Source organism: Collinsella aerofaciens (assembly GCF_015670795.1).
In the GTDB taxonomy this organism is placed as follows: domain Bacteria; phylum Actinomycetota; class Coriobacteriia; order Coriobacteriales; family Coriobacteriaceae; genus Collinsella; species Collinsella aerofaciens_Q.
Genome location: NZ_JADPCJ010000018.1, coordinates 1 through 49058, shown reverse-complemented (window position 1 = coordinate 49058; position 49058 = coordinate 1). Strand labels below are relative to the sequence as shown.

Here is a 49058-nt window from a genome sequence, read left to right as displayed (position 1 = left end):
CGTATCGCTTTCTTCTTTGGGTCATCTTGAACACCTTTCGCTCTTAACTAGGTGTCCAATTCATCATACCCACTCCAAACCTCCCATTTCCCGATGTCCAAGAAATGGGAGGCAGTTCACAGGCACCTTCGTGGTGGTTTTGGCCTTGTCTCGCTGTTAGACAGTGATGACGTTGTCCATTGCCCGGTACTTGGCGGGGACCTCGCCCGCAGTGATAATCGTTGCGTCGCGGAAGTCCGCGAACTTGACGGGCGCCACCATGCCGAATTTGCTGGCGTCTGAGATTACGAAGCGTTTGGCGGTATGGCGCATCGAGATACGCTTGACTTGCGCTTCCTCGATATCCGGTGTGGTGAGACCTTGCTCGGCGGCGATGCCATTGGAACCCCAAAAGCCGCAGTTGAAGTTATAGCGGTCCAGGGTTGCCAAGGCGTCGGGACCGACGAGCGCCTCGGTCTCGGGCTTGAGCTCGCCGCCTAGCACCACGGTGCGCATACCACGCAGGGCGAGATGCTGAGCATGGAGCACGGAATCGGTCACATAGGTGACACCCTCAAGGCGCGGAAGATGCTCGATGAGCTTGAGGGTCGTGGAGCCCGAATCGATATACACAAAGCTATCGGGCTCCACCAGAGCCGCGGCACGGGCGCAGATGCGCTCCTTGTCATCGTTATGGAGATCACTGCGCTCGCTGATCGTCAGGTCGCGCGTCACGTGCGCGCGTTCCAGACTCGTCGCGCCTCCGTGCACCTTGGCGATACGGTGTGCGCGGTCGAGCGTCTGCAGGTCACGGCGAATGGTGGACGGCGTCACGCCCAGGGCTTCGGCAAGCTCCGGCACGGTAACCGAGCCGGCCTGCTGCACCATCGACACAATCGCGTTGAGCCTATCTTCCGCAAGCATCGCTTACTCCTCCTCGGGGTACACGACTCCCCAGTCGGCGCGGAGCTTGGTCATCAGCTCCATAACATCAGAAGCATAGCCCAGAAGCTCGCGCTTGGAGTCGTCGCCGGCAACGGCCTTCTCCAGGTCGGCCATCTCGTAGCACAGGGCATAAGCCTCGGTGCCCGCGGCGACCTCCTCGCGATGACCGTCCGCGGTCCACACGATCGTCGCGTGATCGGCGCGTGGATACTCGTTGACCTCGACATAGCAATTGTCAAAGCTGATGACCGAGCGCTTGGGCTGCTTGGAGTGGAGCGTAAGGCTCACGACGCCCAGCTGCTGCTCGGCATTTCGGCAGACGATGCCACCCGCGACGTCAACGCCAGTCTCGCAGGTGTTGCCCAGCGAAACGACCTCAGCGGGCTGGCTTGCCATAAAGAGGCGCATGACGGACAAGGCATAGACGCCAATATCGAGCATGGCACCGCCAGCAAGGTTGCGATTGTAAAAGCGGTTGGTCAGGTCGCCGTACTCCTTGTAGCTGCCAAAGTTGAGCTGGGCGAGGTTCATGCGTCCAAAGTCGCCGGCATCCATGCGGCGGCGCAGCTCCTGATACAAGGGCATGTGGAGCACCGTGGTGGCATCCATAAGGACCACGTTGTGCTCGTCGGCGATGGCACGGGCCTCGTCGAGCTCGGCAGAGTTGAGGGTAATGGCCTTCTCGCAGAGTACGTGCTTACCAGCTGCCAGAGCGGCACGCAGATAGGTGATATGCGTGTTGTGCGGCGTGGTGATATAGACGGCGTCGATATCCGGATCGGCATAGAGGTCCTCAACCGTTTCATAGACCTTCTCGATGCCATACTGCTCAGCAAAAGCCTGGGCCTTGAACAGCGTGCGGTTGGCGACGCCCGCAAGCTTGCGGCCGGCCAGCGCGAGGGACTGGGCCATTTGGTTGGCAATAACGCCGCAACCGATCACAGCCCAGCGAAGCTCGGGAGCCGTAAAAATGTCGTCGGGGAACGGCCGATCCTGGACCGAGGCAAACGCCGCCTTAGCGGCTGCTTCGGCGTCGAGCGGAGCCTGTTTGGAATCTGCCATGAGTGCCTCCTGAGTCATCGGAAGTCCTTCATTTCTAACAGCCCTATATTCGCACAATTGCGCGCGTATCTGCTCGTGTTTGCGTGTTTATTTGCTTATCGGTCATTATTTAGCCATAGTTGGCAGATGTTTGCGCGGTTATGCGCATTATCGCGCAAGGCTATGCGCGTAAATGCGCATGCGACGATCCTTATGAAACATAAAAGGGCGGAACACCATAGCCATAAAAGACAGAGTAGGCTGTATTACTCCACCCCTCTGGGGGGGCGCAGCCATCAAAGGACTGTTCCAAACTGCCGGCAGATAGGGACTTCCCTAACTGCCGGCACATAGGGAACGTCCCCAGCTACCGGCGTTTCAACGGCACTCATTTAAGCCTGTCCCCAATGAATGCCAAGCGACGACCACTCATTTAAGTCTGTCCCCAATGAGTATGTCCCCAATGACTGCCAATCATCGGCCACTCATTTATGTCTGTCCCCAATGAGCCCCCAATGAGTAGGGATAGAAAAAGGCCCGGGTGCCGTGGGGCATCCGGGCCTTTGCTGGCAACTTGTTGTTGCGGGCAGCTTAGAACTTGTGGCCGCACTTCTTGCAGACGCGCAGCTTGTTCTTGCCGTCCTTCTCGTGACCGACGCGGGTAACCTTACCGCACTCGGGGCAAACGAGATTGACGTTGGAGGCGTCGATGGGAGCCTCCTGCGAAACGATGCCGCCCTGCTGGTTGGCAGCGTTGGGCTTGACGGCCTTCTTGACGACCGAAACGCCCTCGACAACGACCTTGTTCTCGGCGGGGAGAGCACGCAGGACAACGCCCTGCTTGCCGCGATCCTTACCAGAGAGAACCTGGACCTTATCGCCCTTCTTGATATACATATATCTCCCCTAACTACAGGGTCTCGGGAGCGAGCGAGACGATCTTCATGTACTTCTTGTCACGAAGCTCGCGAGCGACAGGCCCGAAGATACGGGTGCCGACGGGCGAACCATCGTTGTTGATGACAACGCAGGCGTTCTCATCAAAGCGAATGTAGGAGCCATCCTTGCGGCGGATCTCCTTAACGGTGCGAACGACGACGCAACGGACAACGTCCTTCTTCTTGACGTTGGCGCCAGGGGTAGCCTCCTGGACAGCACCGATGAACACATCGCCGATGCCTGCATAACGACGCTTGGAACCGCCAAGCACCTTGATGCAGCGAATCTTGCGAGCGCCGGAGTTGTCGGCGACGTTCAGCATGGTTTGCATCTGAATCATGGTAGATGTTCCTCCGAACTAAGAACCGAAGAGAGGTGCGCAGCCTTTATACGGCCCGTGGTATGCAAGCCAGGCATACGCACATCTTCGGAAACGTACAAGTCGTAAGAGCGACTGCTTATTTAGCGCGCTCGACGACCTCGATGAGGCGCCAACGCTTCATCTTGGACATAGGACGGGTCTCCATAACGCGGACGGTATCGCCCACGCCAGCCGTGCACTCCTCGTCGTGAGCGTGCAGCTTCTTGGAGCTGGTCATCATCTTGCCGTACTTGGGGTGACGCTTGCGCTCGGTGATGGTGACAACAATGGTCTTGGCACCGGAGACGGAGGTAACGACACCCGTACGGACCTTACGCGAGTTACGCGAATCAGTCATGTTCTCTCCTTAGGTCCTACTCGGCGACAGCGGACTTCTCCGCTGCGATCTCGCGGGCGCGCTGCTCCGTGAGGACGCGAGCGATGTCCTTCTTCACGGTGTTGACGCGAGCGGTGTTGTCCAGCTGGCTGGTGGCCATCTGGAAACGAAGGTTAAAGAGCTCGGCGCGCATTTCCTTCAGCTTCTCAACGAGCTGAGCGTCCGAGAGCTCACGAATCTCTGCGGGCTTCATTAGTTCTCCTCCTTGGCGGCGGCGGCGTCCTCAGCAGCCCACTTGGCCTCGAGAGCGGCCTCCTCAGCCATCTCCTTCTCGATGCGCTGCTCAGCGTTCTTGGCAGCAACAATCTTGGTCTTGATGGGAAGCTTGTGCTGTGCAAGACGCAGAGCCTCGCGAGCGACCTCCTCGGGCACGCCCTTGACCTCGAACATGATGCGGCCGGGCTTGACGACGGCCACCCACTCCTCGGGGTTACCCTTACCAGAACCCATGCGAGTCTCGGCAGGCTTCTTGGTGATGGGCTTATCGGGGAAGATCGTGATGTAGACACGACCGCCACGCTTCATGTAGCGGGTCATGGCAATACGAGCGGCCTCGATCTGACGGTTGGTGATCCAATGGGCCTCGAGAGCCTGGATACCAAACTCGCCGAAATGCAGCTCGGTATTACCCTTGGCCTGGCCCTTCATGGAGCCACGCTGCACCTTGCGGTGAAGAATACGCTTAGGGGCAAGCACTACTGACCCCTCCTCTCGGAGTTACGACGACGAGGACGGGAAGAGCCCTCGAGTGCAGGGTTGGGAACAGGCTGGCCCGGGAGCTTCTCGCCCAGGTAGATCCAGACCTTCACGCCGCAAGCGCCCATGGTGGTGCTGGCGACAGCCGTGCCGTAGTCGATCTTGGCACGGAGGGTGTGCAGAGGCACGCGACCCTCACGGTACCACTCACGACGGCCCATCTCGGCACCGCCGAGACGACCGGAGCACTGGATACGGATGCCCTTAGCGCCGGCCTTGCGGGCGGACTGGACAGCCTTGCGCATGGCGCGACGGAAGGCAACGCGGCCCTCGAGCTGCTCGGCGATAGACTGAGCAACGAGGTTGGCGTCGAGCTCGGGGCGCTTGATCTCGACAACGTCGACGGAGAGCTGGCCCTTGGAGACGCCAGCAACCTTCTCGAGCTCGGTGCGGAGGGTATCGATCTCGGCACCCTTCTTACCGATGACAACGCCAGGGCGAGCGGTGAGGATGATGACCTTCACCTTGTCGCCAGCGCGCTCGATCTCGACGCGGGAGACAGCTGCGCGGGAAAGACGCTTCTCGAGGTACTTGCGGATCTCGAGATCGTTACCGAGGGTCTTAGCGTAATCCTTCTCTGCGAACCAGCGGGAGCGCCAGTTCTCGGTGATGCCAAGACGGAAGCCGGTGGGGTAGACTTTCTGACCCATACAGCTTTACGCCTCCTTTCGAGGAGCAACGACGACGGTGATGTGGGAAGTACGCTTCAGAATGCGAGAAGCGGAACCCTTGGCGCGGGGACGGATGCGCTTAAGCGTCGGACCCTCGTCAACATAGGCAGCGGCGACAACCAGGTTGTCGGCACGCAGACCGTTGTTGTTCTCGGCGTTCGCAACGGCGGAACGGAGAACCTTCTCGACATCCACGGCGACGGCGCGGTCGCAGAAGTGGAGGATGTCGAAGGCCTGAGCGACAGGCTTGCGGCGGATCAGATCGACCACCAGGCGGGCCTTGCTGGGGGAAACACGCACGTACTTAGCGACGGCGCGAACCTCGGTGGCCTCAGTTTCAATAGACTTAGTTGCCATTTACGGTTAACCCCCTATTTGGCCTTGTGGCCACGGAACGTACGAGTCGGCGCGAACTCGCCGAGCTTGTGACCAACCATGGACTCGGTAACATACACGGGCACATGCTTGCGGCCGTCGTGGACGGCGATGGTGTGACCAACCATCTCGGGGAAGATGGTGGACGCGCGGGACCAGGTCTTCACGACGTCCTTCTTGCCAGCCTCGTTCATCGCGGTGATACGCGAGAGAAGGCGAGTCTCCACGAACGGGCCCTTTTTGAGACTTCTGCTCATAAGTGCTTTCTCCTAAAACTCGGTATCCGAAATTACTTCTTACGGCGACGAATGATGTGCTGGTTCGAGACCTTCTTCTTCTTGCGCGTACGAAGGCCCTTCGTCGGCTTACCCCAGGGGGTAACGGAGGGACGACCAGAGGTGTGGTTCTTGCCCTCGCCACCGCCGTGCGGGTGGTCGACAGGGTTCATGACGGTACCGCGGACGGTCGGGCGCACGTTCATGTGACGCTTACGGCCGGCCTTGCCGATGACGATGTTGGAGTGATCGGCGTTGCCGACCTCACCGACGGTGGCGCGGCAGGTAACGAGGATGCGGCGCATCTCGGAGGAAGGCATACGGACGATGGCGTACTTGCCCTCCTTACCCATCAGCTGGCAGGAGTTACCGGCGGAACGGGCGATAGCAGCGCCCTTGCCCGGCTGGAACTCGACGGCGTGGATGAGCGTACCGACGGGGATGTCGGCGAGGGGCAGAGCGTTGCCCGGCTTGATGTCGGCGTCAGAACCGGACATGATGGTCTGACCGACCTCGAGGCCCTTGGGGGCCAGGATGTAGCGCTTCTCACCGTCAGCGTAGTGCAGCAGAGCGATGCGAGCGGAACGGTTTGGATCGTACTCGATCGTGGCGACCTTGGCGGGCACGCCGTCCTTGTTGCGCTTGAAGTCGATCACGCGGTAACGACGCTTCACGCCGCCGCCCTGGTGGCGGGTGGTGATGCGGCCGTTGTTGTTACGACCGGCCTTCTTGGGCAGGGGCTCGAGAAGAGACTTCTCGGGCTTGGTGCAGGTGATCTCGGAGAAGTCGGAGATCGTCTGCCAACGCCTACCAGCGGAGGTCGGCTTAAGGTGCTTTACAGCCATTACAATCCCTTTCAATAGGAATCCGTTAGCCATCGCAGACAGGGATTCGAGGTTCTGCCTCGGGTGCGATGACACCGGACGTATACACGGTTCCGGGCGTGTCCATTTTATACGCCCAAAACCTTGAGCTCTCGCCTCCCCTTTTTGGGAGGCATGAGCTCACTCAACAGCAGCGAGTCTTAGGCCTGGTTGCCAAAGACCTCGATGGTGTCGCCCTCGGCCAGCGTGACGATGGCCTTCTTCCAAGAACGGGTCTTGCCGGCGACATAGCGCACGCGCTTGGTCTTGGGCTTGACCGTCAGGGTGTTCACGCGAACGACCTTGACGCCGAAGATCTCCTCGACAGCGTCCTTGATCTGATACTTGTTAGCATCCTTGGCGACCTCGAACGTGTACTTGTTCAGCTCCATGCCGGCGAAGGAACGCTCGGACACGATCGGACGGATGATGATCTCGTGGGCGGTCATTTATGCAAGCACCTCCCCGAAGTGAGCGGCGATGTCGGCGGGCATCAGCACGGCGTTGTTGTTGACGAGATCGTAGGTGTTGGCCTCGTCAGCGGTGATGATGAACGTCTTGGGAATGTTGCGGAACGACAGGTAGGCGTTGACGTCCTCATCGCGAACGATGATGGTCAGACGCTTGCCCTCAAGGCCGAGAGCCTTGAGCATGGCGACGGCAGCCTTGGTGGAAGGCTTCTCGAAGCCGTAGTCGTCGACGAGCACGAGCTCGCCATCGGCCAGCTTGGCGGACAGCGCGGAGCGCATAGCCAGCTTGACCTCCTTGTTGTTCATACGCTTAGCGTAGGAACGGGGCTTGGGGGCGAAGACAACGCCACCGTGACGCCACTGGGCAGCACGGATGGAACCCTGGCGGGCACGGCCGGTGCCCTTCTGACGCCAAGGCTTCTTGCCGCCACCGGAAACCTCAGAGCGGCCCTTAGCGGACTGGGTGCCCTGACGCCAAGAGGCCATCTGGCACTTGACGATGTGGTGCATAACGTGGATGTTCGGCTCGATGCCGTACACCTCAGCGGCGAGCTCGGCCTCGGCGACCTTCTTGCCCTCGCTGTTCTTTACTTCAAACTTTGCCATTTAAGTGTTCTCCTTGGTATGACGCTGGGCTAAATGGGCTGGGCCCTTAGGCCATACGGATGGCGACGAGACCATTCTTGGCACCCGGGACAGCGCCCTTGACCAAGATGAGGTTCTGCTCGGCATCGATGCGGACAACGGAAAGGTTCTTGACGGTAACGCGCTCGTTACCCATGTGACCGGCCATCTTGACGCCCTTGAGGACGCGCGCAGGATAGGCGCACTGACCGATAGAACCGGGGTGACGCTGGAAGTGAGAACCATGCGTCATAGGACCGCGGCGCTGACCCCAGCGCTTGATGCGACCCTGGAAGCCCTTACCCTTGGAGGTACCGATGACGTCGACCTTCTCGACATCAGCGAAATCAGCGACGGTGACGACCTCGCCGACCTTGTGCTCCTCGCCGTTCTCGACGCGGACCTCACGAAGGAAGCGGACAGGCTCGACGCCAGCCTTGGCGAAGTGACCAGCCATGGGCTTGTTCACGTTCTTGGCCTTGATGTCGCCGAAACCGATCTGGACGGCGTCATAGCCGTCGGTTGCCTGAGTTTTAACCTGCGAGACAGCGCAGGGGCCAGCCTGGATGACCGTGACGGGAACGACGTTGTCGTCCTCGTCCCAAACCTGGGTCATGCCAATCTTGCGGCCGAGAATCATGCTGATCAAGATATGATCCCAACTCTCGCGTGGTCTTGGGACAATGCGTACACCACCGAGCGTACGCCCCTAGAGGACCACTACTTACACGACGTGCTCCCCAGCCTTGTATTTCGCCCGGACTACCTGACAACCCTATTAAGCAGGCATTTTGTCCAGCCAGAATACTCCCCTGGTTACACACAGCTGTTTAGTATACACGGCTGCGGGCGTATCCATCGAGATTCATATTTCACTCACATTGTTTACGCAGGTAAAGTGCGTGGCACGTTCCCAGTGTGCGGCGGAGGGGGCGGGCCTGAGACATATTAAGGTTGCTGCTCTACAGTCCTGCTCACGACGGAGAGCACATTAAGTGCTCTCCTGTTCGTGCGGAACTCGCGACAACCTTAATATGTCTCAGGCCCGCCCCCTCCGCCGCACACTGGGAACGCCACGTTGATGTCTGCTAAACCTTGCTCGCTCAGGCTAATGACTTTGTTGGGGGTCCACTATTTGCTGGAGGGTGAACTTGCATTGGGACGGTTCGCCTTCTGCTTGTGGCTTTGCCTCATCGAAATCGAAGATCATGATGGCGCAGTTGGGGAGTTTTGTTGGGAGCTCGAAGCCCTCTGGGGCTGCGGCCTTGATAAATTGGCGGCTGGCGCTGCCGTGGCTTACTGCTAGAAGGGTTTCGATGCCCTCGGAGCCCATGATATTGGTAAGCGCATCCACCATACGTTCTTGCAGCGCCTGGCTTCCTTCTCCTCCGAAGGGGACCAGGTCCTCGCCCGGATCCCAGACGTCGGTGGGCAGCGCGCCGTGCGGGCCTTCTTCGAAGGAGCCGTAGCAGCGCTCGATAATGCCTTCGCAGGGCTCGGCTGCTGCGTCCGGGCCGAGGAGCTCGCATGCGACGAGACTTGCCGTGTCCATGGCTCGGCCTAAGGGTGATGAGACCACTTTGTCGGGGACGACGCCGTGGGCTTTGAGCCATGCGGCTGCCATCCCGGCTTGCTGACGGCCTAAGTCGGTGAGCGGTGAATCGCAGCGGCCCTGGACCAGCTTTTTGACGTTGAACTCCGTCTGACCGTGGCGGAGTAGATACAGCTTCTTCATGCTCTCCCCTTCTGCATAACCTGCTTTGCCGGCATAGCCTTACTCGTGGGTATGCCCTACGTAGTCTTCGTCGATCGTAATCTTGGCAATCGACTTGGGATATTCCGATTCGACCCGTTGTGTCAGCGCGTGCTTTACGTCTTCGGCACTCATCTGCAGATCCGAGGGACGCACGCAGTCAAAGATCACGTTGGTGTGCGTAGGACCCGGCACGCAGCGCAGGTCATGAATCGAGAGGCGGCTATCGATCTCCTGGGCCATGGCGTGAATGCGCAAGCGCATGCTCGCCAGCTTGGGGTCATCGGTCACGATGGGATCGTAGTGAAGCGTAACGATCATGCCGTCTTCGTCCCTAAACGACTGCTCGATGTTATCGAGCGTGTCGTGACTTTCCAACGGGCTGTCCTCGGCCGCCATCTCGGCATGCGCACTTGCAAACTTCCTGCCCGGGCCGTAGTCGTGAACCATCAAATCGTGAACGCCCAAAACGCCGGGATAGCTCATGATCTTGTCTCGAATGTGCTTGACCAGCTTAGGATCGGGCGACTGGCCCAAAAGCGGGCTCACCGTATCCTGGATGAGCTCAAAACCGCTCCAGCCAATATAGGCGCCAACGGCAAGGCCGACCCATGCGTCAAGATTGATGTGCGTCACCTGCGAAACAATTGCGCACGCCAACACGGCGCCTGTGGCAAGGACATCGTTCTTGGAATCCTGCGCGGTCGCATGCAGCGTCTCGGACTCAATGCGATCGCCGAGCTTTTGGTTGAGGGCCGCCATCCACAGCTTTACAACCATCGAAAGTGCCAGGACCGCCACCAGGGCAAGCGAGAACTCGACAGGCTCCGGGTTGACAATACGCTCCACCGAGGACTTCACCAGTTCGATGCCAATAAGCAGCACGAGCGCCGCCACGACCAAACCCGAGAGATACTCGTAGCGACCGTGGCCGTAAGGATGCTCGGGGTCGGCCGGCTTGCTCGCCAGCTTAAAGCCCAGCACGCTCACGATATTCGAGCTTGCATCGGACAGGTTGTTCATGGCATCCGCCACAATCGAAACCGATCCCGACAGCACGCCAATTACGCCCTTCGCAGCGCATAGTGCCACATTGGCGAGAATACACACCACGCCCGTCAACGTGCCCACGCGCGCACGGTCGCCCTGCGCACGCTTAACAATCCACTCGACCATCTACATCCGCCCCCACGGTACTACCTATATATCTATTGCTCAAACGGATTGTAGTGTAGCCACTTTGTCCCCCAGATACAAAAAAGGCCGCAACCCACACGGGCCACGGCCTTGGAATATGGCAAAGGAATCGTCCTTGTGTCGCACAGGTTTACGCGCTTACTTCGGCCACGCTCTTCGAGGTTTCGGGTGAATCGGCTCCGTCCCCCGTCGTCTGTCCCTTCGCCGGCACCACGCCAAAGCAGTAGCTCAGCGCCGCAGACACCGCAAATGCCACACCGCCGGCAGCGCAGCACCACAGCAGGTTCGAGATGCCGCCCGTGGCAAAGCCAATGACCATAAGGACATTCGTCATGCCGATGGTATAGGCCGTAACGTGGCCCACGGCCGCAACAAGGCCTCCGACGGCGCCGCCAATGGCCATGCACGTCAGGCACCTGCCATATTTAAAGCCGCAACCGTACAGCGCCGGCTCGCTTACGCCGCCAAGAACACCCGAGATTGAATAGCCCAGCATGAGCGCCTTCTCGTCCTTATCCGCAACGCGGAGCGACGCGCCAAAGGGCATGCCCCAAACGGCGAACGTTGCCATCGTCGCGGCGATCAGGATGCACGAATCCGTTCCCACACTCATAAACTGCGCATAGGCGAGCGATAGGACAACGTTGCTGACGCCGGCGATCTTTAGGAACTCCCAGCCCGCAGCAAGCCCCATGAGCGTGAGCAGCGACACGATGCCACCGGAATTGCCAAGCATAAACATAAGCTGGCCCAACAGCATGCCCAGATAGCTGCCCGCCGGCGCCGTAATACACAGCGAAACCGGAACCATGACAAGCATGGTCGCAAACGGAACGAACGAAAACGCCACGGCCTTAGGGATAACGCGCTTAAAGAAACACTCCACTCGCCATAGCACGGGCACCGAGATGAGAACCGGAATAACAGTCGTCGTGTAATCGTTGACCGGCGCAGGAAGCAGACCATACACGGAAGTCATCGATGCCCCCGTCGTCGATGCGGCATCGACAAGCTTGAGTAAATCGGGTGCAATCAATACGCCGCCCAGCATCATGCCCAGCTGCTCCGAGCAACCGAGCTGGCGGGCGGCCGCCCAACCAAGATAAATGGGCAAAAAGTAGTAGCCGGCGTTATAGAGCCAACTGTAGAACAGGCGATAGATATCGGAATCGGCAGACCACAGGCCCAGCATGCCTTCGCCCATAATGACAGCGACGGTGCGGAACAACGCCGCGCAGACAATAAACGGCAGCGCCGACATCATGCTTTTGGACAGATAGTCCACCACGGCCATGGCGTTTGATGAAACCGACGTTGTAAACGAGGTGTTAGAAACTTGTAGCATGGAATGCCTTTCCCAATATGACATGCGGGCTGTCCCTTTGTCACATCGTGCGGTACTGACCGATTGCGCGGTACTTTTCGTAGCGGAGGTTTGTGAGGGTCGCGTCGTCGAGCTGCCCAAGCGCATCGAAGGCATCAAATGCCGAGGACATGACGGCACCGGCGATCTCCTCATGCGACAGGCCTTTATCGTCAACAATGCCGTCGATGATGCCGAGCGCCAGCAGATCGGGGGCCGTGAGCTTAAGCGCCTCGGCGGCCTCATTCGCGCGCTCGGTATCCTTCCACAGGATCGACGCACAGGCCTCGGGGCTCACGACCGAATAGGCCGAGCTCGAGAGCATCAGGATGCGGTCGGCCACGGACAGCGCCAGCGCGCCACCAGAGCCGCCCTCGCCTGTCACCACCGAGACAATCGGCGTCTTAAGGCCGCTCATCTCCATGAGGTTCTGGGCAATCGCCTCACCCTGGCCGCGTTCCTCGGCACCGATGCCGCAAAACGCGCCCGAAGTATCGACCAGGCACAGAACCGGTCGACCAAACTTTTCGGCCTGGCGCATCAGGCGACGCGCTTTGCGGTAGCCCTCGGGATGTGCCATACCAAAGTTGCGACGCATGCGCTCTTTGGTCGTGGTGCCGCGCTCGATGGCGATGACCGTTACGGGGCGTCCGTCTTTCCAGCCAATGCCAGCCACCACAGCAGCGTCGTCGCCAAAGTAGCGGTCGCCGTGCAGCTCCACAAATCCATCCAGGCCCAGCGAGATCATCTCGCCCGCCGTGGCGCGATCTGCCGAGCGGGTCTGCTTGACAATCTCGAGCGCGGTTTTTGGTGCGGCCGAGCGCTTGAACAAGTATCCCAGCTTTTTGCCGCGGCGACCCGTATGCACGATCTCATGCGGTGCCCCCAGGCCGGGCGCGTGCCCTTCGTGCAGCGCCAGCAGCTCGCCTACCGTGAGCGCAATCTCGCCACGCGGAACAACGGCATCGCAAAAGCCGTGCTCCAGCAAAAACTCGGAGCGCTGGAATCCCTTGGGCAGGCGCTTGTGCATGTTCTGCTCGATCACGCGCGGGCCGGCAAATGCCGTCAGGGCATCGGGCTCGGCCAGGATAATGTCGCCCTCCATGGCAAAGCTCGCGGTTACGCCTCCGGTCGTGGGGTCGGTGAGCACCGTGATATACAGGCCGCCCGCCTCGCTGTGGCGCCTAACCGCCGCAGAAATCTTGGCCATCTGCATAAGCGAGGTCACGCCCTCCTGCATGCGCGCACCGCCCGAAACGGTAAAGCCGACAACCGGCAATCCCAGCTCGGTCGCACGCTCAAATGTGCGACAGATCTTCTCGCCCACCACGGAGCCCATCGAGCCCATCATAAAGTTGGCGTCCATAAAGAAGAGCGCGGTATCGCAACCGCAGATTTTGCCCCTGCCGCACACAACGGCATCGCGCTCGCCCGAACGCTCGCTCACGCTCTTGAGCTTGTCGGCATAGCCGGGAAACGAGAGGAAGTCCTCCGACGCCAGATTGGCATCCCATTCCTCAAACGTGTCCTCGTCGACCGTCATGCGCATGCGCGCGCGACCGCTCACGCGAAAGTGTTTGCCGCAACGAGGGCAGACCTCGAGGTTGTTGTGTAGGCGTGCCTCATCGATCACGCGGCGGCACTCCGGGCACTTGATAAACACGTGGCGCGCGGGAAACTCGGCGCACGACTCGGTCATCGGTCCCTCGAGGACGTTGACCGTCTTCGCTTTTCTATTCATCAGCATAGAGATGCCCCATCAGATCGGTGTGATACATGCCCGACAAGAACTCGTCGTTTGCCAGCACGTCGAGCTGAAGCTCGCTGTTTTCGCTCACGCCCTCAATCACGAGCTCGCCCAGGGCCGAGCGCATCTTGCGAATGGCGCCGTCACGCGTGGGCGCACACACGATGAGCTTGCCAAGCATGGAGTCGTAGTACGGCGGAACGTTCGCACCGGTAAACATGGCGGAATCCCAGCGCACGCGCGGACCACCCGGCACACGCAACGCGGTGACCGTTCCGCATGACGGCAGAAAGTCCGGCGTTTCGGCATTGATGCGGCACTCCATGGCGTGGTTGCGGACCGGCATATCCTCCTGCTCAAAGGGCAGAGGCTGGCCGGCTGCCACGCGCAGCTGCCACTTGACCAAGTCGGTATCGGTCACAAACTCCGTAACCGGATGCTCCACCTGCAAGCGCGTGTTCATTTCCATAAAGTAGAAATTGCCGTCGTCCGAATACAGGAACTCGATGGTACCGGCTCCTTCGTAGCCGACGGCACGAGCCAGGTCACGCGCTGCCTTGTGCATGCGAGCACGAATGTCGTCGTGTCCGTCGAGGCACGGCGCGGGGCTCTCCTCGATCAGCTTTTGGTTGCGACGCTGCACCGAGCACTCGCGCTCGCCAAGCGAAAACACATGGCCCTGCTTATCGGCCATAATCTGAACCTCAACGTGGTGCGCCGGCGCGACGAACTTCTCCATGTAGCACTCGCCGTCGCCAAAAACGGCCTCGCCCTCGGCACACGCTTCGATGAACGCCTTTGCCGCATCTTCCACGCGCTCGACCTTGCGAATGCCGCGACCGCCACCACCGGCACGCGCCTTAATAAGCACGGGGCAGCCAATGCGCTCGGCCTCGGCCGTTGCCTCCTCGGGGCTTTTGAGCAAATCGCAGCCCGGAACGATGGGCACGCCCGCCGCGGCAGCCGTTCGACGTGCGGCGTCCTTGTCGCCCATGCTGTCGATTACCTCGGCCGAAGGACCGACAAACGCCAGGCCATACTTGTCGCAGTCGCGTACAAAGCTCGCCTTCTCGGAAAAGAAGCCGTACCCAGGATGGATCGCCTTTGCGCCCGACTTTACGGCACAGGTGAGCACGGCATCGTCGTTGAGGTAGCTCTCGGCAAGACGCGGGCCGCCGATGCAATACGCCTCGTCGGCAAGCTGCACGTGCAGCGCGTCCGCATCGGCCGTGGAGTAGACGGCGACGGTCTTGATGCCCATATCGCGGCACGCGCGGATAACACGGACCGCGACCTCGCCGCGGTTGGCGATGAGCACTTTGTCGAACATGAAGCCTTCCTTAACTTTCGTGCATGAGTGCAAAAGACATATCGGCGCGGCAGCAAACCTCACCGTTGACGCTCGCAGTACCCGTCGCAAAGCGGAACGGCCCGCGCGCACGCGTGATGGAGCACACCAGATCAACCGTGTCGCCCGGGCGCACCGGACGCTTAAAGCGCACCTTGTCCAGACTGGTGTAGAACGGCGTCGCGCCGCGCGCCTCCTCATCGCCCATCAGCAGCACGCAGCAGTTCTGGGCGAGCATCTCGCACTGAATCACGCCGGGGACAACCGGGTTTCCCGGAAAATGCCCCTGTAAAAAGTACTCGTCGCCCGTAATCGTTATCTTGCCGTGGGCCTCGTCGCCCACCAGCTCGGCTTCGTCGAGCAAAAGCATCGGCTCACGATGCGGTAACAGCTTCTTGAGCTCTTCTTTGTTCATGGATATCACCTATCCGATCCTCATGAGGCAGCTGCCAAACTCCACGAGGTCGCCGTCGGCCACGCAGATCTCGAGCACCTCGCCGTCTGCCTCGGCCGTCACCTCGTTGAGAACCTTCATGGCCTCGATGATGCAGAGGGTCTCGCCGGCCTTGACCTTGGAGCCCACGTGCACAAACGGTTCGTCGCCCGGCGCCGGGGCAGCATAGAAAACGCCGACCATGGGAGCGGTCACCTCGGTGCCCTTGGGCTCCGGTGCGGCGGCAGGTGTCTGCGCGGCGGGCTCCGGTGCGGCAGGCGCGACTGTGGGAGCTGCAACTGGAGCGGCCATAGCGCTCGGCATGGGCATGGGCACGGCAACCGGCTGTGCGGCGCTCGCGCGCTCGAGTTCGACCGCGGTGCCATCGGGCTCCTCAACGCGCACGCGCGTGAGGCCGCGGTCCTCCATAACATCGGCTATCTCGGCAAGTCTTTTGGAATCCATGCTCTAGCTCCTCGTATATCTACGCAGCGCGATGGCGGCGTTGTGTCCGCCAAAGCCCAGGTTGGTCGAAAGCGCCCAGGTAAGGTCGGCGCGAACCGCGCGATTGGGCGTGTAGTCAAGATCGCAGGCGGGATCGGGCGTGTGGTAGTTAATGGTCGGCGGCACCACGCCCTGCTCGAGCGCCATGGCGCAGGCCATGACCTCGATGGCGCCCGTGGCACCGATCATGTGACCGGTCATCGACTTAGTCGACGAGACGTGCGCGGCGCGCGCCGCGTCCTCGCCGAGCGCACGCTTAATGCCCGCCGTCTCGGACGAATCGTTGAGCTTGGTAGATGTGCCGTGGGCATTGATGTAGAGACCCTCGGAAGGCTTGACGTCGCCCTCGGTCACCGCCAGCGATATCGCGCGGGCAATGCCGGCAGCCTCGGGATCAGGGCTCGTAATGTGATAGGCATCATCGGTGTTGCCGTAGCCCACGACCTCGGCATAAATGTGCGCACCGCGCGCCTGCGCATGTTCCATGCTCTCGAGCACGAGCACGCAGGCGCCCTCGCCCATCACAAAGCCGTCGCGGTCTGCATCGAACGGACGGCAGGCCGTCGCGGGATCGGGGTTGGTGGTCAATGCGCGGCAGGACGTAAAGCCCGCAACGGCATCGGGGATAATGGCCGCCTCGGCGCCGCCCGCGAGGATCGCGTCGGCATAGCCGTGCTTGATGGCGCGGAACGCCTCGCCCACCGCATGGGCCGAGGTTGCGCACGCGGTCACCACGGGCAGGGTCGGGCCCTTTGCCTTGTGGCGGATTGCGATATTGCCTGATGCCATGTTGGGGATCATCATCGCGATCATATAGGGCGATGCGCGGCGGGGCCCACGTTCGGCAATCGTATGGACGTTGTCGACGAGCGTCGTCATACCGCCCACGCCCGAGCCCACGTAGACGCCCAGGCGCTTGCGATCGATGGCGCCTTCGACATCAAAGCCCGCATCGTGCATGGCTTCGTCCGAAGCCGCCATCGCAAACTGAACGCAGGGGTCGAGATGCTTGGCGTCACGCTTGCCAAAGTACTCGTTGCCGTCAAAGCCCTTGACCTCGGCTGCCACCTTGACGGCAAATGCATCGGTATCGAAGTGCGTGATCGGGCCGATGCCGCACGTGCCGGCGCACATGGCCGCCCAGGTGGCAAGCGCGGTGTTGCCGAGCGGCGACACGGCACCGATACCGGTGATTGCAACTCTCTGTTCCATCATGGTCTCCTCATCCAAGCCGTTCTTCGGCCCTGGTTTCTACATCGCCATTCCGCCGTCGACGCGTACGACTTCGCCCGTAATGTAGGCAGCCGCGTCGCTCGCCAAAAAGCGCACCACGCCGGCCACTTCCTCGGGACGCGCCATGCGCCTCAGGGGAATCTGCTCCTCGGTTGCCGCACGAACCTTTTCCGAAAGCTTTGCCGTCATATCTGTCTCGACAAACCCAGGGGCGACCGCGTTCACTCGTACGCCGCGGGGCGCAAGCTCGCGCGCCACCGCCTTGGTCAAGCCGATCACGCCCGCCTTGGAGGCAGCGTAGTTGGCTTGCCCGGCATTGCCCATCAGGCCCACAACCGAGCTCATGTTGACGACGCAGCCGCCGCGCTGGCGCATAAAGGTCTTGGTGAGCGTGCGCGTCATGTTGAATGTTCCCTTGAGATTGACGTCGAGCACGCGGTCGAAGGCGTCATCGCCCATGCGCATGAGCAGGCCATCGCGGGTGATGCCAGCGTTGTTGACGAGCGCCCAAATGGAGCCAAAGTCGTTGAGGACCGCTTCCACGCACGCGTTGACGGCAGCGGGATCGGCCACGTCGCATTGATATGCGCGAGCTGTGGCACCAGCGGCCTCGCAGGCTTCGCACGTCTCGCGCGCCGCATCGACGCTGCCGGCATAGACGACGGCGATATCGTAGCCATCCTCCGCCAGACCGATAGCGCAGGCGCGGCCGATACCCCGCGAGCCGCCCGTGACCAGTGCCACGCGACGTAAGTCGTTGCGCTCGAGCGTGCCGTTGTTCAAATTGCCCATGTCATTCCTTTCGGGTTACAGCCCTGTGGACTATGCGAGCTCGTCGGCAATAGCTGCGACCTGCTCGGCTGTTTCGCACGAATACACGCAAACGTCGCTCAGCGTACGCTTGACCAGGCCGGACAGCGTTTTGCCAGGGCCAACCTCAATAAACGTGTCGATGCCCTGATCCTGCAGAGTATGCAGCGTGTCGACCCAGCGCACGGCATGACTCACCTGGTTGGCCAAGACATCCGATGCCGCTCGCGGATCCGCCGGATAGGGCGCCGCCGTCATGTTTGCCATGACCGGAATCAGCAGCGGAGACGGCGCGTGGCCGGCTTGGATATACGTCGCCAGCCCCTCAGTCGCCTCGGTCATATAGGGACTATGGAATGCACCCGACACCGCGACTTTCATAGCGCGGCCGCCAGCCCCTTTTACTAGGACGTCGAGCTCCTGCAGCGCCTCGGGCGCTCCGGCAACAACCGTCTGCTGCGGGCTGTTGTAGTTGACCGGCCAGCAGTCCTCGCCGGCCTGTTTTGCCAGGTTCTCGACTTGCTCCGCATCGAGCTTGATGACGGCGCGCATACCGCCCGGATGGCGCTCGGCAGCCGCGGCCATCAGCGCCGCGCGCTCGCACACGAGCTCAAAGCCCGCTCGCGTATCGAATGCCCCCGCAAAGGTGAGCGCGGCGACCTCGCCCAGCGAGAATCCCGCACAGGCGGCAGGCACCACGCCGCGCTCACGCAGAGCGGTAGCCGCTGCCAGGTCGTGAACGAACACGCACGGCTGCGTGTTCTCGGTCTGCGAGAGCTCCTCCTTGGAGGCGCTCCGGCACTGCTCGCTGGTCCCCGGGCGCACCTCGTCGACAATGGCGAACACCTCGGCGGCCGCCGGCGATGCCTCGATCAGGTCGACGCCCATCGCGGGGTGTTGGGCACCCTGGCCAGCAAACAGAAACGCTACGCTACCCATGCGGACGCACCCTTCAGGACGCGCTCGGCGCCATCGATCAGGTCGTCAACGATTTCACGTGCGCTCTGGCGCTCGTTGACCATGCCGGCAATCTGTCCACACAAAAACGAACCCTCTTCGTAATTGCCGTCCTTGGCGGCCTTGCGAAGGGCGCCCGTGCCCATGGCCCCGAGTTCCTCGACACTTACGCCCGCCGCCTCGCTCTTGGCGTAGGCGTTGGTAAAGGGGCTCTTGAGTGCACGCACCGGGTGTCCCGTCGAGCGGCCGGTCGCACGCGTCGAGGTGTCGTTGGCCTTCAAGACCATCTCCTTGTACTGCTCCGATACGGTGCACTCGTCTGCGATCAGAAAGCGCGTACCCACCTGCACGCCGGCGGCGCCCAGCATAAAGGCGGCCGCCACGCCGCGGCCGTCGGCAATACCGCCAGCGGCCACAACGGGAATGTCGACCGCATCGACGACCTGCGGCACCAGTGCCATCGTCGAGGTCTCGCCAATATGGCCGCCCGATTCGGTACCCTCGGCAACAACCGCCGTGGCTCCACGACGTGCCACGAGGCGCGCCAGCGCCACCGAGGCAACGACCGGGACGACCTTGATGCCCGCCTCGTTCCACGCCTTCATGTACTTGGCGGGATTGCCGGCGCCCGTCACGACGACCGGCACTCGCTCGTCAATCACGACCTGCGCGACCTCGTCGGCAAACGGGCTCATGAGCATGACGTTGACGCCAAAGGGCTTATCCGTCTTGGCGCGCAGCTCATGAATCTGGTCGCGAAGCCAGTTGGCGTCGGCGTTCATGGCCGCGATGATGCCTAAGCCACCCGCCTCGGACACTGCGGACGCCAGCGAGGCATCGGCAATCCAGGCCATACCGCCCTGGAACACGGGCTTTTCGATGCCGAGCAGATCGCAGAGAGGAGTCTTGAGCATCTCTACTTCTCCAATGCCGCCTCGACCGTATCGGCGAACTCGCCGACCGTCTTGGGGTTCTCCTCGGTATCGAGCTGGATGCCAAACTCGTCCTCGACGGCGACGAGGATCTCGACGGTGCCCAGGCTGTCGAGACCAATCTCCTCGAGCGTGGACTCGGGCTTCATCTCGACATCGTCAAGACCGGCGGTCTCGCGGATAACGTCGCAAACGCGCTCGAAGGTCTTCTGATCTGCCATGGTAGTTCTCCTTTGGTTGTGCCCTAGGGCGTTTTTATTTCCTATGTGCGACTACTTCCAACGAAGCAGATAGCCACCTATATCCAGACCGGCGCCAAATCCAACCAAGGCGATGGTGTCGCCTGTGTGAAGTGCACCGGCGTTTGCCAGCCGGTCGAGGGCAAGCGGAATGCATGCGCTCGAAATGTTGCCGATCTCGCGCAGCGTTCGAACCACGCGCTCGTCTGGCACGCCGAGGCGCTTGACCGCCTGACTCAGGATTCGTTCGTTAGCCTGATGGAATACAAAATGGTCGATGTCTTCGACCGAAATGCCCGCATCGCCCGCAAGCTTATGGACCGTGTCGCAGATGGCGTTGACGCCGAACTTGAACACGCGGCGGCCATTCATGGACAGCACGCTCTCGCTATCTGCAGAGGCCTTAAACGGCGAGGTGCCGACCAGACCGGGTACGCGCAACGTCTCGACGTCGGGCGCCGTCGAAAGCTCAACGGCAAGGGGGTTGTCTCCCCCAGCTCCAATCACTGCGGCGCCTGCCCCATCGCCAAAGAGCACGCAGGTGGCGCGGTCGGTCCAGTCGAGCGTGCGCGTCATCTGCTCGGCAGCAACGACAAGCACGCGCTCGGCACGGCCGCGGGCGATATAGCCCTCGGCGACATCGAGCGCAAACACGAAGCCGGCACAAGCCGCCGAGACATCGAAGGCAGGGCACGTCGCGCCCAGACGCTCGGCTACGGCACACGCCTCGGCGGGAACAAGGTGGTCACCCGTTGTCGTCGAGCAGACGATTAGATCCAGCTGGCTCGCGTCGATTCCGGACACCTGGAGTGCCCGCTCGCTCGCCGCTACGGCAAGGTCGTCGAGTGACTCGGTGGTGCAGACGTGGCGGCTCTTGATACCGGTGCGGGTAAAAATCCACTCATCCGAGGTATCGAGGAACTCAGATAGCTCGTCATTGGAAACACTGCGCTCAGGAAGCGCCGAGCCTGTTCCAAGAATCGTGAAACCCATCACTAACCTCCTTTGAGTTGTTGACGTGTTTACATCGACCAAGAGAGGATAGCGCATTTTAGTCGTTGTTGACGTGTTAACATTAAATTGTCCAAATGCGACAAAGGCTTCACATTGTGTCTATCTCTCGACACCATTGCGCGATTGCCTTATTAACTTAGGAGGTAGCAGCTGTTATGGATTCTCGTTTAACGATAGTCGACGTAACCGGATCGACCAACGATGACCTGCTCGAAGCAGGAAAACAGGGAGAGCCGCACGGCACGGGACTTGCCGCCCGGACTCAGACGGCAGGACGCGGCCGGCGCGGCCACAAGTGGGATTCAACCGCCGGCAACCTATTGCTTTCGATTGTCCTGCGTCCATGCGTTAATCCTGCAAAGTACTCTGGTCTTGCCGCCATCAGCGGCTTAGCGGTGCTCGAGGCGCTCGAAAAGCAGGGTCTTGCAAACGAGATTGGCCTCAAATGGCCCAACGACCTGGTCGCGCGAGGACGCAAGCTCGGCGGCATTCTGGTCGAGGCCGCACGCGATAACGAAGGCAAACCTTTCGCCGTCTGCGGCATTGGCGTCAACGTAAACTACACGCCCCAAGAGGTGCCCGATGGCGGCCTGGCGGCAATTGGCCTCTCGGATCTCAACGAGAACGTTCCCGCCGTCGACATGCTCCTCGATGAGGTCTATCACGCAGTTATAGACGCTGTAGATGCCTGGGCAGAGCGCCTCACCGCCAAGGAAGAAGACGCCGGTCCGCTCGCGCCCGTCCACGATGAATATATCGCTCACCTCAATTGGATCGGGGAGCACGTTATCGCCCGCTCCCCCGCTGGGGACGAGCTGGCGCGTGGCATCTTTCAAACGGTCGATGGCTTTGGTCGCGCGTGCATCGAAACGGAAGACGGCTTTCGATCCTTCCATTTTGAGGAGGCATCGCTGCGTCCCTTGAGCGAATAGGGCGCCGCAACCACCTACTCGGCAGCATTACCCCACAGTCCAAACCATCATTCAAAACAAAAGGGCCCCGCTGCCGTAGCGGCAGCGGGGCCCTTTGAGCTATGAGCGATATCGCTTAGAGCTTGATGTCGATGTCGACGCCAGCGGGGAGGTCGAGACGCATGAGCGAATCAACGGTGCCCGAGGTGGGGTCGAGGATGTCGATGAGGCGCTTGTGGGTGCGCATCTCGAACTGCTCACGGGAGTCCTTGTTCACGTGCGGCGAGCGGATAACCGTGTACAGGTTGCGCTCGGTGGGCAGGGGGACAGGACCGGAAACGCGAGCGCCGGTCTTCTGAGCGGTCTCGACGATGAGCTTCGCGGACTGATCGACGACCTCGTGATCATAGCCCTTGAGGCGAATGCGGATCTTCTGGGTAGCCAACTTAAACCTCCAAAGAGTGCGAGAGATGTTCTCGCGGATTACGTAACAGGGAGCTCGAACTTAGGCGTTCTTGCTCATGACCTCGTCCACGATGGACTTGGGCGCGGGCTCATAAGAGTCGAACTGCATCGTGTAGGATGCACGGCCCTGGGTCTGGGAGCGAAGGTCGGTAGCGTAACCGAACATCTCGCCCAGCGGCACCTTGGCACGGATGAGCTTGCTGTTCTTGCGATCCTCCATGCCCTCGATCTTGCCGCGGCGACCGGAGAGGTTGCCCATAACGTCGCCCATGTACTGCTCAGGGGTCTCGACCTCGACAGCCATGATCGGCTCGAGCAGCTGCGGATCGGACTTCTTGAGGGCGTCCTTGATAGCCATGGAACCGGCGATCTTGAAGGCGGCCTCGGAGGAGTCGACCTCGTGGTAAGAACCGTCGAACAGGGTGACCTTAACGTCGAGGACCGGGAAGCCGGCGATAACACCGGTGTTCAGGGCCTCCTGGATGCCCTTGTCGATGGACGGGATGTACTCCTTGGGCACGACGCCGCCGACGATAGCGTTGACGAACTCGTAGCCGAAGCCCTCCTCCATCTTCTCGAGCTTGATGACGGCGTGGCCGTACTGACCGCGACCGCCGGACTGACGGACGAACTTGCCCTCAGCCTTCTCGACGTCGTGACCAGCGGTCTCGCGGTAGGCAACCTGGGGCTTACCAACGTTAGCGTCAACCTTGAACTCGCGGAGCAGACGGTCGACGATGATCTCGAGGTGCAGCTCGCCCATGCCGGCGATGATGGTCTGGCCGGTCTCGTGGTTGGTGGACACCTGGAAGGTCGGGTCCTCTTCGGCGAGCTTGGTCAGAGCCAGGGACATCTTGTCCTGCTCGGCCTTGGTCTTGGGCTCGATGGCAACGTCGATAACGGGCTTAGCGAACTCGATCTTCTCGAGGACGATCTCCTTGCCCTCGGCGCACAGGGTGTCACCGGTGGTGGAGTTCTTGAAGCCGACGCAAGCGACGATGTCGCCAGCGGCAGCGTCGTCACGGTCGATACGCTCGGCAGCGTTCATCTCGAGGATGCGGCCGAGGCGCTCGCGCTGACCGTTGGAAGCGTTGACCACGTAGGAGCCGGACTCGGCGCGGCCGGAGTAAACGCGGACATAGGTGAGCTTACCGACGAACGGGTCGGTCATGATCTTGAAGACCAGGCCGGAGAAGGGCTCGTCGAAGGAAGGATGACGCTGAATCTCCTCGCCGGTGTCCGGATCGGTACCGGTGACGGCCTCGACGTCGAGCGGGCTGGGCAGGTAGTCGACGACAGCGTCGAGCAGCTCCTGAACGCCCTTGTTCTTGTAGGCGGAACCCACGAAGACGAGGTTGAGCTCGTTGGCCAGAACGCCCTTGCGCAGAGCAGCCTTGAGCTCCTCGACGGTGAAGTCCTCCTCCATGAGAATCTTCTCCATGAGCTCGTCGTCAAAGCTGGCAGCAGCGTCGAGGAGCTCCTCGCGCTTGGTGGCAGCGATGTCGGCAAACTCAGCCGGGATCTCGTCCATCGGCTCGGGGTAGGTCATGCCCTTCTCGTCGGCCTTGAAGTCCCATGCAGTCATGGTGACCAGGTCGATGACGCCCCAGAAGTTGTCCTCGGCGCCCATCGGGACCTGAGCGGCCACGGCGTTAGCGTCGAGACGATCCTTCATGGTCTCGATAGCGTTGAAGAAGTCAGCGCCCACGCGGTCATACTTGTTGATGAAGGCGATGCGGGGGACGTTGAAGGTAGAAGCCTGACGCCAAACGGTCTCAGACTGGGGCTGAACGCCGGCAACGGCGTCGAAGACGGCGACAGCGCCATCGAGGACGCGCAGGCAGCGCTCGACCTCGGCGGTGAAGTCAACGTGGCCCGGGGTGTCGATGATCTGGATGCGGTAGTCCTTACCGTCCTTGTTCCAGAAGCACGTGGTAGCAGCGGAGGTAATGGTTACGCCGCGCTCCTGCTCCTGAACCATCCAGTCCATGGTGGCAGCGCCCTCATGGACCTCACCGATCTTGTGGGTCTTACCGGTGTAGTAAAGAATACGCTCGGTCGTGGTGGTCTTACCGGCATCGATGTGGGCCATGATGCCGATGTTACGGGTATCGGAAAGCTTGTACTTAGGCTTAGCCATGTTAGTTCCTTACCTTAACTTACCAACGATAGTGAGAGAACGCGCGGTTGGCCTCGGCCATCTTGAAGACGTCCTCACGCTTCTTGACGGAAGCGCCCAGGCCGTTGGAAGCGTCGAGGATCTCGTTGGCGAGACGCTCGGCCATGGTCTTCTCCTTGCGAGCGCGGGAGAAGTTGACGATCCAGCGGATGCCCAGAGCGGTGGAACGACGGGAGTTGACCTCCATCGGGACCTGATAGGTAGCGCCACCGACACGCTTGGGCTTAACCTCGAGCGTGGGCTTGACGTTGTCCATAGCCTTCTTGAAGGTAGCGAGAGCGTCGCCACCCTCGGACTTCTCGGCAACGATCTCGAAAGCGGTGTAAACGATGCGCTCAGCGGTGGCCTTCTTGCCGTCAAGAAGGACCTTGTTGATGAGCTGAGTCACCAGGCGGTTGTTGTAAACGGCGTCAGGCTGAACCTCACGACGATTAGCTGCTGCACGACGCGGCATGTGAAATCTCCTTAAGTGTCTACCGTGCGGCGCTTAGGCGGCACACGGCGAAAGTATCAAAACGTTATCTGGCTTATTTGGCCTTGGGGCGCTTAGCACCGTACTTGGAACGGGCCTGCATACGGTTCTGGACCGGAGCAGCGTCGTAGGCGCCACGGATGACGTGATAACGGACACCAGGGAGGTCACGGACACGACCGCCGCGGACGAGCACGATGGAGTGCTCCTGCAGGTTGTGGCCCTCACCCGGGATGTAAGCAGTAACTTCGATGCCGTTGACGAGACGAACACGGGCAACCTTACGAAGAGCCGAGTTCGGCTTCTTGGGGCTCGTGGTAAAGACGCGGGTGCACACGCCGCGCTTCTGGGAGTTGTGCTGCAGAGCAGCGTTCTTGGACTTCTTGGGCACGGAACGACGGCCCTGGCGAACCAGCTGGTTAATAGTAGGCAAAGCGTACTCCTTCTCGAATGATTCCAGCTTTCTGTAAAGTGCAACGGCTTGAATCGAGGGGTCAGCATCCCCCTACGAAACACGCAGTTCGATAGGATACGTGGCGTTAGCTGTGTCGTCAACAGACCACGCCGCCGGGCGTATCCTAAAATACCCACATTTCCGCAAAGCCTACACAAAAGGAATCCCCTTCTGTGCGCGTGGGCGGATTCCCGGTCCGGGCGGCACAGGGGTTAAGTTTGCTGCTCTACAGTCCTGGCTCGCACGGAGGCCACATTAAGTGGCCTCCGGCTCGTGCGGAACTCGCGACAAACTTAACCCCTGTGCTGCCCGGCCCGGGAATCCGACGTGCTCGTCGGGGCAACGTTCCCTGCCAAAAAGGGACAGGTTTATTTTGGTCGGTTTTATCTGGGAAAACGCCACTCTTCACGGTGATCCGCATCCATTTGCTACGTTCTTCCGAGAACGAGACGAATAACGTCCAATCCACTCGTCCATATAACGCTAAAAAGGCCGCTTCCCCCCTTGGGAAGCGGCCCAGACTTTACGAATAAACGATGGTAAAGGGTACTTCTGTTTCGGTCTCTCCTGTTGATGTGTATCTCGTGCCCTCAAGCGTTACTGAGACCACTTGATCGACATTGATCAGTTTTGTCGGCACCCAAATGTTCTCTCCGCTATTGCGTGCCATCGAAACATAGAAATTGTACGCCCCTGCGTCGTCATCTTCGATAATCTGCTCCGATCCATCCTTGTAGCTGACGGTCAGTTTATGATCAACTGCTTCATAGCCCAGATCATCGATGTGCGTCTGGATGGAAAACGGGCTAATCTCGAGAGGCGAGTCATCAGGGCGGAGTTCCTTTGTATCGACGTGCGCTCCGACGTTAAACTCTGGCGTCGATACCTCGATCACCTTCGCATCCTCACCTTTGCCCTCCGTCCAGCTGATATTCCAGGTGACCGCATGTCCCAAATCTCGCTCGCGATTCCACGAGGCAAAGTACATCGTGCCATTAATGACCGTGTCGCTTGATGTGTCCTTATCAATTGTGCAGCGTGTGTCAGCCCATTCCTCGCCGAAGTTCATGCTGGGCGTGCCGATTCCTTGTTCTTCTTCACCATAGAGAACAAGTTCGCCAGTCTCTGCTGCCGGCTTGTAGTAGTTAACACCATTTGGATTGGACAACGTAAACGTCACGGCACCGCAACCGTTTTTATCGATAGCCATATCATGAATGTCGAGTGTATAGCCGTTGCCCTCGACGGACAGATTGACCTTCTGTACTGAACCCTCCAAGCTTTGGGGCGCGATGCCATCACCGAACTCTCTGGTGTAGGTATATTTAGTTCCCGATGAGCCTCCGTTGGTCCAGGTAATGGAATCCCCGTTGCCGTGGTTTCCCCAAGCTGAGGCAAAATAGCTGGAATTGACAACGGCGTAGGCGACTCCTCCGGTCGCCAGCACTCCGGCAAGACATCCGATTACGGCAACATACAGAGGCTTCGCGTGACCCTTTCGATGAAGCGGCTCACCCGCAGCGGTATTAAGGACGCGATCTGCAAGATCGCTATCAGCTTGGACGGACTCGAAAGCCTGCTTGATTTGGTTGGATTTCACGGTCGCCCTCCTCTAGGATGAACTTGAGCTTCGATCGACCGCGAGCTAAACGCGTTCGAACGGTCGCGGCCGGCACATGCAGTAACTCGGCAATCTCTGAAGTCGAAAAGCCCAGATAGTAATAGAGCACGATGGGAACACGGAATCGCTCCGGAAGTCGCATAACGTCTGACAAGACCGCCTTGGTCTCATCCTGCGCCGCCGAAAGCGAATCGGTCAGACTTTCAATATCCTCCACGCGTCTCCACGGCTTTCGAAAGAGCGATTTGCATTCATTGATCGTGACCCGGATAAGCCATCGACGAAGATGTTCCCAACTTTCAAAATGTCCATCGCTTTTAAACAGCTTAAGAAAGACATCCTGGGCAACATCGTCGGCGTCGGCACGATCGCGCAGGTACGTCAATGCGATTCGAAACACGACATCACGGTGATCCTCGACCGCCTGTCTAAATGCTTGTTCTTCCATAATCACCTCCCGGTGATGCTGATGTTTCTTGCTGAGGCCCTCACCATAGATACGCTTTGACCGAACGAAATGTTTCAAATTCAAGCAGGAAAACCCTATCAAAATAAACCTGTCCCTTTTTGGCAGGTTTTCTTCAGCAAAAAAGACCCGCTTCCCTGTTGGGAAGCGGGTCTTTGGAAGGACGGTTAACGTACTAGGAAATTACTCCTCGTCGTTGTCCTTGGCCTCTTCGGCGTCGTCGGTGTCCACGAGCTGGTTGAGCAGCTCGTCGAGGGACGCCATGTCCTCGTTGATGGCACCGTTGGCGGGAGCCTTCTTGTCGTCGATCGGGGCGCCCAGGAGCTCCTCGTCGGCGTCGGCGTGATGCGTCGGAGCGGAGGTACCCAGCAGGATATCGTCCGGACCGTCGGGGCTAAAGACCATCTGCAGCAGCTGCGAGAGGTCTTCCTCGTCGGCAACGTCGTCGTTGTTCTCGAGGATGTAGAGCAGGTCGTGGGCCTCGAGGCCGTCACGGAGCTCCTCGATCGCCTTGGCACCGATGCCATCGATGCGCAGCAGATCTTCCTCGGACTTGCCGACCAGGTCGCCGACCGTCTCGATGCCGACCTCGCTGAACTTGTTGGTCCAGCGCTGCGACACGCCCAGGTCGTCGAACAGGTACAGGCGAGCCTTCTCGGCGGAGATGGTGTGGCCGTTGCGGGTGAACGAACCGTCAGCACCACCGAACTCGTCGTAGCCGGCCCAGTCGAGCTGCTGCGGGAGCTGCTCGTCCAGGTCCTTGAGCTCCACAGGAGCCCACTCGGGCAGCGACTTGGCGTTGGGCGAAGCCGGGCCGTCGATGTCCACGTAGCCGTCGGCCGTACGATACGTCAGCTTGGCGTTGGCGTACGGCTTGAGGCCGGTACCGGCCGGGATCTTCTTACCGACGATGACGTTGGACTTAAGGTCGAGCAGGTGGTCGACCTTGCCCTCGATGGCAGCCTCGGTAAGGACGCCGGCGGTACGGATGAACGAAGCGCTCGACAGCCAGGAGTCGATGTTGGACGCGACCTTGAGCGTACCCAGGATGACGGGCTCGGCCACAGGAGCCTGACCGCCCAGACGGGCAACGCGCTCGACCTCGTCGGCGAACTCGTAGCGGTCGACGTACTGACCAAGCAGGTACTTGGAGTCACCGGGGTTGGTGATCTGAACGCGACGCAGCATCTGACGTGCGAGCACCTCGATGTGCTTGTCGTTCAGGTCGACGCCCTGGCTGGTGTAGACGTCCTTGACGCTCTCGACGAAGGTGTGCATCGTCGACTCGATGTCGGTCAGCTTGCGCAGGTTGCGGAAGTTGACGAAGCCCTTGGTGATCTGGTCGCCGGCGCGAACCTCGCAGCCGTCCTCGATCTCGGGCATAAAGCGAACCGAAGCGGGGACGCGACGCTCGTCGAGGACACGGGTGTGGTCCTCGGAGTCGGTGAGCGTCAGCACGTACTCGGACTTCTCGGGCTTAATCGAGAGGTGGCCGGAGTACGGAGCCAGCTCGGCCTCGCGACCCAGAATCTTCTCGTTGACGTTGCCGACGATATCGAACATACGGCTGACCGTAGGCAGACCCTGCGTAATATCGTCGACGCCAGCGACGCCGCCGGAGTGAATGGTACGCATCGTAAGCTGCGTACCGGGCTCGCCGATGGACTGGGCGGCAATAATGCCGACCGCGGTACCGATGGCGACCGGACGACGGGTGGAAAGATCCCAGCCGTAGCACTTCTGGCACACGCCGTACTTGGAGCGGCAAGTGAGCAGCGCGCGGAGCTTGACCTTCTTAAGGCCGGCATCGACCATCTTCTGAATGTCGGCAACCTTCTCGATGTAGCCGTCCTGCTCAAAGAGCACGGTGCCATCGGGAGCCACGACGTCCTCGATGAAGCAACGGCCGACGAGGTCGGTGTTGAGGTCGGTGGTGCCGGGGATGATGAGGTTGTAGGTGACGCCCTCGTGCGTGCCGCAGTCCTCCTCGCGGACGATGACGTCCTGGGCCACGTCGACCAGACGACGGGTCAGGTAACCAGAGTCCGAGGTGTGGGATGCGGTATCGACCAGGCCCTTACGGGCGCCGTAGGTCGAAATGAAGTACTCGAGCGGCAGCAGGCCCTCGCGGAAGTTCGCCTTAATGGGAAGGTCGATCGTCTCGCCGGACATGTCTGCCATCAGGCCACGCATGCCGCCGAGCTGACGCAGCTGGGTCTTAGAACCACGGGCGCCGGAGTCGGCCATCATGTACAGCGGGTTCTCCTCGTCGAACATGTCGAGCATGAGCGCTGCGACCTTGTCGGTACAAGCGGTCCACTCGTTAACGACTTCGATGTGGCGCTCCGTCTCGTTGATGAAGCCCTCCTCGAAGTACTCGTTGATCTGGTCGACGTTGGCCTGGGCGCGGTCGAGCAGCTCCTGCTTCTCGGCAGGGATGAGAGCGTCCCACACCGAGATGGTGAGGCCGGCGCGGGTAGCGTAGTGGAAGCCGGAGTACTTGATGGCGTCGAGGATCGGGCCGACCTTGGCCTCGGGGTAACGATCACAGCAGTCCGCAACCAGCTTGGCCACATCGCCCTTGACCATCTTGTAGTTCATGAACTCGTAGTCTTCGGGCAGGCACTGGCGGTTGAAGATGATGCGGCCGATAGAGGTCTCGAAGCGCGCGGTCTTATTGCCGGTGACATCGTAGTCGACAAACTCGTTCTTGCCGTTCTTGACGCGGAAGATACGGGTGCCGTCCTCATTGATGACGTTGGCATCGGCAGCGGACACGCGGACCTGGATCTTGGCCTGCATGTCGACCTCGGAGCGGCAGTCATAGGCGTGCAGCGCGTCGTCGAAGCTCGAGAACACGTGGTTCTCGCCCGGCAGACCCTCGCGGACCTGGGTCAGGTAGTACACACCGATGATCATGTCCTGCGAAGGGATGTTGACCGGCTTGCCGGATGCCGGCGAGCGCAGGTTGTTCGCAGAGAGCATGAGCACGCGGGCCTCGGCCTGAGCCTGGCTGGACAGCGGCACGTGGACAGACATCTGGTCGCCGTCGAAGTCGGCGTTGAAGGGCGAGCAGACCAGCGGGTGCAGGTGGATAGCCTTGCCCTCGACCAGCACCGGCTCAAAGGCCTGGATGGACAGACGGTGCAGGGTCGGTGCACGGTTGAGCAGCACGACGCGGCCGTCGATGACCTCTTCGAGGATATCCCACACAAAGGTGGCACCGCGGTCGATAGCGCGCTTGGCGCCCTTGATGTTCTCGACCTTGCCGAGCTCGACCAGGCGCTTCATAACGAAGGGCTTGAAGAGCTCCAGCGCCATGGTCTTGGGCAGACCGCACTGGTGCAGCAGCAGCTTGGGGTCGGTAACGATAACCGAACGGCCGGAGTAGTCGACACGCTTACCCAGCAGGTTCTGACGGAAACGACCCTGCTTGCCCTTGAGGGCCTCGGCGAGCGACTTGAGCGGGCGACCGCCACGGCCAGAGACCGGGCGACCACGACGGCCGTTGTCGAACAGGGCGTCCACGGACTCCTGGAGCATGCGCTTCTCGTTGTTCACGATAATCGCAGGGGCGTCCAGGTCGAGCAGGCGCTTGAGTCGGTTGTTACGGTTGATCACGCGACGATACAGGTCGTTGAGGTCGGACGCGGCGAAGCGGCCGCCATCGAGCTGGACCATCGGGCGCAGATCGGGCGGAATGACCGGGATGACGTCCAGGATCATGTTTGCGGGGCTGTTGCCGCCCTTCAGGAAGGCGTCAACGACCTCGAGGCGCTTGACGGCCTTCTCGCGCTTCTGCTTCTGGGAATCCTCGTCGGCGATGATGGCCTTGAGCTTCTCGGCCTCGGAGGGGAGGTCGATAGCAGCGAGCAGGTCGCGGACAGCCTCGGCACCCATACCACCCTTGAAGTACATGGAGTAGTAACGGGTCATCTCACGGAACAGCGGCTCATCGGAGATGAGGTCGCGCTCGGTGAGCTTCATGAAGGCGTTGAAGGCGTCCGTGCGGAGCTGCTTCTCGTCCTTGCACTCTTCCTCGATGTCGACGATGCCAGAGGCGATCTCCTCGGGGGTCAGCGGCTCCTCGTCGGAGAACTCGTCAAAGTTCTCGGGGTCGCCCTGCTCCTTGAGGGACTCGATCTGACGGGCGCACTCGGCATCGATCTCTTCCAGATCGGCGGCGAGCTCCTCGCGCAGGTCGTCGGCGTCGGCCTCGCGGGCCTCATAGTCAACCTCGGTGATGATGTAGCTGGCAAAGTACAGAACCTTCTCGAGGTCCTTGGACTTGATGTCGAGCATACGGCTCATCGGGAAGCTCGTGGGGCTCTTGAAGTACCAGATGTGGGACACGGGAGCGGCGAGCTCGATATGGCCCATGCGGTCGCGACGCACCTTGGCCGAGGTAACCTCGACGCCGCAGCGCTCGCAGACGATACCCTTAAAGCGGATGCCCTTGTACTTGCCGCAGGAGCACTCCCAGTCCTTGGCGGGACCGAAGATCTTCTCGCAGAACAGGCCGTCCTTCTCGGGCTTGAGGGTACGGTAATTGATGGTCTCCGGCTTCTTGACCTCACCGTGCGACCAGGAACGGATCTGGTCGGCGGAGGCAAGGGAGATCTTTACCGAGTCAAAATCAGTAGCTTCGAAATCTGCCACAGTCAACTACTCCTTATCAGTGGTCGTGGCGGCGACAGCCTCGGGTGCCTCGACGGTCTCGGCATCCTCGGCCTCGACGTCGGCGTCAACGCCGGCGAGCGCAGCCAGGTCGTCGAGAGCAGAGGTCTCCTCGGCGGTCACAGGGGCGGAGGCGTCCTCGTCAGCATCGTGCATGGGCTCGATGTCCAGCGCGAGGGAACGGATCTCCTTGACGAGAACCTTGAAGGACTCGGGGATACCCGGAACAGGAACGTTCTCGCCCTTGACGATGGACTCGTAGGTCTTGACGCGGCCCACGGTATCGTCGGACTTGACGGTCAGAATCTCCTGCAGGACGTTGGAAGCACCGTATGCGTACAGTGCCCAAACTTCCATCTCGCCGAAGCGCTGGCCGCCGAACTGGGCCTTGCCGCCCAGAGGCTGCTGGGTAACCAAGCTGTAAGGGCCGGTCGAACGGGCGTGGATCTTGTCGTCGACCATGTGGCCGAGCTTGAGGATGTAGGACGTACCCACGGTAATGGGCTCGCGGAACTCCTCGCCGGTGCGGCCGTCGAACAGGCGGGTCTTGCCGCGCTCGTCAAGCTGGGTGACGAACTCGGGACGCATGTGATCGCCAAAGGCAGCGGTGGCCTTGTTGAGCATGTTCTTGTTGGCACGACGAATGACCTCGGCGATCTCGTCCTCCTTGGCGCCGTCGAAGACGGGCGTCGCGGTGAAGAACGGACCGGGGACGTACTTGTCGGAGTCGGCCTTCTCGGTATCCCAACCGCAGGCAGCGGCCCAGCCAAGGTGGCACTCGAGCAGCTGGCCGACGTTCATACGCGAGGGAACGCCCAGCGGGTTGAGGATAACGTCGATCGGGGTACCGTCAGCCATGTAGGGCATGTCCTCGACCGGCAGAACGTTACAGATAACACCCTTGTTGCCGTGGCGGCCGGCGATCTTATCGCCCTGCTGGATCTTACGACGCTGGGCGACGTAGACGCGCACCTGCTCGTTGACGCCGGGGGCCAGATCGTCGCCGTTCTCGCGGCTAAAGCGGACGACGTCGATGACGCGACCGTAAGCGCCGTGAGGCATCTTAAGGGAGGTGTCGCGGACGTCGTGGGCCTTGGCACCGAAGATGGCGCGCAGCAGGCGCTCCTCGGCGGTCAGAGCGCTCTCGCCCTTAGGCGTGACCTTGCCGACCAGGATGTCGCCAGGGCCGACCTCGGCGCCGATGCGGATAATGCCGTCCTCGTCGAGGTTGGCAAGCATATCCTCAGAGAGGTTCGGGATCTCGCGGGTGATCTCCTCGGGGCCGAGCTTGGTGTCGCGGGCATCGATCTCGTGACGGGTGATGTTGATGGTCGTCAGCAGGTCCTCGGCCACCAGACGCTCGGACACGACGATACCGTCCTCGTAGTTGAAGCCTTCCCACGGCATGTATGCCACGGTGAGGTTCTGACCCAGTGCGAGCTCGCCATGATCGGTCGAAGGACCGTCAGCCAGGGGCTCGCCCTGCTCAACGGTGTCACCGACGCGCACGAGCGGACGGTGGTTGATGCAGGTGGACTGGTTGGAGCGCTGGTACTTGGCCAGGTGATACTCGTCCATGCCGCCGGCATGCTTGACGATGATCTTGGCAGCGTCGGCAAAGATGACCTCGCCGGCGTTCTTGGCCAGGGTGACCTCGCCGGAGTCCAGAGCGGCGCGACGCTCCATGCCGGTACCGACATAGGGAGCGGCAGGGTGAACCAGCGGCACGGCCTGGCGCTGCATGTTAGCGCCCATCAGCGTACGCTTGGCGTCGTCGTGCTCGAGGAACGGGATCAGCGTGGCTGCGACGGAGAGCATCTGACGCGGCGAGACGTCCATGTAGTCGACGTCCTCGACAGGCACGTCGGCGGGAGCGCCGAAGGAGCCGTCGAAGTCGCGGGTACGGGCGATCACGGTGTGCGGGCGGACAAGCTTGCCCTCGGCATCGGTCGTGATGAACTCGTTGGTCTTGGGATCGAGCGGCGTGTTGGCCGGCGCGATGACGTGCTTCTCTTCCTCGTCAGCGGTCATCCAGTCGATCTGGTCGGTGGCAACGCCGTTCTCGACGCGACGGAACGGAGCCTCGATGAAGCCGTACTCGTTGACGCGGGCGTAGAGAGCGAGCGAGCCGATCAGGCCGATGTTGGGGCCTTCGGGGGTCTCAATCGGGCACATGCGGCTGTAGTGCGAGTTGTGAACGTCGCGGACGGCCGTCGGCACGTTGGTGCGGCGGCTGGAGCCGGACTTGTGGCCGGCAAGACCGCCAGGGCCGAGTGCGGACAGACGGCGCTTGTGGGTCAGACCGGTCAGGGGGTTCGCCTGGTCCATGAACTGCGAGAGCTGCGAGGAACCGAAGAACTCCTTGATGGAGGCCACGATCGGACGGATGTTGATGAGCGACTGCGGGGTAATCTCGTCGATGTCCTGGGAGCTCATGCGCTCACGGACGACGCGCTCCATACGGCTCATGCCGATACGGAACTGGTTGGCGACGAGCTCGCCGACGGTGCGGATGCGGCGGTTGCCAAAGTGGTCGATGTCGTCGACCTTGAAGCCCTGCTCGCCGGCAGCGAGGGACAGCAGGTAGCGCAGCGTCGCGACGATATCCTCGTCGGTGAGCACCGTGACCTCTTCCTCGGTGGTGAGGTTGAGCTTCTTGTTGACCTTGTAACGACCGACGCGGGCCAGATCGTAGCGCTGCGGGTTAAAGAGCAGGCCCTCGAGCAGGCTGCGGGAAGCGTCCACGGTGGGAGGCTCGCCCGGGCGCAGGCGACGGTAGATCTCGATAAGGGCATCCTCGCGGGTGAGGGCGGTGTCGCGCTCCAGGGTGCGCTTGATCACATCGGAGTTGCCGAGCAGCTCGATGATGTCGTCGTTGGTGACGGCGATGCCAAGGGCGCGCAGGAACATCGTGGCGCTCTGCTTACGCTTACGGTCGATGGAGACCATGAGCTGATCGCGCTTGTCGACCTCAAACTCGAGCCAGGCACCGCGGGACGGGATGATCTGGGCCTTGTAGATCTGCTTGCCCGAATCCATCTCGGAGCTGTAGTACACACCCGGGGAACGGACGAGCTGCGAAACGACGATACGCTCGGTACCGTTGATGATGAAGGTGCCCTGATCGGTCATCATGGGGAAGTCGCCCATAAAGACGAGCTGCTCCTTGATCTCGCCGGTCTCCTTGTTGGTGAGACGGACGTCGGTCAGAAGCGGAGCCTGATAGGTCATATCCTTCTCGCGGCACTCCTCGACGGTGTGCGCGGGGTCGCCGAACTGATGCTCGCCGAAGGTAACCTCGAGAACATGGTTCTGACTCTGGATGGGGCTGGATTCCTTGAACGCCTCACGAAGGCCCTCGTCCTTAAAACGCTCAAAGGATTCCCTTTGAACAGAGATAAGGTTGGGGAGCTCCATGGCCTCCGGGATTTTCCCGAAGCTGACGCGCTTGCGCTCAGTGGCAGTGTATGCGTAGGTCACCAGGTTTTTCCTCCTTCACGGAAATGCTCGGTGGGTTGGCGAGGCATAGCTTCGCCAGTTATCGCAACCTAATAGTTTATCAGGTACCGACCGTTGGGCAAGAAAAGCCTTGACGCGATTGAGTTTTTGGAGTAGCAAAGTTTTTCGGCAGAAAAGGCGCAGGTAGATAGGTGTACATCGAACATCTGTTCATATATTTTCTGTGAACAGAGAGCCGGCAATCGCAGCTCTTATAAAAAACGGGCGCGAACCGAGGTCCGCGCCCGTAAATGTCGATGTCCGAAGGCTTACTTGCGCATCAATCCGCCGCGCTCGTCGATGGCGTCCCAGAAGGCATCGGCAAAGCGGGGATCGCTTGCAGCCATGAGGGCGTTGGTGGCCATCCAGCCAGAGGGAGTGCCGGTGTCGTAGCCCGACAGCGGGTCGATGACGACGGCATACATGGCCTCACGGTCGAGCGAACGGGCCATGGCGTCGGTGAGCTGGATCTCGCCGCCCTTGCCGGCCTGCTGATCTGCCAGCAGGTCCATGACCAGCGGGCTCAGCAGGTAGCGACCGACGATGTACAGGTTGGACGGAGCCGCCTCGGGAGCGGGCTTCTCGACCAGACCGCCGATACGCCAGACAGCGCCCGGCTCTGCATCGGCAACGTCCTCGCCGCCCTCGAGCGAACCGACGCGCTCGCCGGCGATAACGCCGTAGCGGCTGACTTCCTCGGGCGAGCAAGCAGCGACGGCGATAACCGAAGCTCCACCGTGCTCCTTGGAAACGGCGAGCATCTTGTCGCAGATGTCGCGATTAGGCACAACGTAGTCGCCCAGAAGAACCAGGAAGTTCTCCCCTGCCACGGCGTCGGCAGCAGAGCGGATAGCATGGCCGAGGCCCTTGGGCTCGTACTGATAACGGAAGTCGACCGGCATACCGCCAGCGTGGGCGACGGCATCGGCATAGGCGTTCTTGCCGCGCTCGCGCAGCAGGTTCTCGAGCGAGCGATCGGGCTGGAAGTAGTTCAGTAGCTCGGGCTTACCGGGAGATGTAACGATGATGGCGTCGTCGACTTCCTCGGGGTCGAGCGCCTCCTCGACGACGTACTGAATGACGGGCTTGTCGAGCACCGGCAGCATCTCTTTGGGCGTGCACTTGGTGCCAGGCAGAAAACGCGTGCCAAGACCGGCGGCGGGGATGATTGCCTTCATGTTATTCAAAGATCCTTTCGCAGGCGCAAAAGCGCCCCATGCGTGCGGCACACAGCCGCAGACCAAATTGCGATACCCAAGCATCTTACCGCTGGAACTATATGTCGCTACAAGGCAGAGGCAATTCTTCAGCAGGTCAACGCAAATTATTGCTCGAATGGTGCAATTTTATTGCCCAACGGCAGGGCACCCGATACGACGCAAATCACAGAATATGGCAGTTTGAGCAACCGATGCCGAGGGACCGAAAAACAAAAAAGACGGGGCTCGCAATGCGAACCCCGTCTTTAAAGAAATCTGGCGAGAAAGCCTGATTACTTGAGGGTGACAGCAGCGCCAGCAGCCTCGAGCTTCTCCTTGGCAGCCTCGGCGTCCTCTTTCTTGGCACCCTCGAGAACAGCCTTGGGAGCGCCCTCGACGACCTCCTTGGCCTCCTTCAGGCCAAGGTTGGTGAGCTCACGGACGGCCTTGATGACCTGGATCTTGTTGTCGCCGAAGCCCTCGAGCACGACGTCAAACTCGGTCTTCTCCTCGGCCTCAGCAGCGCCAGCAGCGGGAGCGGCGACAACAGCGGCAGGAGCAGCGGCGGAAACGCCGAAGGTGTCCTCGATAGCCTTGACGAGCTCGGAAGCCTCGAGAAGGGTCATTTCCTTAAGAGCATCGATGATCTCATCGGTGGTAAGCTTAGCCATTTCTAAGTCCTTTCGGTTTCCGTGCGAATGCACGGAGATCAGTTAAAACACGGCGCGAATGCGCCAGGGGTGCGGCGTTGCCGCCGCGGGTGAAAACAGCAACTAGGCTGCCTTCTGCTCGGAGACCTGCTGGATCGAACGAGCGAGACCAGAGGAAACGCCGTTGACGCAGACAGCGATGTCGCGAGCGAAACCGGAGATGAGACCGGCGATCTGGCCGAGAAGCTGATCCTTGGTGGGCAGCTCGGCGATAGCCTTAACATCATCAGCGGAAACGGCCTTGCCGTCAGAGATACCGCCCTTGATCTCAAGGACGCCCTTGGACTGAGCGGAGAAGTCCTTAAGGGCCTTAGCGGCCTCGACCGGCTCGGACTCGTAGAACACATAAGCGACGGGGCCGGCGAGGATCTCGTCGAGCTCGGGCTGCTCCTGGTTCTTGAGAGCGATCTTGACCAGGTTGTTCTTGTAGACCTTCATCTCGGCGCCGCACTCGCGAAGCTGATGACGCAGCTCCTGAGCCTGCTTAACCGTCAGACCGTTGTATTTGACGACGAACAGACCGGCGTTCTCGGCGATACGGGACTCGATCTCTGCAACCTTGTCGATTTTGTACTGCTGGGGCATGAATTACACCTCCTCGAATTCTTTCCGGGCACGGTCCGCCACAAGGACGTGACGGGGGCATGTCCAAAAAGAAAGCCCCCGCGCTGCATGAGCGACGGGGGCGAGAAGACATATCTACTCGACCACCTCGGCTGGCGGGATATCCCATTAAGCTCGCGGGTAAGACCCGTTTGCGCCGGCTGTCTCTGGCAGCGGATTCGTGCGTGAATCAAAAGTATTATGGCGGGGACCCCGGCGTCGGTCAACGGAAAACCGGGCTGCACACAATTCCACCATCCGGCACGCGCCGCCGAAGGCCAGGCGCAAGGTTTTCGCTCGGTCAAGTCCTGGCTCGCACGAAGAGCACATTAAGTGCTCTTCGGCTCGTGCGGAATCTACGAAAACCTTGTGCCTGGCCTTCGGCGGCGCGTGCCTGCGTTGACTTTGGGCAGCCCGGGTTTTCGTTGGCTGACGCCCCCACTCATAATGCTTGGGTCGGTGGGCTGATGTGTTGCGTCCCTGAGGGCTACAGGGTTGAAACGAAGTTGGACAGGCGGGCTAGTCCTTCGTCTAGGTCTTTGTCGGAGACGCAGTAGCTTAGGCGGATGTGGCCTTCGGTGCCGAAACAGTCGCCCGGGACTAGGGCTACGTTTGCTTCTTTGATGGCTTTGATGCAGAAGTCTTCGCTGGTTAGACCGAATTTTTTGATGCTCGGGAAAGTGTAGAAGGCTCCTGCGGGCTCTACTACGTCGAGGCCCATGGCGTCTAAGGCTGCGAGTACGCATTCGCGACGGGCTCGGTAGACTTCGAGCATGGGGGTTGGGTCGACGGTCAGGGCTCGGGCCGCGGCGTCCATCTCGAAGGAGACGGCGCTCGATACTAGGTATTGGTGAGCTTTTGCGATCTCGGCGATGACGGGTGCCGCTGCTGCGAGCCAGCCCAGACGCCAGCCGGTCATAGCCCAGGGCTTGGAGAAGCTCTCGATGACTACCGTCTGCTCACGAAGCTCCGGGTGGCGCTGGGCAAAGCGCTCGTAGCCGTCCACGTAGACCAGGCGGTTGTATACGTCGTCGCAGATCACGTAGATGCCCGCCTGCTCCGCTACGCGCGCCACGGCGTCGAGCGATGCTGCGTTGAGGATGCAGCCTGTAGGATTGTTGGGCGTGCAGATGACGATGGCCTTGGTCGCCGGCGTCACGCAAGCACGAAGCGCATCCTCGTCAATCTGAAATTGCGCAGGCTCCGTATCCAAAAAGACCGCTTTGGCGTGGTTGGCCACGACGATGCTCTCGTACAGGCCAAAGGCCGGCGTGGGGATAATGACCTCGTCGCCGGGGTTGAGCATGGCCATGAATGTTGCCGACAGGGCCTCGGTCGCGCCGTCGGTCAGGATGACCTCGTCGGCCGAAAACGTAAGGCCCGCGCCCCCCATGTAGGCAGACAACGCCTCACGCAGGGCGGGGCGACCGTTGTTGAGCGGATAGTGCGTGTCACCGCGGTCCAGTGCGGCGGTCACCTCGGCGCTAATCACATCGGGCGTGGGAAAATCGGGCTCGCCGAGCGCGAGCGCGATGCACCCCGGATGCTGGGCGGCGAGCGCGTTGATCCGGCGGATACCGGAGGGCTTGAGCATGGCAAGCGAGGTATTCATGGGCAGACGCATGGCGTTCCTTTCGTAAGGGTTGCACTAGGATAGCGCGGCGGGGCGCCACCAGACGGTGTAACCTAAACGGAAACGAGCCGGAAAGGAGATGGCATGGAGACGACCGCGCGCGGCGACGTACCAAAAACACTGCACACCATTGCGTATATCAGTATTCCCAATAGCGCCGATCTTGAGTTTTTGCTTTGGGACCTGCAGGATGCCATCGCCGCCTATGCCCGGTTTTCCGGCACCGCACTCCCCCGCCCGGTCGACTTGAAGGCAAATGACGCCGGCAGCGTTGCCGATGGCATCGTGCTGGCCATTGAAGATGTGGCTGACGATGAGACGTTGACAGCCATCGAGCGGGCGCTTGAGCGCTTTGGCGGTACGGGAACGCGCGTCTATGCCGCGATTCGAGCCGCACAAGAGGGCACAGAGCGGGCGCGTGGGACCGCCGTTCGCCTGCGCAAGGCATGTGAGCGCCATGACCAATTGTGGTGTGGCGGCGTTGCCATCTGCGCCGGCAGCGGCATCGCAGCGCTTCGCCATTCCCCACGCATGGGCCTCTTGCGCCGACCATTTTCGGAAGCGATGGATAAGCTTGTGGGCGCTGTGCGCATGGGCTGCTCCGTCGAGCATGCACAGCGACTTGGCGGCGGCAATGCCGCCAACGTCGACGCCGACGGCATGGTTTGCGCCGAGCCAGCCGTGCCCGCGCCGATCTGGCGAGGCGCTCTGAAACGTCTGGGCGCCCACGCTCAAACAAAAAACTAAATTAAATAACAGCCCAGTCAACGGCTTCGTGCCAACGCTCAACAAGACGCTCCAGGCACCAGGCGGCATTGGCGGGACTTGTCGAGGGCAGGACAATGGCAGGCAGCCCCGTCCGATCTTGCAAGTAGCGTTTGTAGAGTCGCCCTGCCGTACCGCCGTTACAGACAACGACCTCGATCGGCGCGGCATCGGTAATGCGCTCGATATGTGCCGGCACAACGTTGCGGATGCTCGCGTCGCTCGAGCCCTTAATGTCGCAGCTCTCGATTGCATCCCACAGGGCTACGCCGCCGTTCAACAGCATGACCCGCTTGGCGGCAATGGAGGCATCGAGCGTCGCGGGCTCACCGCTTGCCAAAGGATCGCCCTCGTTGGGCGGCACAGGCATACCGAGGCACGTGGCCATCACACGCCAAAAGCGATTCTGAGGGTTCCCGTAATAAAAGGCATTGGCGCGCGAAAGCACCGAGGGAAACGACCCGAGCACCAAAACGCGCGAGTGCTCGTCAAACACGGGCTCAAACCCATGCTCAATATGTTGATAGCCCTCGTCAGATACGGCCATGGGCTAGGCTCTCAACAGATAGCGCACCTCGTAGGGTGCAAGCTCAAGGGTACCCGTCAGCTCGACCGTGGGCGCATCGTCGGCAAGCAGGTCGACGAAGGACCCGTTGAGCTCGCCGGCGCCAAAGGTGTAAGGCTCACCCACGGCATTCACCGCCACGAGTACCGTCGCGCCGTCACAGGCGCGCTCGAACAGCAGCTGCTTGTTCTGGATCACCACGTTGCGATAGGCACCGTAGTTGAGAGCACGGGCAGCCGCGTCGTCGGCCGAGCGAAGGTGCGCAAGCTGCGTGATGAACGCCGTCAGCTCGTTGGGCGCAGGCTCATTGAGCGCAGGTCTCAGCGCCCAGTCGCCATCGGGGCCACCCTTTTCGCCGGCAATTCCCCACTCGCTGCCATAGTAGACGCACGGGATGCCCGGCATGCCAAAGAGCATGCCGTAGGCGGGACGCAGACACGACTTGTCGGTGAGGATACTTGCCAGGCGCGGCACATCGTGGTTGTCGACAAACGACAGCAGATGTTTGCCGCGGTAGATGCACCACGGATCACCGCCAAACTGGCGGTGCAGCGAATGGGCGATCTCGAACATGTTGACCGAGTTAAAGCTGGAGTACAGGCCCTTGTAGCACTCGTAGTTGGTGCAGGAGTCGAGCATCTCGTCGTTGACGATTTGGTTGTAGTCGCCGTGGAGCGTCTCGCCGATCAGCACAAAGTCGGGCTTGAGCTCATGGGTAAAGACGTGCAGGCGGCGCATAAAGTCGCGGTCGAGCATATAGGCAACGTCCAGGCGCAGGCCGTCGACGCCAAAGACCTCGGCCCAGCGGCGCACGGACTCGAGCAGGTAATCGACCACAGCGGGATTTTGCAGGTTGAGCTTCACAAGCTCAAAATGGCCTTCCCAGCCCTCGTACCAAAAGCCATCGCCATAGCAGGAATCGCCGTCAAAGCTAATGTGGAACCAGTCCTTGTACGGCGAGTCCCACTTGCGCTCCTGCACATCGCGGAAGGCCCAAAAACCGCGGCCGACGTGGTTGAAGACGGCATCGAGCACCACGCGGATGCCATGGGCATGCAGCGTGTCGCATACGGCGGCAAAGTCGGCGTCCCCACCCAGGCGGCGATCAATATGGCGCAGGCTGCGCGTGTCGTAGCCATGGCTATCAGACTCGAGCGGCGGGTTGATGAGCACAGCGCCAATACCGAGTTCCTGCAGGTAGTCGGCCCATTGGGCAATCTTCATGATGGGGGCATCGGGGCTAGCTGTGGCATCGGCGGCCTGGGCGAGCTCATCCTCGGCAACGGGCGCGGCGTTTTCGCGCGGAGCTCCACAAAAGCCCAGCGGATAGATTTGATAGAACGTCGTCTCGTATGCCCACATAGCAACCTCCCGGTAAGCGCAACACAACGACATCCATTGTATGCCCAGCTTGTATCCTCTCCCCCAAAATAAGTTGCGGTGGAATAGTTCCTGCTTGGGCCTTCAGAGGCCTTAAACAGGAACTATTCCACCGCAACTGATGAGGAAACGTGATTAGGCGACAGGCTTTGCGCGACGAATGGCCGGGAACATCACCGTGATAGCGAGGATGACGCCCACGGCAGCGATCGCACCGCCCGCGAAGCCGATCCAGGCGATACCGGGACCCGAAACCACGGCTCCGCCGATCGCGGTACCCGTGCCGATACCGAGGTTGAACAGGCCCGAGAAGATCGACATGGCAACGGCCGACGAATCTGCCGGCGTGTGCTTGATGAGCTCGGCCTGAAACGCCACGTTAAAGGCCGTGGCGCAGCAACCCCACAGTGCGCAGACGGCAAGCACTGTCACGAGCGACGATGCGGCCGGCCCCATGAGCAGCAGGGCCACCGGCACGCCGGAGAGCGTGATAGCCAAGAACGGGAAGCGATGCCCATCGAACAGGCGGCCAAACAGCCAGCTTCCGAGCAAACCAGAGCAGCCAAACGCCGTCAGCGTCATGGTAATGGCGCCCGCATCGACGTGCGCGACCTGCGCCAGGAAGGGCTCGATATAGCTGTAGCTTGCGTAATAGCCGGTCGCCATGAAGACCGTGACTGCGTAGAGCGCGATGAGGAGCGGGTTCTTGAGCAGCTCGGGCAGTTGCTTGACGGTAAAGCGCTCACCCGCCGGCATGGCCGGGAACACCGCTGCCTGGTAGACGGCCGCGATGGCCGAGAGGCCCCCGACCACGGCAAACGTCATGCGCCAGCCCACGGCCAAGCCTATGGCGCGACCGAGGGGCAGGCCAAAGATCTGCGCGATGGACGAGCCAGTGGCGATCATGCTGATGGCGAGCGCCCCATGGCGCGTGTCGACCAGGCGCGAGGCCATAATCGAAGCGACCGACCAGAACACGGCATGCGCGCAAGCGACCACCAGGCGCGCGCAGACCAAGATGGGATAGGTGGGCGCCACGGCGGACAGGAACTGGCCGAGCGAGAACACGGCAAGCACGCCCAGCAGCATCCGCTTGAACTCGAAGCGCGAGGCAAACACCATGAGCGGCAACGACAGCAGCATGACGCCCCAGGCATAGACCGAGATCATGATGCCCGCCTGGGCCTCGGTGAGCGAGAACGACGCGGCGATATCAGTCAAAAGGCCGATGGGCATAAACTCCGACGTGTTGAACACGAACGCACAGCAGGTGAGCCCGACGAGTGGGAGCCACTGCCTGAGCGTGATGCCGTCTTGCCTTCCCTGACTCATATATAACATCTCCAATCATTTTGAGCGGAGGCGATTATATAGCAACGGTCCCACATCCGTCAGTAACGGACACGGGACCGAAACAATTCGATACACAGAGGTTGCGCCGTCAATAAATAGCTAAGCCAGCCCCAGCAATATGCCCGCCGAATGCACGACAAACGCCACGATCCAGGCGACCGTCACTTGAAACGCGAACACGGCAACGGCATAGCGCGCGCCCAACTCGCTCCTGACGGCGCCGATGGCCGCCACGCAGGGCGGGTACAGCAACGCAAAGACCAGGAACACGTAAGCGGTAAACGGCGAAAACATGGTCGACAGTGCCGCGGGTGAGGTCGCGCCCAAAAGCACTGTGAGAGTCGAGATGACGCTCTCCTTGGCAATAAGTCCGGTGACGAGCGCCGTGGATGCGCGCCAGTCGCCAAAGCCGAGCGGCGCCAGCAGCGGGGCGATGATGCTACCCAGGCCGGCAAGCAGACTCTGCGACTGGTCGGCGACCACGTTAAAGCGGATATCGAACGTCTGCAGGAACCAGATGACCACCGTAGCGGCAAAGATAATGGTAAAGGCCTTGGTGATGAAGTCCTTGGCCTTATCCCATGCCAGCATCACCGTCGTCTTGACGCTCGGCAGGCGGTAATTGGGAAGCTCCATGATAAACGGCACCGGGTCGCCCTTAAATGCCGTGCGGTTGAGCACCAAAGCCGCGATGCAGCCGACCACGATACCGATCAGATAGAGCGAGACCATGGCGGGAACCGTTGCCTGTGGGAAAAACGCCCCGCACAGCAAGCCGTAAACCGGCAACTTGGCTGAGCAGCTCATAAACGGCGTGAGCATGACCGTCATCTTGCGGTCGTGCTCGGATGGGAGCGTACGGGTCGACATGATAGCCGGCACGGTGCAGCCAAAACCGACGAGCATGGGCACAAAGCTGCGGCCCGACAGGCCAAAACGACGCAGCACCTTATCCATGACAAAGGCGACGCGCGCCATGTAGCCCGAGTCTTCCAGAATGGAGAGGAACAAGAAGAGCACGACGATAATCGGCAGGAAGGTCAGCACACTGCCCACGCCCGTAAGCACGCCGTCGACAGCCAGCGAGCGCACCACGTCGTTGGTGCCGAACGCCTTGAGGCCCGCATCGGCCGAGGCGATGATAGCAGCGATACCGTCCTCCATGAGTCCCTGCAACGCCGCGCCGATCACGCCAAACGTCAGCCAAAAGACGAGGCCCATGATCACCAGGAACGCCGGAATGGCCGTGTAGCGACCCGTCAGGATGCGGTCGATCTTGACGGAGCGCACGTGCTCGCGGCTTTCGTGCGGTTTGACGACGCAGCGCCCGCACACGTCGCCGATAAAGCTAAAGCGCATATCGGCCAGCGCGGACAGGCGGTCGGTGCCGGCCTCGCCCTCCATCTGGGTAATGATGTGCTCGATAGCGTCGAGCTCGTTGCGATCCAGGTGAAGCGCCTCGGTCACCAGCTCGTCGCCCTCAACCAGCTTGGTCGCCGCAAAGCGCACCGGGATGTGCGCCGTCACGGCATGGTCCTCGATCAGGTTGGCAATGCCGTGGATGCAGCGATGCAGTGCGCCGCCGTCCGATCCATCGGGCGCACAGAAGTCCAGGCGACCGGGGCGCTCGCGGAACCGCGCCACGTGCAAGGCATGATCCACCAGCTCGCCGATACCCTCGTTGCGGGCAGCGCTAATGGGAACAACAGGCACGCCCAACAGGCTCTCGAGCAGATTGACGTCCACGGCGCCGCCGTTGGCCGTCACCTCGTCCATCATGTTGAGCGCGATGACCATGGGGCGGTCGAGCTCCATAAGCTGCAGCGTCAGGTACAGGTTACGTTCGATGTTGGTGGCGTCGATGATGTCGATGATGGCGTCGGGGTTTTCGTCCAAGATGAATTGGCGGCTGACGATCTCTTCGCCCGTGTACGGCGACAGGGAGTAAATGCCGGGCAGATCGGTAACGCTTGCCTCGGGATGGTTACGGATGGTGCCGTCCTTGCGGTCGACCGTCACGCCAGGAAAGTTACCGACGTGCTGGTTGGAGCCCGTAAGCTGGTTGAACAGCGTGGTCTTACCGCAGTTTTGGTTGCCGGCGAGGGCAAAATGCAGCGGTGCGCCCTCGGGCACGGCCGTTTTTGCCGCACGGGGCGAATACATCCCCTCGCCGAGTGCCGGATGCTCCGTCGTTCCGATTGCGGCGTTGGCGCGCGGACCGGTATCGGTGTCGTGCACATCCACGAGCTCAATGCGTGCGGCATCATCCTTGCGCAGCGTCAACTCGTAGCCACGCAGGCGAATCTCGAGCGGGTCGCCCATGGGGGCGTACTTCATCATGGTGACTTCGGTGCCCGGCGTTAGGCCCATGTCCAAAATATGCTGTCGGAGTGCCTGGTCGTCCGATGCCACCGATGCGACAACGGCGTCCTTTCCAATCTCGAGCGTATCGAGCTTCACGTCCGTGTTCCTCCCCCGGCGCCCACAGGGCGTTGCATTTATGTTCACCTTGGCTAACCGTTTGCCACGGCTAACCAATTTAACCATGCATGATAGCGCGAACACACAACGATGTTCAATCAGCAAATTGGCGCAATGGGGACAGGCAGGAGAGTTCAGGGCCATAGTTTCCCGATGAGGCCTCTCGGGGAAACTACATCCCAGAATTCCGGCTCGAAACGGGATATGGTTTCCCAAACAGGCCTCTTACGGAAAATGCATCCCGGAATCCCCGCTCGAAACGGGACGCGCTTTCCCAGTCGAGGCCCTATGGGAAACTGCGTCCCACCTTGAAAGGCAAAACTGGGGCGCAGTTTCCGGACGGGGCATCAAAAACGAAGTTGCGGTGGAATAGTTCCTGGATGGGCTGGTTGATGCCCCAGATAGGAACTATTTCACCGCAAGTTATTGAAGGGCTGGGATGCCCGTCCTCTTACAGATGGCGCTCCAGGAAGCGGAAGGCTAGGCGAATCCAAGGGCGGACCGCCACCTGCTTGTCCTCGTTGTCGACCGCGGTGTTGGCGTTGCCGAGCGAAAGGCCGTGACCACCCTGGTCGAAGACGTGCATCTCGCATGCAACGCCCTCCTCGGCCATGCGCTGCGCAAACGGGTAGACCTGCGCGATCGGCGCCGTCTTGTCGTCGGACACGCCCCACACAAAGGTCGGCGGCATCTGACGCGAAACATGCGTGGTGGGGCAGATGTCGGCCAGATGCTCGTCAGTCGCCTCGCCACCCGTCACCATCGACAGGTAGTCGTTAAGCAAATCGCGCCCCGTCTTGCCGCCCGTCTTGGGCACACGCAAGTCAATGCGCGGATCGCGCGTCTGCATGTCGCGCACATAGGCAAAGTCTAGCAATGGATAGCCCAGCACCACGGCATCGGGACGAATGTCGTCCGGACGCGCCCCGGCAAGTGCCGCAAAGGGGCCGGTCTTCCACTGTGTTGCCAGCGAGGCGCAAATCATGCCGCCAGCAGAAAAGCCCACGACGCACACGCGCTTAGGATCGACATGCCACTCGTCGGCGTTGGCGCGCACCGTGGCGACCATCTTGGCAAGATCTGCCTGGGGGTGCGGAAAGCTCACGTCACCCGTAGAACTCGTGACATAGTTGAGCACAAAGGCCTGGTAACCGTGATCCAAAAACGCAAACGCCACAGGATCCTGCTCATGCGGAGCGATATGCGTAAACGCACCTCCGCCACAGATAATCACCGCGGGGCGGCGGCCATTCGGTTTATCGGGCAACGGCTCGGCACCCAAATACGTAAACGTCGCCGGATAATCCTCGGTCGACTCCTCGCCCCACAGCGCATGGTTCTCGACAATCATATGTGCTCCCTTCGCGCAAATTATGCGCCCTTGTTTTTCGCCTTCAAGCGTACCCCACTTGAACCCGTGGCGCAGAAACACTCCGGCAATAAGTTTCCCTTCAACTGATATATCACATAATCCCAGTTCAGAGGTATCGTTGAGCAGCGTAGAATAGGGGCGTTGACCAAGCCGCGAAACACATGTGAAACGTTTCCGGCAAACCAAACGCGCGATATGCGCCTATTTAAGTTGGAGGCAACTATGGGTCTGCTCGATTCGCTTAAGTCCACCTTCACCTCGACCGGCGAGGCGTCCGTTCCGCCCGCAGCAAGCTTCGCTACCCGCGAAGGCGTCATCTATGCCCCCGTCAACGGCGTGCTCGTCAACCTGAACGAGGTTCCCGACGAGACGATCGCCTCGGGCATGCTTGGCCAGGGCTATGGCATCGAGCCCATTACCGGCACCATCTATGCGCCCGCCAACGGCCGCATCGGTGCCACCACTGTCACCAACCACTCCATCGGCATGATCACCGAGGACGGCCTGCGCGTGTTCATCCATGTTGGCCTGGGCACCGTGGAAATGAACGGCAAGGGTTTTGCCCGCTTTGTCGAGATGGGCGATGTGGTCAAGGCAGGCCAGCCGCTCATCAGCTTCGACCGCGAGGCCATTAAGGCCGCTGGTCACGAGGACATCGTGACCGTCATCGTCTCCGAGCTCGATCGTCTTAAGAGCATCGACCATGTCGGCGAGTCTGGAACGCTTATCGGCGGCAACCCGCTCGTCAAGCTTGGCGACCCGCTGCTGGTTGCCAAGACCAAGTAGCCAGGCCCCACGCCACACAGCCAAAAGGCACCTCGTCAAGCGCCCGCGACCATTTGGCCGCGGGCGCTTTTCGTTTGAAAAACCGGTTGATTTCCGATCCCAACCGAACACATTGAGCTGACGGCACGCTCCCGCAGTTAACCGAACGCCCCCGAGGTCCTATCCGTGAACTGCACCCCAAAACTTGGACGGCTTAAATAAAAACTACGCCGCAAGGGACTGTCTCCGGAACTCCTCCGGGG

At 60.8% G+C, this 49058-nt stretch carries 46 protein-coding genes and 1 pseudogene; 3 read left to right on the top strand and 44 right to left on the bottom strand.

Going from position 1 to position 49058, the window contains the following annotated elements:
- Positions 1-156: 156 nt before the first annotated feature.
- The 27 genes and pseudogenes from I4W09_RS06800 to I4W09_RS06670 form a co-directional block, all read right to left on the bottom strand.
- Positions 157-903, bottom strand: a complete 747-nt coding sequence (locus I4W09_RS06800; protein ID WP_196033076.1) for a DeoR/GlpR family DNA-binding transcription regulator — start codon at positions 901-903, stop codon at positions 157-159.
- 3 nt (positions 904-906) lie between these two features.
- The gene (locus I4W09_RS06795) at positions 907-1986 is read right to left on the bottom strand and encodes a Gfo/Idh/MocA family protein (RefSeq protein WP_196033072.1); all 1080 of its coding nucleotides are present in this window, start codon (positions 1984-1986) and stop codon (positions 907-909) included.
- Between the two features lie 570 nt (positions 1987-2556).
- The gene (gene rplX, locus I4W09_RS06790; protein ID WP_006235043.1) at positions 2557-2862 is read right to left on the bottom strand and encodes a 50S ribosomal protein L24; all 306 of its coding nucleotides are present in this window, start codon (positions 2860-2862) and stop codon (positions 2557-2559) included.
- A 13-nt stretch (positions 2863-2875) separates the two neighbouring features.
- Positions 2876-3244: a 50S ribosomal protein L14 gene (rplN, locus tag I4W09_RS06785; RefSeq protein WP_006235041.1), complete on the bottom strand. Its 369-nt coding sequence runs from the start codon at positions 3242-3244 to the stop codon at positions 2876-2878.
- 118 nt (positions 3245-3362) lie between these two features.
- A complete protein-coding gene (gene rpsQ, locus I4W09_RS06780; protein ID WP_006235040.1) occupies positions 3363-3623 on the bottom strand; it encodes a 30S ribosomal protein S17 in 261 nt (86 codons plus the stop codon).
- A gap of 16 nt (positions 3624-3639) precedes the next feature.
- The gene (gene rpmC / locus I4W09_RS06775; protein ID WP_006235039.1) at positions 3640-3855 is read right to left on the bottom strand and encodes a 50S ribosomal protein L29; all 216 of its coding nucleotides are present in this window, start codon (positions 3853-3855) and stop codon (positions 3640-3642) included.
- A gap of 86 nt (positions 3856-3941) precedes the next feature.
- A pseudogene (rplP, locus tag I4W09_RS06770) lies at positions 3942-4358 on the bottom strand (50S ribosomal protein L16); the annotation flags it as partial.
- Positions 4358-5068, bottom strand: a complete 711-nt coding sequence (rpsC, locus tag I4W09_RS06765) for a 30S ribosomal protein S3 (RefSeq protein ID WP_006235037.1) — start codon at positions 5066-5068, stop codon at positions 4358-4360. The pseudogene rplP and the gene rpsC, both read right to left, overlap by 1 nt.
- Positions 5069-5074: 6 nt before the next feature.
- Positions 5075-5446 (bottom strand): 50S ribosomal protein L22, encoded by a 372-nt coding sequence (gene rplV / locus I4W09_RS06760; protein WP_006235036.1) that lies wholly within the window; start codon positions 5444-5446, stop codon positions 5075-5077.
- A 14-nt stretch (positions 5447-5460) separates the two neighbouring features.
- Positions 5461-5721 carry a 30S ribosomal protein S19 gene (gene rpsS, locus I4W09_RS06755; RefSeq protein ID WP_006235035.1) on the bottom strand — a complete coding sequence of 87 codons (261 nt, stop codon included), beginning with the start codon at positions 5719-5721 and terminating at the stop codon, positions 5461-5463.
- 32 nt (positions 5722-5753) lie between these two features.
- The gene (gene rplB, locus I4W09_RS06750) at positions 5754-6584 is read right to left on the bottom strand and encodes a 50S ribosomal protein L2 (protein ID WP_022094198.1); all 831 of its coding nucleotides are present in this window, start codon (positions 6582-6584) and stop codon (positions 5754-5756) included.
- A gap of 179 nt (positions 6585-6763) precedes the next feature.
- On the bottom strand, positions 6764-7051 hold the full coding sequence (gene rplW / locus I4W09_RS06745; RefSeq protein ID WP_196033069.1) for a 50S ribosomal protein L23: 288 nt from the start codon (positions 7049-7051) through the stop codon (positions 6764-6766).
- Entirely contained in the window at positions 7052-7678 is a 627-nt protein-coding gene (rplD, locus tag I4W09_RS06740) for a 50S ribosomal protein L4 (protein ID WP_006235032.1), read from the bottom strand.
- 46 nt (positions 7679-7724) lie between these two features.
- Positions 7725-8345 carry a 50S ribosomal protein L3 gene (rplC, locus tag I4W09_RS06735; RefSeq protein WP_035137484.1) on the bottom strand — a complete coding sequence of 207 codons (621 nt, stop codon included), beginning with the start codon at positions 8343-8345 and terminating at the stop codon, positions 7725-7727.
- Positions 8346-8804: 459 nt separating this feature from the next.
- Positions 8805-9431: a histidine phosphatase family protein gene (locus tag I4W09_RS06730; protein WP_117745824.1), complete on the bottom strand. Its 627-nt coding sequence runs from the start codon at positions 9429-9431 to the stop codon at positions 8805-8807.
- A gap of 39 nt (positions 9432-9470) precedes the next feature.
- Positions 9471-10625 (bottom strand): cation diffusion facilitator family transporter, encoded by a 1155-nt coding sequence (locus I4W09_RS06725; protein WP_148331879.1) that lies wholly within the window; start codon positions 10623-10625, stop codon positions 9471-9473.
- Positions 10626-10776: 151 nt separating this feature from the next.
- A complete protein-coding gene (locus tag I4W09_RS06720) occupies positions 10777-11991 on the bottom strand; it encodes a PTS sugar transporter subunit IIC (protein WP_148331880.1) in 1215 nt (404 codons plus the stop codon).
- Positions 11992-12031: 40 nt separating this feature from the next.
- The gene (gene accD / locus I4W09_RS06715; protein ID WP_196033066.1) at positions 12032-13756 is read right to left on the bottom strand and encodes an acetyl-CoA carboxylase, carboxyltransferase subunit beta; all 1725 of its coding nucleotides are present in this window, start codon (positions 13754-13756) and stop codon (positions 12032-12034) included.
- Positions 13743-15086: an acetyl-CoA carboxylase biotin carboxylase subunit gene (locus tag I4W09_RS06710; RefSeq protein ID WP_196033063.1), complete on the bottom strand. Its 1344-nt coding sequence runs from the start codon at positions 15084-15086 to the stop codon at positions 13743-13745. The genes accD and I4W09_RS06710 overlap by 14 nt, the downstream gene beginning before the upstream one ends.
- Before the next feature lie 10 nt (positions 15087-15096).
- A complete protein-coding gene (gene fabZ / locus I4W09_RS06705; RefSeq protein ID WP_099432064.1) occupies positions 15097-15519 on the bottom strand; it encodes a 3-hydroxyacyl-ACP dehydratase FabZ in 423 nt (140 codons plus the stop codon).
- Positions 15520-15528: 9 nt separating this feature from the next.
- The gene (accB, locus tag I4W09_RS06700) at positions 15529-16002 is read right to left on the bottom strand and encodes an acetyl-CoA carboxylase biotin carboxyl carrier protein (protein ID WP_022094191.1); all 474 of its coding nucleotides are present in this window, start codon (positions 16000-16002) and stop codon (positions 15529-15531) included.
- Between the two features lie 3 nt (positions 16003-16005).
- Complete coding sequence (fabF, locus tag I4W09_RS06695) at positions 16006-17253, bottom strand: beta-ketoacyl-ACP synthase II (protein ID WP_196033060.1); 1248 nt, start codon at positions 17251-17253, stop codon at positions 16006-16008.
- Between the two features lie 39 nt (positions 17254-17292).
- Positions 17293-18066: a 3-oxoacyl-[acyl-carrier-protein] reductase gene (gene fabG, locus I4W09_RS06690; RefSeq protein WP_196033057.1), complete on the bottom strand. Its 774-nt coding sequence runs from the start codon at positions 18064-18066 to the stop codon at positions 17293-17295.
- Positions 18067-18096: 30 nt separating this feature from the next.
- Positions 18097-19023 (bottom strand): ACP S-malonyltransferase, encoded by a 927-nt coding sequence (locus I4W09_RS06685; RefSeq protein ID WP_117769357.1) that lies wholly within the window; start codon positions 19021-19023, stop codon positions 18097-18099.
- Entirely contained in the window at positions 19011-19955 is a 945-nt protein-coding gene (gene fabK / locus I4W09_RS06680) for an enoyl-[acyl-carrier-protein] reductase FabK (RefSeq protein ID WP_117769355.1), read from the bottom strand. Before fabK ends, I4W09_RS06685 begins: the two co-directional genes overlap by 13 nt.
- A gap of 2 nt (positions 19956-19957) precedes the next feature.
- Positions 19958-20194 carry an acyl carrier protein gene (locus I4W09_RS06675; protein WP_006235019.1) on the bottom strand — a complete coding sequence of 79 codons (237 nt, stop codon included), beginning with the start codon at positions 20192-20194 and terminating at the stop codon, positions 19958-19960.
- Positions 20195-20245: 51 nt separating this feature from the next.
- Complete coding sequence (locus I4W09_RS06670; protein WP_117769353.1) at positions 20246-21205, bottom strand: 3-oxoacyl-ACP synthase III family protein; 960 nt, start codon at positions 21203-21205, stop codon at positions 20246-20248.
- A 176-nt stretch (positions 21206-21381) separates the two neighbouring features.
- Between I4W09_RS06670 and I4W09_RS06665 the strand changes: the two genes are divergently transcribed.
- Positions 21382-22158, top strand: coding sequence for a biotin--[acetyl-CoA-carboxylase] ligase (locus tag I4W09_RS06665; protein ID WP_117769351.1), 777 nt, complete (start codon positions 21382-21384; stop codon positions 22156-22158).
- Between the two features lie 115 nt (positions 22159-22273).
- Here the strand turns inward: I4W09_RS06665 and rpsJ are convergent, their stop codons facing one another.
- The 12 genes from rpsJ to I4W09_RS06605 all read right to left on the bottom strand — a co-directional run bounded on the left by rpsJ (position 22274) and on the right by I4W09_RS06605 (position 40105).
- Positions 22274-22582, bottom strand: coding sequence for a 30S ribosomal protein S10 (gene rpsJ, locus I4W09_RS06660; protein ID WP_022094184.1), 309 nt, complete (start codon positions 22580-22582; stop codon positions 22274-22276).
- A 60-nt stretch (positions 22583-22642) separates the two neighbouring features.
- Entirely contained in the window at positions 22643-24742 is a 2100-nt protein-coding gene (fusA, locus tag I4W09_RS06655) for an elongation factor G (protein ID WP_022094183.1), read from the bottom strand.
- A 19-nt stretch (positions 24743-24761) separates the two neighbouring features.
- A complete protein-coding gene (gene rpsG, locus I4W09_RS06650) occupies positions 24762-25235 on the bottom strand; it encodes a 30S ribosomal protein S7 (RefSeq protein ID WP_006235013.1) in 474 nt (157 codons plus the stop codon).
- 73 nt (positions 25236-25308) lie between these two features.
- Positions 25309-25686, bottom strand: a complete 378-nt coding sequence (gene rpsL / locus I4W09_RS06645) for a 30S ribosomal protein S12 (RefSeq protein ID WP_006235012.1) — start codon at positions 25684-25686, stop codon at positions 25309-25311.
- 544 nt (positions 25687-26230) lie between these two features.
- A complete protein-coding gene (locus I4W09_RS06640; RefSeq protein WP_196033054.1) occupies positions 26231-27307 on the bottom strand; it encodes a DUF4179 domain-containing protein in 1077 nt (358 codons plus the stop codon).
- Entirely contained in the window at positions 27261-27776 is a 516-nt protein-coding gene (locus I4W09_RS06635; protein WP_196033051.1) for an RNA polymerase sigma factor, read from the bottom strand. Before I4W09_RS06635 ends, I4W09_RS06640 begins: the two co-directional genes overlap by 47 nt.
- A gap of 201 nt (positions 27777-27977) precedes the next feature.
- Positions 27978-32453 carry a DNA-directed RNA polymerase subunit beta' gene (locus I4W09_RS06630; RefSeq protein ID WP_193221402.1) on the bottom strand — a complete coding sequence of 1492 codons (4476 nt, stop codon included), beginning with the start codon at positions 32451-32453 and terminating at the stop codon, positions 27978-27980.
- A gap of 6 nt (positions 32454-32459) precedes the next feature.
- Positions 32460-35951, bottom strand: coding sequence for a DNA-directed RNA polymerase subunit beta (gene rpoB, locus I4W09_RS06625; protein ID WP_199411333.1), 3492 nt, complete (start codon positions 35949-35951; stop codon positions 32460-32462).
- A 287-nt stretch (positions 35952-36238) separates the two neighbouring features.
- A complete protein-coding gene (locus tag I4W09_RS06620; RefSeq protein ID WP_196033048.1) occupies positions 36239-37147 on the bottom strand; it encodes a UTP--glucose-1-phosphate uridylyltransferase in 909 nt (302 codons plus the stop codon).
- Positions 37148-37461: 314 nt separating this feature from the next.
- Positions 37462-37839, bottom strand: coding sequence for a 50S ribosomal protein L7/L12 (gene rplL, locus I4W09_RS06615; protein ID WP_006235005.1), 378 nt, complete (start codon positions 37837-37839; stop codon positions 37462-37464).
- A 102-nt stretch (positions 37840-37941) separates the two neighbouring features.
- On the bottom strand, positions 37942-38463 hold the full coding sequence (gene rplJ, locus I4W09_RS06610; protein WP_196033045.1) for a 50S ribosomal protein L10: 522 nt from the start codon (positions 38461-38463) through the stop codon (positions 37942-37944).
- 505 nt (positions 38464-38968) lie between these two features.
- The gene (locus I4W09_RS06605) at positions 38969-40105 is read right to left on the bottom strand and encodes a pyridoxal phosphate-dependent aminotransferase (RefSeq protein ID WP_196033042.1); all 1137 of its coding nucleotides are present in this window, start codon (positions 40103-40105) and stop codon (positions 38969-38971) included.
- Positions 40106-40198: 93 nt separating this feature from the next.
- Here I4W09_RS06605 and I4W09_RS06600 point away from each other — a divergent pair, with 93 nt between their 5' ends.
- Positions 40199-40861 carry a hypothetical protein gene (locus tag I4W09_RS06600; protein WP_196033039.1) on the top strand — a complete coding sequence of 221 codons (663 nt, stop codon included), beginning with the start codon at positions 40199-40201 and terminating at the stop codon, positions 40859-40861.
- Position 40862: 1 nt separating this feature from the next.
- Here the strand turns inward: I4W09_RS06600 and I4W09_RS06595 are convergent, their stop codons facing one another.
- The 5 genes from I4W09_RS06595 to I4W09_RS06575 form a co-directional block, all read right to left on the bottom strand.
- Complete coding sequence (locus tag I4W09_RS06595; RefSeq protein WP_196033036.1) at positions 40863-41426, bottom strand: uracil-DNA glycosylase family protein; 564 nt, start codon at positions 41424-41426, stop codon at positions 40863-40865.
- A gap of 3 nt (positions 41427-41429) precedes the next feature.
- Entirely contained in the window at positions 41430-42806 is a 1377-nt protein-coding gene (locus I4W09_RS06590; RefSeq protein WP_196033033.1) for an alpha-amylase family glycosyl hydrolase, read from the bottom strand.
- Positions 42807-42959: 153 nt separating this feature from the next.
- Positions 42960-44156, bottom strand: coding sequence for an MFS transporter (locus tag I4W09_RS06585; RefSeq protein ID WP_196033030.1), 1197 nt, complete (start codon positions 44154-44156; stop codon positions 42960-42962).
- Between the two features lie 120 nt (positions 44157-44276).
- Positions 44277-46637 carry a ferrous iron transport protein B gene (gene feoB, locus I4W09_RS06580; RefSeq protein WP_196033027.1) on the bottom strand — a complete coding sequence of 787 codons (2361 nt, stop codon included), beginning with the start codon at positions 46635-46637 and terminating at the stop codon, positions 44277-44279.
- Between the two features lie 472 nt (positions 46638-47109).
- Positions 47110-48009 carry an alpha/beta hydrolase gene (locus I4W09_RS06575; protein ID WP_196033024.1) on the bottom strand — a complete coding sequence of 300 codons (900 nt, stop codon included), beginning with the start codon at positions 48007-48009 and terminating at the stop codon, positions 47110-47112.
- Between the two features lie 243 nt (positions 48010-48252).
- Between I4W09_RS06575 and I4W09_RS06570 the strand changes: the two genes are divergently transcribed.
- Complete coding sequence (locus tag I4W09_RS06570) at positions 48253-48816, top strand: PTS sugar transporter subunit IIA (RefSeq protein ID WP_040359007.1); 564 nt, start codon at positions 48253-48255, stop codon at positions 48814-48816.
- Positions 48817-49058: the final 242 nt, after the last annotated feature.

What these genes read in the sequence shown, in the direction of transcription:
- rplJ (WP_196033045.1), bottom strand. Translation starts at nt 38,463, where the DNA reads ATGCCCCAGCAGTACAAAATCGACAAGGTTGCAGAGATCGAGTCCCGT.
- rplX (WP_006235043.1), bottom strand. Translation starts at nt 2,862, where the DNA reads ATGTATATCAAGAAGGGCGATAAGGTCCAGGTTCTCTCTGGTAAGGAT.
- fabK (WP_117769355.1), bottom strand. Translation starts at nt 19,955, where the DNA reads ATGCTCAAGACTCCTCTCTGCGATCTGCTCGGCATCGAAAAGCCCGTG.
- I4W09_RS06800 (WP_196033076.1), bottom strand. Translation starts at nt 903, where the DNA reads ATGCTTGCGGAAGATAGGCTCAACGCGATTGTGTCGATGGTGCAGCAG.
- I4W09_RS06670 (WP_117769353.1), bottom strand. Translation starts at nt 21,205, where the DNA reads ATGGGTTTCACGATTCTTGGAACAGGCTCGGCGCTTCCTGAGCGCAGT.
- I4W09_RS06710 (WP_196033063.1), bottom strand. Translation starts at nt 15,086, where the DNA reads ATGTTCGACAAAGTGCTCATCGCCAACCGCGGCGAGGTCGCGGTCCGT.
- I4W09_RS06590 (WP_196033033.1), bottom strand. Translation starts at nt 42,806, where the DNA reads ATGTGGGCATACGAGACGACGTTCTATCAAATCTATCCGCTGGGCTTT.
- rplL (WP_006235005.1), bottom strand. Translation starts at nt 37,839, where the DNA reads ATGGCTAAGCTTACCACCGATGAGATCATCGATGCTCTTAAGGAAATG.
- I4W09_RS06730 (WP_117745824.1), bottom strand. Translation starts at nt 9,431, where the DNA reads ATGAAGAAGCTGTATCTACTCCGCCACGGTCAGACGGAGTTCAACGTC.
- rplB (WP_022094198.1), bottom strand. Translation starts at nt 6,584, where the DNA reads ATGGCTGTAAAGCACCTTAAGCCGACCTCCGCTGGTAGGCGTTGGCAG.
- fabG (WP_196033057.1), bottom strand. Translation starts at nt 18,066, where the DNA reads ATGGGCAATTTGAACAACGGCACGCTCGAGCGCAACGACTTACGTCGC.
- fusA (WP_022094183.1), bottom strand. Translation starts at nt 24,742, where the DNA reads ATGGCTAAGCCTAAGTACAAGCTTTCCGATACCCGTAACATCGGCATC.
- rpsG (WP_006235013.1), bottom strand. Translation starts at nt 25,235, where the DNA reads ATGCCGCGTCGTGCAGCAGCTAATCGTCGTGAGGTTCAGCCTGACGCC.
- rpsQ (WP_006235040.1), bottom strand. Translation starts at nt 3,623, where the DNA reads ATGACTGATTCGCGTAACTCGCGTAAGGTCCGTACGGGTGTCGTTACC.
- I4W09_RS06725 (WP_148331879.1), bottom strand. Translation starts at nt 10,625, where the DNA reads ATGGTCGAGTGGATTGTTAAGCGTGCGCAGGGCGACCGTGCGCGCGTG.
- accD (WP_196033066.1), bottom strand. Translation starts at nt 13,756, where the DNA reads ATGCTGATGAATAGAAAAGCGAAGACGGTCAACGTCCTCGAGGGACCG.
- I4W09_RS06795 (WP_196033072.1), bottom strand. Translation starts at nt 1,986, where the DNA reads ATGGCAGATTCCAAACAGGCTCCGCTCGACGCCGAAGCAGCCGCTAAG.
- I4W09_RS06665 (WP_117769351.1), top strand. Translation starts at nt 21,382, where the DNA reads ATGGATTCTCGTTTAACGATAGTCGACGTAACCGGATCGACCAACGAT.
- rpsS (WP_006235035.1), bottom strand. Translation starts at nt 5,721, where the DNA reads ATGAGCAGAAGTCTCAAAAAGGGCCCGTTCGTGGAGACTCGCCTTCTC.
- I4W09_RS06585 (WP_196033030.1), bottom strand. Translation starts at nt 44,156, where the DNA reads ATGAGTCAGGGAAGGCAAGACGGCATCACGCTCAGGCAGTGGCTCCCA.
- rpsC (WP_006235037.1), bottom strand. Translation starts at nt 5,068, where the DNA reads ATGGGTCAGAAAGTCTACCCCACCGGCTTCCGTCTTGGCATCACCGAG.
- fabF (WP_196033060.1), bottom strand. Translation starts at nt 17,253, where the DNA reads ATGGAACAGAGAGTTGCAATCACCGGTATCGGTGCCGTGTCGCCGCTC.
- I4W09_RS06635 (WP_196033051.1), bottom strand. Translation starts at nt 27,776, where the DNA reads ATGGAAGAACAAGCATTTAGACAGGCGGTCGAGGATCACCGTGATGTC.
- I4W09_RS06675 (WP_006235019.1), bottom strand. Translation starts at nt 20,194, where the DNA reads ATGGCAGATCAGAAGACCTTCGAGCGCGTTTGCGACGTTATCCGCGAG.
- I4W09_RS06605 (WP_196033042.1), bottom strand. Translation starts at nt 40,105, where the DNA reads ATGCGTCTGCCCATGAATACCTCGCTTGCCATGCTCAAGCCCTCCGGT.
- accB (WP_022094191.1), bottom strand. Translation starts at nt 16,002, where the DNA reads ATGGATTCCAAAAGACTTGCCGAGATAGCCGATGTTATGGAGGACCGC.
- rpmC (WP_006235039.1), bottom strand. Translation starts at nt 3,855, where the DNA reads ATGAAGCCCGCAGAGATTCGTGAGCTCTCGGACGCTCAGCTCGTTGAG.
- rplV (WP_006235036.1), bottom strand. Translation starts at nt 5,446, where the DNA reads ATGGCAACTAAGTCTATTGAAACTGAGGCCACCGAGGTTCGCGCCGTC.
- I4W09_RS06620 (WP_196033048.1), bottom strand. Translation starts at nt 37,147, where the DNA reads ATGAAGGCAATCATCCCCGCCGCCGGTCTTGGCACGCGTTTTCTGCCT.
- rplW (WP_196033069.1), bottom strand. Translation starts at nt 7,051, where the DNA reads ATGACCGCCCACGAGATCATCATCCGTCCGATCGTGTCCGAGCGTTCC.
- fabZ (WP_099432064.1), bottom strand. Translation starts at nt 15,519, where the DNA reads ATGAACAAAGAAGAGCTCAAGAAGCTGTTACCGCATCGTGAGCCGATG.
- rplD (WP_006235032.1), bottom strand. Translation starts at nt 7,678, where the DNA reads ATGGCAAAGTTTGAAGTAAAGAACAGCGAGGGCAAGAAGGTCGCCGAG.
- I4W09_RS06595 (WP_196033036.1), bottom strand. Translation starts at nt 41,426, where the DNA reads ATGGCCGTATCTGACGAGGGCTATCAACATATTGAGCATGGGTTTGAG.
- I4W09_RS06570 (WP_040359007.1), top strand. Translation starts at nt 48,253, where the DNA reads ATGGGTCTGCTCGATTCGCTTAAGTCCACCTTCACCTCGACCGGCGAG.
- I4W09_RS06720 (WP_148331880.1), bottom strand. Translation starts at nt 11,991, where the DNA reads ATGCTACAAGTTTCTAACACCTCGTTTACAACGTCGGTTTCATCAAAC.
- I4W09_RS06600 (WP_196033039.1), top strand. Translation starts at nt 40,199, where the DNA reads ATGGAGACGACCGCGCGCGGCGACGTACCAAAAACACTGCACACCATT.
- I4W09_RS06575 (WP_196033024.1), bottom strand. Translation starts at nt 48,009, where the DNA reads ATGATTGTCGAGAACCATGCGCTGTGGGGCGAGGAGTCGACCGAGGAT.
- rplN (WP_006235041.1), bottom strand. Translation starts at nt 3,244, where the DNA reads ATGATTCAGATGCAAACCATGCTGAACGTCGCCGACAACTCCGGCGCT.
- I4W09_RS06685 (WP_117769357.1), bottom strand. Translation starts at nt 19,023, where the DNA reads ATGGGTAGCGTAGCGTTTCTGTTTGCTGGCCAGGGTGCCCAACACCCC.